Source organism: Pseudoduganella sp. GW821-FHT12E03 (assembly GCF_058807115.1).
The window spans coordinates 56,718-114,388 of the sequence record NZ_JBXAQJ010000005.1; the positions used below are offsets into that span (position 1 = coordinate 56,718).

Below are 57,671 nucleotides of genomic sequence, written 5' to 3' on the forward strand. Positions count from 1 at the left end.
GGGCGAAAAAGCATTACCACGACGTGCTGATCGTCGACACTGCCGGCCGCCTTGGCATCGATGAAGAAATGATGAAAGAGATCGCCGCTGTGCACGGCGCGATCAAGCCGATTGAAACCCTGTTCGTGGTCGACGCGATGCTGGGCCAGGATGCCATCAACACCGCCAAGGCGTTCAACGATGCGCTGCCGCTGACCGGTATCGTGCTGACCAAGCTCGATGGCGACTCGCGCGGCGGTGCGGCGCTGTCGGTGCGCCACGTGACGGGCAAGCCGATCAAGTTTGCCGGCGTGTCGGAAAAACTGGACGGTCTGGAACCGTTCGACCCGGCCCGCATGGCCAGCCGCGTGCTGGGCATGGGCGACATCATGGCGCTGGTGGAAGAAGCGCGCAAAGGCGTCGATTCAAAAGCCGCGGCCGACCTGGCTGCCAAGGTCAAGTCGGGCGGCAAATTCGACATGAACGACTTCAAGGCGCAGCTGGGCCAGATGAAGAAAATGGGCGGCATGGCCAGCCTGGTGGACAAACTGCCGGCGCAATTCCAGCAAGCGGCCGGCGGCGCCAACATGGACCAGGCCGACAAGCAGGTGCGCCGCATGGTCGGCATCATCGATTCGATGACGAAGGCCGAACGCGCCAAGCCGGAACTGATCAAAGCCACCCGCAAGCGCCGCATCGCGGCCGGCGCCGGCGTGCAGGTGCAGGAAGTGAACCGCATGCTGAACCAGTTCGAGCAAATGCAAACCATGATGAAGAAACTGTCCGGCGGCGGCATGATGAAAATGATGCGCGCCATGAAGGGCATGATGCCGGGCATGCGTTAAGCATAGCCTGAGATGAGGCGCCCGGCCTGAAGGCCCGGCACCTGTGCCGACCCTCATGAAAACGGCCCGGCCGCGTAAGCCGCCGGGCCGTTTTGTTTGCGGCCGCTCCGGGGCATTGTTCCGTAGGGCGGTTTTGCCAAAGGCAAAGCCGCCATGCCTGCGCCGCCACCAGCATATGCCGCACCGGCTCGCATGCATGGCGGCTTTCGCCTGCGGCGAAAACCGCCCTACATCAAGCTGCGGCCGCAGTACGTGCCACACGCCGGCGCCGATGCAGCCACCCCGCCATGCCAATCACAGCCCCCACGATCACCGCCACCGGCCACGGCACCAGCGCCGGCGCCGCCACCGGCGTCACGGCCGGATCGCGCAAGTCGTCCGGGAACGGCCGCGCACCGACCGGCACGATTTTCCAGTCGGCCTGGTCCGGCGGCGTGCGCTGCATGAATTCATCGAACGAAAACACCGGGTTCGATCCCATCACACGGCTGGACGGGATTTGCGGTATGCGCACCAGCACCAGCGCCTCGACATCGCTTTGCAACTGTTTTTCAAAGCCGCTCAAGGAACGGGCCATGCCGGCACGCGCCCCCACCAGTTGCAGCAAATCCTCACCCAGCGCTTCAAACGCGACCGCCGGATACAGCCGCACCTGCTCTTCGGTCAGGTAGTCATAAATCTTGCGGCCACTCTCCAGGCTCAGGTCCCTGGCGGCCAGGTAGGCATACGCGCCCACGGCTTTCAACTGGCTGGTGGGCCCGCGCTCCGGCAAGTTCCAGCCCAGCGCCTTGAACACATCGACACTGATGCCGGCGCAATTGGATTGCGCGTGGCGGTAATGAAAATCATGCCGGTAAAAATGGTTGAACACGCGCTGCACCCCGCCCTGGTAAGCCACCGCCGTCCGGGGATGCTTCAGTACCGCCACCAGCATGTACGACGGCCGGTAGTAACTCTGGCCGCTGTTCACATCCATCAGGTAGTTATCCATCGTCACCGGCGCGGCAATGGTGCCCTTTTCACTGAACGAATCGAGGTTGTAGAAATTGTTGACGATCCAGTCCGACCACTCGCCACGCCGGCCCAGCTGGCCGGTGGCGATGGCGAAGTGGCCGCCGAAGGCTTCATCGTCATCGCCCTGGGCGCCATTGAGCATGATGCCGATGGCGGCCTTGTCCTGCCATTGCCGCGCCTGTCCCGGCGTACGCTCCCACAGCAGGCGCGTGGCGTACGGGCTGGCGGCGCCGCCGCCGTCGGCCTGCACCAGCGAGCGCAGCGTTTCACCCGGCGCCAGCGGCTGCGCCGCAAGTTTCGCGCCATCGATGGTGAAGTCCTTGGGCCACACCGTACGCGCGACAAAGGCTTGCTGCTGTTCCACATAGGCGCCCCGCATGCGCACCGGACGCTGCGCAAAGAACGCCGTGGTCTTGCCATCCCAGAACGAGCGGTTGCTGGCGATTTTCGGCGTCAAATGAAAACCGGTTTGTCCGCCGTCGGCGCTGCGCAGCACACCGCCTGCGGGCAGGATGGCGGCATCGTCGAGGATATGGGGCGCGGCCAGCCAGACCAGACCCGGATACGCCAGCGCACCGGTCTGGCCGGTGGAGGCCCAGTCGCGCACATCGCGCATGATGTCGCCGGTGGCGGCATGCGACGACAGCGCCTGCGCACCCAGCGGCACCGCCAGCGTCTGGTCACGGAAGTACCACAAGCCTTGCTTCAGCGTCGGACAATCGGTGCAATGGCCGGTGGCGACGCGGAAGTGCCCGGCAGGCAGCAAGCCCAGCCGCTCGCCGGACAACGCATCCTTCAATCCGCCAGGCCCTGCGGCAACGGCCGGCAGCGCGGCCGACATGGACAGCGCGGCAACGGACAGCATTCGATTCATGAAGCACCCCGTCAAAGTTATGAAATTGGCAAACTACACAATTTCCCGTTGCCACGCCACTGAAATGTGCAGCGATGGCCTGTAACGCCGGTGAATGCACGGATTCCACAGTGAAAGCCCTTTCCGTATCGTTTCCGTGAAAAAACACGAAAAACACTTGCATACTGAGCAAACCCCCGCCAATATTAGCCGTGCGATTGAATTGCGCAACTATTACAGTGACAGTGTTCGTTAAGGAGGCTCGAAGATGGCAACAGCCAAGAAAACCCCAGCAGCACCAGCAAAGAAAGCGGCGGCGGCCAAGCCTGCAGCCAAAAAAGCGGCACCCGCAGCAAAGCCTGCAGCCAAAGCAGCGGCGCCGGCACGCAAGCCTAACGCAGCCTTCATGAAAGAAATGAAGCCATCGGCAACGCTGGCTCCAGTGGTCGGCGCCAACCCGCTGCCACGCACGGAAGTCACCAAGAAAGTCTGGGAATACATCAAGAAGCACAACCTGCAAGACGCGGCAAACCGCCGCATGATCAATGCGGACGACAAGCTGAAAGCCGTCTTCGGCGGCAAAGCCCAAGTGTCGATGTTCGAGATGACCAAACTGATCTCCGACCACCTGAGCTGATCGCTGCGCGTTGCGCAACGCACGCCAAAAGCCCCGATGCCGCAAGGCCCGGGGCTTTTAACTTTTTGGAGAGCCGGTCAGGGTGACGCGGCCAAGGTGACGCCCGCGCCGGAACTGTGCTTCCACTTGTTCCACGCCGCCAGCACCGCATTCGGGTACTCCGGCTTGCCGCGCGAACCGTTATAGCGGCCCAGCGCCAGGAACAGATTACCCTTTTCCATGTCGATGTACATGCGCAGGATGGCGCAGCCATAGCGCAAATTGGTCTGCATGTTGAACAGCTTGCGGCGGTCGGCGTCGCCGATCACGTTGGTCCAGAACGGCATCACCTGCATATAGCCGCGCGCCCCCACCACCGACACCGCGTACTTGCGGTACGCCGATTCCACCTGGATCAGTCCCAGCACCAGGCCGGGATCGAGCCCGGCCCGCTTGGTCTCGTACCACAGGGTTTCCAGGAATTCCGTGCGCACCTGGTCGTCCGGCAGCTTACGCTGCAGGCGTCCGGACAAATCCGCGAACCAGGTCTCGTAGCGCTGCCGGTCCGACACATTGGCAAAGGCGGGTTTCGGCGGGCGCGCATCAAGGATGGCGTTGGACAGCGCCAGCCGCACCGAGTCGGCCAGCGCTTCTTCCTGCTGGTTGCCGGCAAAGCCGTACGGCGCCGCCAGGATCCCGGTCATCAGGGCCAAGCTGTACCACCAGCGCTTGGGAAGCGCCCGGAGTTGGCGCCGGTCGGCGCCTGGCCGCTGGTGGTGTCGCCTGTTCACGGCTGTACTTTGCCTTTGATGAAGTTGATGATGTCGGCCACCGGCACGGCGGTCGCTTCGGTATCGCGGCGGCCCTGGTATTCCAGGTTGCCTTCCTTCAGGCCGCGCTCGCCAATCACGACGCGGTGCGGCACGCCAATCAATTCCCAGTCCGCGAACATCGCGCCCGGACGCAGGCCACGGTCATCGACGATGACGTCGATGCCGGCCGCTTCGGCCGCCGCATACAGTTTATCGGTCTCTTCCTTGACCATCTCGCTGCGGTCATAACCCATCGGGCACAGCACCAGTTCAAACGGCGCCAGCGAGGTTGGCCAGATGATGCCCTTGTCGTCGAAGTTCTGTTCGATCGCGGCGCCCAGGATACGGGTCACGCCGATACCGTAGCAACCCATTTGCAGCGGCGCTGCTTTGCCTTGCTCGTCCAGGTAGGTCGCGTTCATCGATTGCGAATACGCGGTGCCCAGCTGGAACACGTGACCCACTTCGATGCCGCGCTCGATCGCCAGCACGCCTTTGCCGTCCGGCGAGGCGTCGCCTTCCACCACGTTGCGCAAGTCGGCGACGATCGCCGGCTCGGCAATGTCACGGCCCCAGTTGGCGCCGGTGTAGTGGTAATCCGCTTCATTGGCGCCGGTCACGAAGTCCGACATCAGCGCCACGGTGCGGTCGGCCACCACCGTCACAGGCGCCTTGGTCCCGATCGGGCCCAGGTAGCCCGGCACGCAGCCGTAGACTTCCAGGATTTCCGCTTCGGTCGAGAAACGGTGGTTGGCCAGGCCCGCGACCTTGCCGACCTTGATTTCGTTGAGTTCATGGTCGCCGCGCAGCAGCAGCATGAAGTACTGCTTCTTGCCGTCTTCGCCTTCCACCGTCAGCGCGATGGTTTTCAGCGTGTTTTTCAGGTCGATGCCCAGCAGCTTGGCCACATCTTCGCACTTTTGCGCTTTCGGGGTCGAGGTTTTGACCAGCGCGCCGGACGCCGCGGCGCGCGTGCCGGTGGCCACGGCTTCCGCCGCTTCCATGTTGGCCGCGAAATCCGAGGTTGGGCAATACACCAGCGCATCTTCGCCGGTGGAGGCGATCACGTGGAATTCATGCGAACCGGTGCCGCCGATGGCGCCATTGTCGGCCGCCACGGCGCGGAACTTCAGGCCAAAGCGGGTGAAGATCTTGGTGTAGGCGTCAAACATGATCTGGTAAGACTTTTGCATGCCTTCCAGGTCGCGGTCGAACGAATACGCATCCTTCATGGTGAATTCGCGGCCACGCATCAAGCCGAAACGGGGACGGCGTTCGTCGCGGAATTTCGTCTGAATGTGGTAAAAATTCAACGGAAGCTGCTTGTAGGATTTAATTTCCGAGCGAACAACATCGGTGATGACTTCTTCCGACGTTGGCTGGATCGCGAACTCGCGGCCATGGCGGTCTTTCACGCGCATCAATTCCGGGCCCATCTTGTCCCAGCGGCCGGTTTCCTGCCACAGCTCGGCCGGCTGCACCAACGGCATCAGCAACTCGATGGCGCCGGATTTGTTCATCTCTTCGCGGATGATGGCTTCGACCTTGCGAATCACTTTCAGGCCCATCGGCATGTAGGTGTAGATACCCGAACCGAGGCGCTTGATCATGCCCGCACGCATCATCAGTTTGTGGCTGACGATTTCAGCATCGGACGGAGCTTCTTTGAGAGTTGAAATAAAAAATCGTGAGGCGCGCATACGTTGAATTCTTTTTCAAAAAGAGAGAGTTATAATCAACCTAATTTTAAAGGATTAGCTGGCTGATGCGTCCAAACTTTATACAAATGCGTTCATTGGATGGCTTGCCGGCCGTTGCCGTACCACGGCGGCGGTGTCGGCGCGCAGGTTTGTGGGCAAAAATATAAGAAGGGCGCGCGGCAGCAGAAAGTTTGAGGTGCACTATGCTCGACCGTGAAGGGTTTCGGCCCAACGTCGGCATCATCCTGCTTAACGCCCATAACGAGGTGTGGTGGGGCAAACGGGTGCGCGAGCACTCGTGGCAATTTCCGCAAGGTGGGATCAAGTATGGAGAAACGCCTGAACAGGCAATGTACCGGGAGCTGGAAGAAGAAATAGGATTACGAGCAGAACACGTCAAGATCATCGGACGGACCCGCGACTGGCTGCGCTACGAGGTGCCAGATCACTTTATCAAGCGGGAAATCCGTGGCCATTACCGTGGCCAGAAACAGATCTGGTTTTTGTTGCGCATGTGTGCGCGCGACAACGACGTCAACCTGCGACTGACGGACCACCCCGAGTTCGACGCCTGGCGCTGGCATGAATACTGGGTTCCACTCGATGTGGTGATCGAGTTCAAGCGCGATGTGTACCAGCGGGCCTTGCAGGAATTGTCCCGCTTCCTGACGTGGCCACCGCATGGCGAACGGCACCGTCACCACACGTCACGCTACCTGCGCCAGCCACATGCGCGGGGGGCAAATGGCAACAATGGCAATAATGGCAACACTGCCAATAAAGCCACCGCCGCCAATGCTGCCGCGACGGCGGCCCCACCGGGCTCTGACGCGGCCGCGCCGGAACTGGTCGTCGCCACCGGAGAAGTACTGGCCGTCACGCCACAAATCGTTATACCCGGCAAGGAGTGAATTGCCTGAAACGGACGCTTCGGCGTCCGTTTTTCATGATGGCGGAGGGATAGTGTGCCGCCGGGCCGCCGGCCGGAACAGGTACAATGGCGGATTGTCTGTATTGTGCAAGCTTATGTTCAACCCTTCCCAAAGCGACGTACGCCGCTTCTTTTGCGACGTGTTCCGCAAGCAGCGCGCCAACGAAATCCTGACGCCGCTGGAAACCATGGCGTCCGACTGGATCCGCCACCACCCCGAATACCATGACGTGCTGGCCGACGTGGAGTCTGCTTTGGCGCGCGATTTTTCCGTCGACACCGGCCAGACCAACCCGTTCCTGCACCTGTCGATGCACTTGTCGATCGATGAACAGATTTCCATCGACCAGCCGCCCGGCATCCGCGCGGCCGCCACCGCGCTGACCCTGAAACTCGATTCCGCGCACGAAGCGCAGCACCAGATCATGGATTGTTTGGGCGAGATGATCTGGAATGCGCAGCGCAGCGGGCTGCCGCTCGATGGCGATGCTTACGTGGAAGCGGTCAAGCGCCGCCTGTGATGCGGCGGCGCTTGCGGTTTTATCAGGCCAGACGGAATCCCGCTTTCGACAGCGGCAATTCCAAGACCCGCTTACCGGTCGCGGCAAACAGCGCATTGGCGACGGCCGGTGCCAGCGGCCCCACCGCTTCCTCCCCCACACCGCCCGGCGCTTCACTGCTGTCGACCAGCGTCACCTGCATGGCCGGGGTTTCCGCCAGTGACAGCAAACGGTAATCCGTGAAGTTCGACTGTTCCACGGCGCCCTCCTTCACCGTGATTTCCCCGTAAAACGCCGCCGTCAGCGCAAAGATATTGCCGCCCTCGACCTGCCCGCGCACATTGCGCGGATTGACCGCCGTGCCGCAATCGATGACGGTGGTCACGCGATGCAGCTTGACCCTCGCCTCTTTATCAACGGACAGTTCCACCACTTGCCCGATGTGGCTGCCATTGGCGTGGGTAAACGCCATGCCGCGCTTGCGCCCCGCCGGCGCGGGTGTACGCCAGCCGGATTGCGCCTCCAGCGTATCGAGCACGCGCAACCCGCGCGCGTCCGGCTTCATCATCTTGCGGCGGTAATCGAAGGGATCGGCCTGCGCCAGCAATGCCAGTTCGTCGATGAACGATTCGGACGCGAACACGTTTTGCGAGGACGCCACCGAACGCCAGTACCCCAGTGGCACTCCGGCCTCGATGGTGGTCACCCGCCCCAGCCATGCGGGGATGGTGTAGTAGCGCGTCAGCGGCATGCCGATCGCGCTGCGGTCGAACGGCTTGGTCGCTTCCTTGTCCGCGCCGAAGCGGGAATAATTGAAAATCGAATCGCACGCCCAGTCGACCCGGATCGCCGTCAGCGCACCGGCGGCATCGGTATGCGCGCGCAGGCGCTGCACCACGGCGGGCCGGTGATAGCCGTGGCGCATGTCTTCCTCGCGGCTCCACAGCAGCTTGACGGGCACGCCCGCCACCTTCGCCACCAGCGCGGCCTGCACCGCGAAATCCGCTTCGATGCGACGCCCGAAGCCGCCGCCACTGAGGGTGGTATGAATCGTGACCGCTTCCGGCGCCATGCCCAGCGCCTTCGCAACCGCGTCCTGCGCAGTCTGCTGCGCCTGCGTCGGCAGCCACAGTTGCGCCTTGCCGCCATGGATGTGGGCGGTGCCGTTCATCGGCTCCATGGTTGCATGCGCCAGCAGCGGCACGGCATAGGTGCGGTCCAGCGTGGCGCTGCCTTTGGCGGCGGCAAGGTTGTATTCCCCCTGCACCTGTTCGGCCTTTCTGGTGGGGGACACCACCAGCTCGCCGTCTTGTTGCACGGCGTCGCGCAACTGCGCCATGTACGCGGCGCTGGTCTGTTTGCTGGCACCGGACAAGTCCCATTCCGGCTTCAAGGCATTCAACGCCTGCTGCGCGCGCCAGTAACTGTCGGCCACCACGGCCACCGCATCCGGCAACTTCACGACGTGCTTCACGCCGCGCCGCGCCAGCGCCGGCTGCGCATCCACCGCCTTCAGTTTGCCGCCGAAGTGCGGGCATTGCAGGATCGCCGCATGCAGCATGCCGGGCAGTTTCACGTCGATGCCGAAGATCGCGCTGCCATCGGTCTTGGCCGGCAAATCGAGGCGGGCCACATCCTTGCCCATGTGGCGCCAGCGCTCTTTCGGCATCAATGGCGGGTCGGCCGGCACCGGTTGCGCGGCGGCTTGCCGCACCAGGCTGGCATAGGCGAGCTTGCGGCCGCTGGCCGCGTGGGTCACGAAACCGGCCTGCGTATTGCATTCGGCGGCAGGCACTTTCCACTGCGCCGCCGCGGCGGAGACCAGCATGGCGCGGGCTTGGGCGCCGGCCTTGCGCAGTTGCTTGTACTGTTGCGCCACGCCGCCGCTGCCATAGGTCGCGTATTCGCCCCAGCCCGGGTTGATGTATTGTTTTTCCACCGGCGCCATCTCGATGCGGATGGTTTTCCAGTCCAGGTCCAGTTCATCGGCCAGCATTTGCGCGATCGCGGTGCCGGTGCCCTGGCCGATTTCACTGGTGTTGGACAGGATGGTGACCGCGCCGTCCGGGGCAATGCGAACCCAGCCCGGCGGCGGCGCGGCGGCGGCGGCATCGGACGCGGCGGCGGCCGTCTGGGCAATCGCCGCCCCCGGGCCCACTGTCACCAGCAGCCCGCCCGCCGCCAGCGTTTTCAGGAAATCGCGGCGGCTCATGCTGCATCCTCCACCTTCATGCCGGCCGCGCGCTTGATGGCGCGGCGCACGCGCGGATAGGTGCCGCAGCGGCACAGGTTGGTCATGGCCGCATCGATTTGCGCGTCGGTCGGTTTCGGCGTGGCTTTCAGCAGCGCGGCCGCCGCCATCAGCATGCCGGACTGGCAGTAGCCGCATTGCGGCACCTGCTCCGCGATCCAGGCCTGCTGCAGCGCATGCTTGCGCTCGGGCGACAGGGCTTCGATGGTGCGCACCTTCGCCTTGCCCACGGCGCTGACCGGCATCACGCAACTGCGCACCACCTTGCCGTCGATGTGCACCGTGCAGGCGCCACAGGCGCCGGCGCCGCAACCGTATTTGGTGCCGGTCAGGCCCAGCGTATCGCGCAAGACCCACAGCAGCGGCGTATCGTCCTCGACGTCGGCCTTGTGGGCCGCGCCGTTGATATTTAATTGATAACTCATTGTCTCCCCCATAAGGAGGGGCCAGCTTATCACCGGCACTGAAAACAGCTGAATTAAGGCCGGCTTAAAACGCAAAAAAGCCCGCTCATTGCGGGCTTTTTATGCAACACGGGGATGCGAATCAGCGCTTCAAGACCAGCGTACCTGGCAGGCTATGCAGGTAAGCCGCGACATCCTTGATGTCCTGGCCGGACAGGCTTTGCACCTGGCCGCCCATGATGGCGTTGGCGCGGCCATTGCCCTTGTCGCCGCGCTTGTAGGCGGTCAGCGCATGCGCCAGGTAATCGGCGTGCTGGCCGGCCAGCTTCGGATAGCTCGGGTCGATCGGGGTGTTGTAGTCCTTGCCGTGGCAAGCGAAGCAGTTGGCTTTCTCGGCCAGTGCTTTGCCTTTTTCGATATTGCCGCCGGCGGACGCGGCGAATGGCAGTACGGAACAGAACAGGGCGATGATGATTTTTTTCATGGAACGTGGCCTCATTTCGCGGTTTTGGTTTGCTGCGAGTAGTACGCAGCGATGTCGGCGATGTCCTGGTCGGACAGGCTGACCGCGATACCCTTCATCGATGGGTGCTTGCGTTCACCTTTCTGGTAGCCCTTCAACGCGTTCTCGATGTACTTCGCCGTTTGGCCGCCAATCATCGGTACCTGGAACACTTCCGGGAACGTTGCTTTGTAGCCGGGAATGGCGTGGCAACCAATACACATTTCGATCTTGGCTGGAGCAGCTTTAGGGTCTCCTACCACGTCGGCCGCTGCGGCCACGTTGGCGAGGCCCGCGAGCACGAGAACTGCGTAGATTTTTTTCATAGTGAGGACTAGGTTAACGTCAGTAAATAAAAGCACTGCAAGGCACTGCAAACTGCTACTGCCTGAGCATAAAAGTTGACTTTTACGCTAACAATTCTCGATTCTAACCTAATAAAATGCCGCCAGTCCACATCATCCGGACGCAGTGTGGTATAGCGTTCTGACATATACTCGTCGGATTATTTCCCCTTACGAGAGCAGTCGAACATGCATCCGAACAAAGACGCCGCCCCGCGCTTCCAGGGTTCCGACAATTATGTCGCCACCAATGACCTGAAACTGGCCGTCAATGCGGCACTGACTTTGCAGCGCCCGCTGCTGATCAAGGGCGAACCCGGCACCGGCAAAACCATGCTCGCCGAGGAAGTCGCCGCCGCGCTGGACATGCCGCTGATGCAATGGCACATCAAATCCACCACCAAGGCCCAGCAAGGCCTGTATGAGTATGACGCCGTGTCCCGCCTGCGCGATTCGCAGCTGGGCGACGAGCGCGTGCGCGATATCCACAACTACATCGTCAAGGGCGTGCTGTGGCAAGCCTTCACGGCGCCGGAACCGGTGGTCTTGCTGATCGATGAAATCGACAAGGCCGACATTGAATTCCCCAACGACTTGCTGCGCGAGCTGGACCGCATGGAATTCTATGTCTATGAAACGCGCGAAATGGTGCAGGCCAAGCACCGTCCGCTGGTCATCATCACGTCCAACAATGAAAAGGAATTGCCGGACGCGTTCCTGCGCCGCTGCTTCTTCCACTACATCAAATTCCCGGACAAGGAGACGATGGAAGCCATCGTCAACGTCCACTATCCAAACCTGAAGCAGGAATTGCTGGCGCAGGCGCTGCAAACCTTCTATGAAGTGCGTGACGTGCCTGGCCTGAAGAAAAAACCATCGACGTCGGAATTCCTCGACTGGCTGAAACTGTTGCTGGCGGAAGACATCCCGGCCGAAGCCTTGCGCAGCAAAGACCAGAAAGCCATCGTGCCGCCACTGCACGGCGCGCTGCTGAAAAATGAACAGGACGTGCACCTGTTCGAGCGCCTGGTGTTCATGAACCGGAACAGCCGCTGATGAATGTTGTGGAAAACATCACGCTGGAACTGAACGGCGTGCGCCTGGAACCGCTGGGTCCCCAGCACGCGGACGGCTTGCGCGCCGCCGCGGCGGACGGCGAGTTATGGACGCTGCGCATCACGTCCGTGCCGGAACCGCACGAAACCGACGCGTACATCCAGACGGCGCTGGACATGCGCCCTTTCCGCTTTGCGTTCGCGGTGATCGATGCGCTCAGCAACACGGTGATCGGCACCACCAGCTACCACGATATCGTTCCCGCGATCGGCCGGGTTGAAATCGGCTACACGTGGTACGCGCGCAGCCGCCAGCGCACCTCCGTCAACACGTCGTGCAAGCTGATGCTGCTGGCGCACGCGTTTGATACGCTGGACTGCGCGGTGGTGGGCTTCCGTACCGATAATTTCAATTACACGTCGCAGGCCGCCATCGAGCGGCTCGGCGCGCACAAGGATGGCGTGCTGCGCCACCACGGGCTGCGCCGCGACGGCACCGTGCGCGACACCGTCATGTACAGCATCACGCGCGGCGAATGGCCTGAAGTCAAAGCCCATTTGCGCTACCGGTTGCAACGAGGCTGATTATGCTGATCGATTTTTTCTTTACGCTCAAGGAAGCGAAAATCCCCGTCTCCATCAAGGAATTCCTGACCTTGCTGGAAGCGATGGAAAAGAACGTCATTGAGTCGTCGCTGGACGATTTCTATTACCTGGCCCGCCTCACCTTGGTCAAGGATGAAGCCCACTTCGACAAGTTCGACCGCGCCTTTGCCCAATACTTCAAGGGCGTCAACGGCGCCTTCGATGCCAATGCCGGCATCCCGCTGGACTGGCTGCTGCAGCGCATGAAGCGCGAGCTGACGCCGGAACAGATCGCCGCGCTGGAAAAGTTCGGCTACGACAAGCTGATGGACCGCCTCAACGAACTGCTGAAAGAGCAGAAGGAGCGCCACGAAGGCGGCAGCAAGTGGATCGGCACCGGCGGCACTTCGCCCTTTGGCCATGGCGGCACCAATCCGGAAGGCGTGCGCATCGGCGGCAAGGGCGGCAACCGCACCGCCGTCAAAGTGTGGGAACAGCGCGCCTACAAGGATTACGACGGCGACCGCGAACTGGGCACACGCAACATCAAGGTGGCGCTGCGCCGCCTGCGCAAATTCGCGCGCGAGGGACACGAGGAAGAACTGGCGCTGGACCAGACCATCCGCGCCACCGCGAACAACGCGGGCTTCCTCGACATCAAGATGCAGCCCGAGCGCAAGAACAATATCAAGGTGCTGATGCTGCTGGACGTGGGCGGCACGATGGATGACCACATCGAGCGCACCGAAGAATTGTTCTCGGCCGCGAAGACGGAATTCAAGAACATGGAGTTCTTCTATTTCCACAACTGCGTCTACGATTACCTGTGGAAGAACAACCGCCGCCGCAACGCGGAGCGCTTTTCCACCTGGGACGTGCTGCGCAAGTACACGCCGGACACCAAGCTGATTTTCGTGGGCGACGCCACCATGAGCCCCTATGAAATCCTGCAGCCGGGCGGCTCCGTCGAGTACAACAACGAGGAAGCGGGCGCCGAATGGGTGGCGCGGTTCACCGCCGCGTTCCCCAAGTTCATCTGGCTCAATCCGGAACCGGAAGGCTTGTGGCAATACCGCCAGTCCGTCAATATCATGCGCCAGTTGATGAACAACCGCATGTTCCCCATCACCATCGAGGGGCTGGAACGGGCGATGCGGATGCTCAGCAAATAGCATACCGTGCTGACGACACACTATGTTTCGGAACTTCGGTTACGGACGGAGGATATTCCTTCGTTCGACCGCTATCCGTTTTCATTACCGGTCGTACGCAACCTGGAGCAGCTGAAATTCCACCCCAAGGTCACCTTCATCATCGGGGAAAACGGCTCTGGGAAATCGACGCTGCTCGAAGCGCTGGCCGTCGCCCTTGGATTCAATGCGGAGGGCGGCTCGCGCAATTTTAATTTCAGCACCCACGCGTCACACTCGGAACTGCACAGTTACCTGCGTGTCGTAAAGGGATACCGCTACCCCAGGGATAATTTCTTCCTGCGCGCGGAAAGCTTTTTCAATGTCGCCACCGAAGTGGAAAACCGGGGTGTCAAGGGTTATGGCGACCGCCAACTGCATGCGCAATCGCATGGCGAAGCATTCCTCTCGCTGATGCTGGACCGATTCCGTGGCCATGGCCTTTATTTGCTGGATGAACCGGAAGCAGCCCTGTCGCCGCAGCGCCAACTGGCTGTGCTGACGCGCCTGCATCAGTTGGCCGGCGACAATTCGCAATTCATCATTGCCACCCACTCCCCTATCCTGATGGCCTATCCGGATGCATGGATTTACGCGTGTACCGAACATGGCACCCAGCGCGTGGCGTACGAAGACACCGAACACTATCAGGTGACCCGCAATTTCCTGCTGCATCCACAGCGCATGCTCAATGTACTGCTGGGTGACGAAGGCGGATGACGGCTGGCAGATTTATTTGCCGGCCGTTGTAAGAAACCCGCGTGGCCGATGACTACCTGTTCAAGTACAGCTCATCCGCCCACGCCATGACCGCCCGACCGCCCCTGAACGCCGCCAGCGCCAGCCAGAACGACCGCTACGCGCAGGCCATTGCCAGCTTCGGGCCGGACATCGCCCGCTTTGCCATGGGCTACGAGCGCGATAGCGCCAAGCGCCAGGAACTGCTGCAGGAAATCCACGTCGCGCTGTGGCAAAGCTTTGCCACCTACAAGGAACAGTGCTCGCTGCGCACCTGGGCCTACCGTGTCGCGCACAACGTGGGCGCAACGCATATCCAGCGCACCTTCCGCATGGCCGACCGTATCAGCCTGGACCTCGATGAAGCAGGAGAAGTGCCTGACGAACGCGATGGCATTGCCGACGCCGAGCGGCGCATGGACATGGAACGCTTGCTGGCATTAATCCACAAGCTGGCGCCGCTGGACCGCGAAGTGATGCTGCTGTACCTGGAAGATCTCGATGCCGCCGCCATCGGCGACGTCACCGGCATTTCCGCGCGCAATGTCGCCACCAAGATCCACCGCATCAAGGCGCTGCTGGCCCGCCAACTGGGCTCGAAAGGATAATCATGGACGAGCAGGATATCAAGAATATGTGGCGCGCCGCGCCCGCCGCCGGCGCCGCAACGCCGCTGCAGGAAGCCGAACTGGCCAAGCGTGCCCGCACGTTCCAGCGCCGCATCGCGCGCCGCAATGCCATGGAATATGTGGCTGCGCTGCTGGTGTGCGCGGGCTTCGCGCACTACCTGTGGGCCTTTCCCGATCCGCTGATGCGCGCCGGCAGCCTGCTGTCGATCCTCGGCACCCTGGTGGTGGTCTGGCAGTTGCGCCGGCGCGCGTCCAGCCGCCCGCTGCCGGGCGCGGCATCCGCCCTGCCAAGCCGCGACTTCCACCGCGCGGAACTGATCCGCCAGCGCGACGCGCTGCGTTCCGTCTGGCTGTGGTACGTGGCGCCGCTGGTGCCGGGCATGGTGGTGTTCCGCCTCGGCGTGAACGCCAATCCCGATCCATCGCTGCCGTTTGCCCGTGGCTGGGCCGCGGAGGGATTCATTGCCGCTGTCGTGCTGGTGGTCATCCTGATCAACCTGTATGGCGCGCACAAGCTGCAGCGCCAGATCGACCAGCTCGATCAAGTCAACGCTTAACTTTTAACGTCACCCGGAGGTTTGTATGAAACGTTCCCCCCACAAGGCGGGGCGGACGGCGCTCGCCTGCGCCCTCGCCGCATCGGTTATCACCGCCATCCCGGCCGCCGCGGCACCCGCGCTGGACGCCAGCGCCCGCAGCCTGGCAACCCAGCGCACCGGCAGCGGCGCGCTGGCCAGCATCGTCATCGGCATCGTGGAGCAAGGCGGCGAGCCGGCCGTGTATGGCTTCGGCAAGGTCGATGGCCGTGTCCCCGATGGCGGCACCGTGTATGAAATCGGTTCCGTCACCAAGACCTTTACGGCGCTGCTGCTGGCGCAGGAAGCCGCCGCAGGCCGCCTGTCGCTGGACGAGCCGGTGCAGCGCCTGCTGCCCGGCTACACCATCCCCGCGTGGCAGGGCCAGGCCATCACCTTGCGCGACCTGGCCACGCAAACGTCCGGCCTGCCCCGGTTGCCCACCGGCTTTGTCCCGCCCGACATGGCCAATCCTTACGCGGGATATGGCGCGGCCGAACTGCAAGCCTTCCTGCGCGGCCACCAGCTGGCGCGCAAACCGGGGGCCTCGTACGAATACTCCAATCTCGGTTACGGTCTGCTGGGCGTGGCGCTGGCGACCCGCACCGGCCAGCCCTATGGCACGCTGGTGCATGAACGCATTGCCGTACCGCTGGGCATGCAATCGACCGGCATCGCCCTGACGTCGGCCATGCGCGCCAGGCTGGCGCCAGGCCACGACGCCACCGGCAAGCCCGCCGCCAACTGGGATTTCGACACGATGGCCGGCGCCGGCGCCTTGCGCTCCACCGCCACCGACATGCTGCGCTACCTGAAAACCCTGATGCCCGCCGCCGCCGGCACGCCGTATGCGCTGGCCGTACAGCGCCAGCGCCCTGTGATGCAGGGCGCGGACATCGCACTGGGCTGGTACCTGAGCGACGTGCGCGGCACGCGCATCGTCTGGCATAACGGCCAGACCGGCGGCTATGCGGGCTTTGCCGGTGTGACGGCGGACGGCAAGCGCGCTGTCGTGGTGCTGGCCAATACTTCAGCACCGGTGGACGATATTGCGCAGGCGGCACTGGTGCCGGGTGCTTCGCTGCCCGCCGCCACGGTTGCGTTGGCGCCGGAGGTGCTGGCCGGTTACACCGGTAAATACCAATTGGCGCCCGGTTTTGTACTGGCGGTGCAGCCGCTGCGCCAGGGCCTGCAAGTGCAGGCGACGGGGCAGCCGCCGTTCGATGCGCAAGCCACGGCGCACGACGAATTCATTGTGGCGGCAGTCGATGCGAAGCTGGTTTTCCGGCGCAATGCGGCCGGTGCGGTGGAAAGCGTGGTGCTAAGGCAGCATGGGCGGGAGATGCCGGGTGAGCGGGTTGAGTGAGCTTCCGCTACGCAGGAAAAACCAAGGGTGGGCTGATCGTTAGCCCACATCCGCCCGGCTGCGGCCGATCAATTTACAGCCGCATTCGGTGGTTGCCGAGTTGGCAGGTTTTGACGACTGGCTGCGCAGATGGCGCTGCCAGCGCGTGGATTGTCATGGCGCAAGTTGGCAAGCACGAGAGCATTCTCTTCATTTTAATGAATGGCTACGTAGAGTCACGCGCGTCACCGTCAATTTATCAGGACGTCAGGGCGAGGAGCTAACCAAGCTGTCGACCACACGCCAGTACTCGCCTGCATGCTTGACGCTATTTAAATAAAATTCAACATTGACCACCTCAGTGCTTTGTGAATTTTTATGCAACTGCACAAAACCTCGCAAAAACATCTTTCGTCCTTTTGAAAAAAAACAATAATACACATCTCCATAATTCACTTTTCTTCGATAAACATACTGCCCCTCCGAGCAATACGCCTTAGCCAACTCCGAAGAATTATTAAATTCCTCCACGGTGTTATACCAAGCAATAACTGCCATGGATGGAATTTTCTTTCTCTCAACGTAATCAAACAAACTTTCTTTGTTTAAATCAGGGCAGCTTTCGCGACGATTAAACAATACGTAAACCCCTCGATCCGGTGCATCGGAAGCGCCAGTACAGCGAGGAAAAACCGTTGGCAATTCCACGCCAAACGATAGTTGATCATTCCAATAGAGTGCTCCAGCCAGCACACCAGTCATCAATAACATTTTATTTTCCCTGCTATTGCATCCAAATCGCTTTTCGTCGAACTACCGTTTCGAGCTGTCGTCGCAACAATACCTCATAGCAGGGGTTGACTGAATTATATTTTGGCGGAGTAAGCAATTCTTTCACAAAATCATCAATATTACTAATCTCCTTTAAACGGCGTCCCCACTGGGTTTTGTTTTCAAAATAATCTGTGGCGGCTTGGAACGAATCAAAGGACAAGTTATTTCCACCGGCCTTGGTAAGACCCCACGGGTTGTGCAGGCTTCTGTTATGGGCGTCCAGCCACGCACATTCGGCCGAGGATAACGCAAATAGCAAATCTTCATTGGTCTTCATTCGTGTCGACAGGTTGTGAATAGGACCATACATATCGTTGAAATAGTTATTTACCTTTTCAGGGTTTGCGGCTTTCGCCGCAGATAATTTTACCGAAGGCCCATTTGCCGAAAATTGAGTCTCATCCTCGCTTTCGAATTCCTGAGGATTCTCTGCATCGCATTGGTCATCATGTGTTCCTCCACTGCTTGGTGAAAGGGAGGAAATTAAGCGAGCACCGCACTCGGTTAAGTCATCGTGATATGCATAGGGCTTGCCTTCATGCTTCGCGCCTGCGCCATCAGGCTTCAGTGCGAACTTACCTTTGCACTGCGGACAAACAGACATATCTCCCTCGAGTGCCGCCAGTCTGCCCATCACGACTGTGCCTGACGATGAAGACAAGACCGTCCCGCCATGACTGGTCTTGTCGCCAATCCGGATGACACCACGGCCCTCATGTTTCATCTCAGCCTCCGTTCTTCGCAACCATTCCCGGGCCGGTTTGTTCCATCAGGTGCCATGTGACGTCTTTTTCATCCAGGTCCAGCAGCCAATCACGCCGGGGCTGTGGGAACGATTGTCCTTTCAACAGGAAGACTTGGCGCCAGGACTGATTGACAGTGGCTTGTAAAGGGTGTGATTCCGGCATCCACGGCTGCCAGATACCGCCAACCTTGCTGACTTCATGGCTGCTGCTCGTGATGGGCTGCGCCGGGCGCGCGACCTTGCGTGTCAGTCCGGGAACCGCAACCGGATCAACTGGATAATCGTTGTTACGCACCGTGACGAGATACACCCAGGTAATCCCATTTAGCGGCATGCTGCGCACGCCATCCGAGACATAAATCGTGTCGAAGAGTTCGTTCTTGCCATATAGCGCGGGCCGCTGATTCTTGACCGGCTCGGTGCCTGTATAAGGTTGCCAGTAGCCGGCAAATGGCGCGTTCCGCAAATTGGTGGTTTCCCCTGTCATTCGCAGGCGATATGCCGAATCGACAAAATGCCGGTCGCCGGGTGGGCGTGGCGCTTCGAGCGGCAAGTCCGGCGAAAAGGTTACCCCCATGGCGGCTTTCAGCAATGAGTCACGGGTGCCGTCCCACGGCGGCAAGTCGGCGGGAGGAAGTGGGAGGATTTTATCCAGGTTAGGGAGGCGGCGGCTTCGATTAAATTCCAAGGCGTCGTTCAGCATGTCGTAGCGCTGGCCCCTTGCCTTGTCGACGTAGGGTGGGAGCATTTGGTCCAGATCGAAGGGACGACCAAACTCGATTGCCAGTCGTCTAGCGCAGTCCGCACAGCCGTACTTGACTCCCTCGTGCAGCCAGGTCAATGCCTTCGCTTTGGTTTCCGCAGTTCGATCCCCGATAATTCTTCCATCTTTCTCCCGGACCTCCCGGTACATATAATGCAGCTCATAGGCTACCGGACCATATCCCTGGCCAACCGCGCACTCCATCATTTTTTGGGCAATGGGAATATTGGCCCAGTGCCCAGCGCCGTCCTGCCCAGCGGACAATTTTTCGCCCAGATAGGCCAAGGCATCCGGATTCCCCAGTTGCGCCGCCTTTTGCCAAAAGGCGTACGCCCCCGTGACATCCTGCGGTACGCCGGTACCGTTCATATAGTAAGTTCCCATCCTGTCATATGCCGCAGGCACGCCCAACCGCATACCGTCTTCAACCAACTTCACGGCATCTTCAACGCCATGCTTGGGATCCAGCCCTTCAACATAAAAGCTCGCCAAATTCAACATGGCCTGCCAATGGCGCCGCTCCGCCGCCTGGCGGGTCAAACGTATTATTTTCGGATAGTCGGGATCCAGTTCCATGGTCGGCGCCTCCAGCGCGCGCGCTTCACGGAACCATGCATGCGCCTGGGCGTCAACAACGGGTAATTTCGTGGCCTCAGCCGTGCAGTCAAATGTACTGGTATGAGGTTGAAACAGCAGCAGTTTCTGGTTTCGCGGCAAGTCTTCCGGCAATGTGGCCATACTTCCCCCCATAAAGAAAACGCTTGTCATCAGTGCTCCGCCTGTGAACAGTACGACGACGGCATGTGCACGCTTCATGGTTACCCCAGCCGTTTTGTCGAATTGCGGGATTCATCGAAGGGCAAAAGAAAACCCGTCATTTGCTTCTGTTTCTGCCCCTCCGCGCGGCTTAGCTTGCGTCTCTTGTTATCCTCCCGCAATTCTCGCCAATCCTTGAATTGCGTTTGTATATTCCCATCCCCGTCTACAACACCACCGCTGAGCAAACCCCACACCCGCTTTCGCAAGTCCCGCGCATGGCGAACGTCAACCACCGCCATATTGAGCTCACTGTCCACCACCATGCTGCGCTGGTTGAGATTGGCACTGCCCAGTGTGAAGAAAATATCGTTGGCGATCATCAGCTTGGAATGGATATAGATTTCCCGGTAGCGCCAGTGGCCTTTCTCGAATGCGCAAGTATTGAGCATCGAAACGCAGATCTTCAGACCCAGCTTCTCTTCCAGCTCCATGACGCTGGGTCTCTTGATGCTGTTGGCGTGTGTGACGACGTCCGGCTGGATACTCGGCACCCTCAGCCAATACTGGTCTTTGTGGATGCGCTCACCTTTGTTATAGAGATCAATCAAATCATTCTGTCCCGCCATCCCGTGATGCTGGTTCAACGTCGCCAGCGCATCATGGGTACGCGGGATCATCTCGGCGCGTTCCGGCGCGGGGATGACGATCAACACATGCAGCAGGGGCAGATCCTCGATGGTTTTCCCGGCGGCGGCGCATCCCAGGCGCCATTTAGTGATGACATCCCTTCTCGCGTTGAGTAAATGTTTAGACCAATCCTCATACTGAAAATACTGGTTTTCAATATACAAATAACTTGCGGTGGCAGCTGCGGTACTGGTAGCCAGCCAATACATTTCCTTGATGCTTTTATCGCTCTCTTCCGGCTGTGTACGTACTATGCGAACCGTCGATTCGCCTGGCTGTGCCTTGTGCATCAACTCGCGTGGCGGGTTTTCACAACCAGTTTGTTTGCTGGTACACGCTTTCGTCGCTGTCTGCTTTTTGTCCTTGCCAGCCCGGTCCCAGGCAGAAACGAAATTGGCGTAGATGAAGTACAGCGCACATCCGCCCTCCAGTTTGCATCCATAGTCCTGGAACGGCTTCAAATGACGGAAGCCGGCATCGCCTGATAGTTCTTGCACACACTCCTGAGCCTCATTCTTCCCGCCCCGTTCACGCATGGGATCATCCAGCAAATGTGCGGTGGTATCCCAATAGTCCGTGACACTGTTCAAGCCGATCACGAATCCGACCGCATGGAAACCTTCTTTGTAAGCGTAATCAATCAACACGGTCTTTTGATGATGACTTCCAAAGTGCTCCAGGATGCCGCCCTCCAGTTCGACTTTCGTCAGCCCTGCCGGTTTTGTCGGCTCACTTGCCAGTGCTTCAACAATGGCGCTGCGATCGCCCGTGCGAACCCGAAGCTCGATCCCAGGCAGCAGATTCTGCTTTGCTGCCATGTACCAGCTGTGGCAATACTCTTTTCGCGCAAAGCTGGAAATCTCATCGATAGACAATTTCCCAGGCAAATCAGCGTAATCTGCCTGTCTTGTTGAAGCCGTTGGCTTGGGCCACAACAGCGAGGCATCACGCAACCGGTTAATGCTGGCCATTGCGTGTATTCGCTCCGCCCCTTCCTTGCCGCTCATGTAATACCAAGGGTGCGTGTCGTGGGTATAGCCAGGCATGTTCTTTGTGGTCATGGCGCCAAGCCTGTCATACCAAACCAGTAAACGCACTTTCAATTTCGGATTCTTCCTGCAAACCTCGATCAGCAGGTCGCCATAGGTTTGGCCACGTGGCCACAAGCCGCTGTCATCCCGTACCAGCTCCATCCCGGGATCAAAACCCCAGCAAATTAAATCGATAGATTCCTTTGCCGCCTTGATGCTTTCCGCTATGGCAGCAAAACCTTCTTGCCCGCAAACGTACATTTTCAGGCGGTTGTTATGTGACGTGGTACGCGCAAGATTCCACGATGGCACCGGCGACTCCGGCAGCCATTGCACCGAACACACGGCACTGCGCTTGACCTCATCGACATGGGTTGTCTCCAGCCGGCTATACTCTTTTGCCATCGTCAGATTCCTTTCAATGGAATTACTCGTGCTTCCGCCCTTGTGTCGTATCATCCATCGCCCGTCGTCCGAGGTTGGACAATACATGCTCGTCATAATCCGCAGCCCCCGGCTCCGCCAGTTTCGGATGCACCTTCAATGCAAACTCCGCTCCATTGGGTAATTCGATCCGATAATCAGTCCCCCCGTCCTCGTGTTCGAACTCGATACAGCCATCGCTGTCGGTCAGCGATTCCTGCACCAGCGTGTCACCCTTGTAGAGCGCATACGGCACATCGGCCAGGCCTGCCGTATCGTCCGGGTGCGCAAGCAAGGTGACCTGCATCCGCTGTTTTACATCGGCCATTTCCTTTTTCTCGGGCTCAGGCTGCGGCCTGTTCTTCGGCCCCAAGGTCTCCAGGTTCCCGTGAAATAAGGTCGGCTTCGGCGTAAAGAACTGCACACGTTCACTGATCTCCACCATGCAGTCACCACCATGCAACCGGATGCCTTTGCGGCCACGGATGTCCACCCAGTCGGATTCACTCAGCAACGTCAACACCTTTTGCGCGACCACCTCCACGTCATTCGACTCGGCGCGTACGCTGACTTTCCCAGCCGCCGCCACCAGCTTCATCCCGGCCTTGTGCACAAACAGCCGAAACGTCTCGCGCACGCTGGCGAACAGGCTGTCGCCAGCGGCCAAGGACACATTCCGGCCGGCGCTCAATGCTGTGTGCTCTCCGCTGGCGATGTGCGTCGACTGCGGCGTAACCGTCTCGACCCCGGCAACCCCAGCCAGTACCAGATGCGGCTGCGCCAGTTCGGGATGTGCACTGCCGCCATGCCCTTTCACTTCGTCCTGCTGTTTCTTTAATTCCAACGCCACAGCGCCCTGCTGGTCCATCGCATCAAGTGCACCGTGACGCTGCGCCTCCTCTGCCATCTTCCGATGCACCTCGCCGGCAGTCGCCAAATGCCGCAACGTCTCGCCCATGCTCTTCACGTGCGACGCGGCAGCTGCACGCTCCTCGGTGCTGACCAGCAATCCCCGCCCCGCCCGCAGCACCCCATGCCCATCCGTCCGCAACTCAAACCCATCCCCCCGCTCATCGGCCCGCCCCGCAGTGCTCTCCACCCGAACGATATGCCCCAGCGCCAATTGGCTATGCAAATGGTCACTGCGCAACTGCGCCTGCAACTGGTCCCGCGTGTCGTCCATCACCAGCTGGTTTCCACGCGAACCACCCAACTCCCTGCTCCGCCACCCTGACAACGCCTTCTGCTTATCCAACTCCCACGGCGGCGACCGCTCCCCGTTGTAAACCACCCCCGTCACTATCGGATGATCCATTCCCATTTATGAACTGCACCACCACTTCCTGCCCCACCCTCGGCAACCCGATCTGCCCGAACTGAGAACCGGCCACCGGCATCGCCACGCGCACCCACGGCGAACTGCAGCCATTGATTCCGCCCACGCGATCCCAGTGGAACCGCAGCTTGACGCGCCCCAGGCCATCGGTGTGGATTTCTTCTCCGTCAGGCCCCGCTACAATCGCGGTCTGCACGCCGGGATCGGGACACGGCGTGCTGTGATACCCCCGCCCCGGCGCCCAGCGCCGCTCCTGGCGGATGCAGGTGAAGTGATTCGTGTAATGCGACTGCGCGTGGCGGCCATCCTGGTAGTTGTTGCTGGCATGGTGTTCCACCGACAGGATCAGGTAATTGCGCCCATCGCGCGACGGTTCGCCCAGTTCACGCGGCGCATCGCCGCTGAAGTGTTCTTCCAATTTGAAGGTGCGGCCCGGTTGCGCGCTGCGGTCGTTGCCGGACGCTTCGAAGACCTGGTATATCGCCTCGCGCTCGTCGCTGCGCCGCTGCGCCAGCGGCTCGCCTTCGCGGCTGCCGCTATAGGCTCTGGCGCCGGCATATTCGTGCACTTCATGCTCGAACAGGTTGCCCTGCGGATGGCGGGTGTGCGCCGAGATGTGCTGCGGCCTCGGGTTCTTGTAATCAAACGTGGACAAGGTCAGCTTGCTGGCGCCAATGCGGCGCACCGCCTGCCATTGGTGGATGCTGTCGTCCTCTTTCGAGCCGGCCTCACTGCGGAAAGGCATGCCATCTGGCGCCAGCGTGCCGTCGCGGGCATCGATCGCGTTGGCCAGCACCGAGTAGTCGCTGAGCCATAAGGTGTGGCCATTGGCGCGGTGCTCGTACCAGTAATACCAGCCCCGCGCTTCCCAGCGCCGGTGCAGGTGGTTGTAATCGGTTTCGTTGTACTGGTTGGCGCAGGTGATCGCCGGATCGTCGTAGAACAAGTGTATGTTCCAGTCATGCTGCACACAGTGGCGCAAGGTCAGTTCCGTGATCTCGCTGAGCGTGCGGCCATGGAAGCTGAAGCAATCCTGGCGCAGCCGGGTGAACGCCATCCACGGCTCCAGCACCATGCGGTACTTCACCAGGCCGCCGTCCGCGCCCAGCAGGCAAAACTCCGTCACATTCCCATTGAAATGGCGCTGCGATCCGTCATCGCGCACCAGTGAAATGGTGACCATCTTGCCCATCATGGCCGTCAGCGCGATATGCGCATCATCCGACAGCAGTTCCGCCTCGTAGCGAAAGCTGCGCGACAATTCTTCGCGCGCATGCAGGGAATTGACCAGCAGCACCGCATACTCCGGCCCGTCGCCACGGGGAAAATCCATCGTCAGCAAGCGGCCGTGCTGGCTGTCGCCATCGAGCACCGACTGTATCCACGTTCTTGCTCCGTCCATACTCAGCCCCCTTGCTCCAACTTCAACACATAACAAACTTCCGCCCGTGCCACCCGCCCGTGCCGGTCCGGCATGAAACTGTCCCAGCCCAGCCGGCGCCGCTGGGCCATCGGGCCCAGCACCAGCGGGCCGATGGTGTCCGGCGCTGGCAGCAAGCGCGCCTCGAACGCCAGGGAAGGAACGGCGCACAGCCGCAGCAATGCCACCAGCGCCATAGACGCATCGCCACCGGGCAGGAACCGTTCCAGCTGACTGCCAGAGAGCGGGCCAATGTCGAGCCGCACGCCACGCTCCGGTCGCAGCAGGCGGTCGCCCAGCATGGCGCCGCCGCCGAGAATGGGGCGGGTCTGCCCCAGCACCGTGCGGCGTTCGGGCGGCACGGTTTCCCAGCCACCGGCAAACTGCACACACGCCACCGGCACACCAAGGTAGCCACTGAGCACTTGCGCAATGGCGGACGCGCAGACCGGGCGGATGCGCAGCAATCCCGCGTAATACGCGGCCACGTGATCGTAGGGGTGTTCCGGGCACGGCTGGGTGCCGGACAGCGCCAGCAGCAATGGCAGCAAGCCATCGTCACTGCCGGTGGCCAGTCCATGCTCGAGGCGGCGCAGTTCACCGGCCTGGCAGTACAGCGCCACCATGCGCGCAGACAGCAAATCGATGAAGGCGCACACGCCGGCGCGCTGTTCGCCGGGCGACAAGTCGGCGATATGCTGGGTGTCATGCAGCGGCAACGCGCCCGCCCCGCCAAGCAAGCCCATGAATGCCGGCGTCAACGCGATTTCGAGAGGCGGCACCTGCTCGTCAAGCAGACCCGTGACGTCCAGCGCCACCAGCTCCGCCGCCGGGAATGCCAGCGACAGGCTGTTGCAAAACGTCAGCACATGCGCATACGCCTCGTCTTGCGTCACACCTTGCGCCGCCAGCCAGCGCAACAGCAGGCGCAATGCTTGCTCAAAGTTGAAGCGCCATGGTTCATCCAGCAAGCGCTGGATCACGCCAGACCGGCGTAGCCGCTGCGGGGTGGGCATCGTTTGAGTTCCCTTCCGGTGCGCGCCGACAGCGCCACCAGCTCGACAAAGCTGTTGACCTGCACGTACAGCGCAAAAAAGTGATCCAGCACATCGATGAACAGGCTGATCCCGCTGCCCGCATACGCTTCCTCATCCAGCGTCAGGCGCACTTCGATGCCGTGCGCCAGCGACGCCCCGCCCGGGTGGCGCAGCCAGGCGGTGGCCGGCGCCTGGTCCAGCGCGGTGATGCCGCTGATCTGACGGCGTGTGATCGCATCCCCGCGCAAGTCGTACAGCGCCAGCAATTCGCGCAGCGCCCCAGCCCCCTGCGGCGCCAGCGCACGCTGGTTCAACGCCAGGTGGGAAATCAGGCGCCAGTGCAGGCTGGCGCACGCCGGCGGCCGCAGCGCGGGCTGCGGCATGCACACGCAGCGCAGGGTAAAGCCGTTGCCCTGCAAACTGGCGTCGCGCAGTCGTGCCGGCAAGTCCCGGTTGCTACAGGTCAGTCGCAACGACAGCGTGCACGGTTCCAGCGCCAGCACGCGGCGGTTCGCATCCACCAGGGTCAGCCGCTTTTCATAACCGGGACTGCTGGAGGCCAGCATGTCGTCGGTGCGCAGTATCCAATAGCGTCCCGTGCTTTGCTCGCCATGGCACAGCGCATAGAACGGACGGAACTCCTCCTCCGTGCCACTGGTAGCCTCTGCACCGCCGCGCTCCTCCGCATCGGACTTCCCGATCGACACCACCCGGTCCACCGACAACACTTCATACGCCGCCGGTGTGCGCGGATGGGCGCGCACCGCGTAGTCGAGTTCCTCGTGCGTGACATGCACCGGTTCGGCCGGCTGCGTGAACCAGTTCACCACCGGTGTGCAGCCGGGCCGCAGGTTGGCTGCCGAGACATGGCGCAGCATGCGCGCCGCATGGGTATCCGGACCGGCACCGGCCAGCGCCACGTGCAACACATAGGTTCCGTCCGCAGCCGGCGCACAGGCGCGCAGCGCCGCCACGTCGATGTCGATGAAATTGAACTTGGCGGGAAAAGCGAAATATTCCGCAAGCAGGCACTGTGCCGGATGGGAACGTCCGTCCGGCGGCAGCAGCGCTTCGTCTTGCGCGAAGCCGGCGGGCGACAGCGGCACCTCCGCCAATGCCGCCCATGCGCCGCCATGCTCGACCCACGCGCAGCGCGCCTGCATGCACAGCGCATCGCGCAACGCCGCGCACAGCGGCGCTTCGCCATCGATATACAGCCGCGCCGTCTCCACCTCCGGCGCATGCAATTCGATGCGCAGCACCGCACCGGCGCCGGCCGGCAACGCCACGTTGAGCGGCGCCGCGGCCAACGCACCGAAGCCGGCCGCGCGGACCTGGACCACATTGCCATCGACCGGATACACGGTGCGGAACTTGCACGGCAGGTTGCCCACCGGGGCCGACTCCAGTTCCGCGCCACGGGGAACACCGCTCCCGTCAGGCGCCCCGGCAATCGCGCAGGAGGGAAATGGCCGCAGATAATGCGGCATCAATAATTCAAGCAGCGCCTGTGTCACATGCGCATGGCCATCGTCGATCCGCATGGCCACCCGCGCCGCCAGCAGCGCGACCGACTGGATCAGCCGCTCGGTTTGCGGGTCCGCAGTCTGTCCGCCGTCAAGCTGCAATTGCGCCGCCACTTTCGGGTAGCGCGCGGCAAACCGGCCGGCATGGCGCCGCAGCATGACCAGTTCGCGTTCGTAGTACGGCAGCAATCGTTCCATCGCCCCTCCGTCCGTGAAAAGGCCATTATTCCTGCCTATCCTTTCGGCAACTTGCGCAAAGGCAAATACGAACGCATGCGGTTGCAGTTTGGAAATTTCTTGCGCATACGCAATGTCACATCCTGTCCCGCACGGCAATCTGCCCATTCCTTCACGCTGGGAGCACACGATGAGCCTGCCGTTAAAAGTTTTGTGGTCGGAAGGGTTGCGACTGGGCCCGCTGCATTTACAGCAGCAAGACCACTACCACGAAGCCCGCATGCAGCGCATGGCGTCAATGCTGCAGCCGCACCTGTGGGGCATTCGCCACGTGCAATGGAACGATGAGAGCCTGCGCAACGGCACGCTGCAGGCGGAAGTGCTGTCGCTGGTGTTCGCGGACGGCGAGTGTTACGACGCGCCCGGCGCCGACGCGCTGCCGCCCCCGTTGAACCTGGACCAGCTGGCACAGGACGAGCAGGCCTTCACGATCTACGCGCTGTTGCCCGCGCTGCAGACGCACGGCGGCAATGTGCAAACGGCGCCATCGGACCGGCTGCAGGCCGCGCGCACGCGCCCCTCGGTGCGGTATACGCCGCATCCACAGGAAACCCTGGATTTATATGCGGGCGCCCCGCCCGAGCACATCGCCTACCTGCGCAAGACCGTGCGCCTGGCGCCGCAATCGGAAGCCAGCGAAGGGACCATCGGCTTCCCCGTCATCCGCCTCCGCCGCCAGGCCACCGGCGGCTTCGAAGCCGACCCCACCTTCATTCCCCCCGCCGTGACCGTGGCCGCCACCGGCCTGCGGCACATGCTCGAAGGCCTGGTCGACAAGCTGCAGGCGAAAGTCGATACGCTGCACGAACGGCACCGCCAGCCGTCCAAGGACGTGGTGTCCTTCCACAGCGGCGACATCACGTCTTACCTGATGCTCAACGCCATCAGCACCAGCGGCGCGGCGCTGGTGCATTGCGCGCGCCACGGCCTGCATCATCCGGAAACGCTGTTTGAACGCATGACGACATTGGCCGGCGGGCTGATGTCGTTTTCCACCCGCTATGCGCTGACGGATTTGCCGGCCTACCTCCATGCCGACGCCGGCCCCGGTTTCGCGCGGCTGGCCACCATGATCCGCGACCTGGCCGATACGGTGCTGTCGTCGCGTTATTTCACGATTCCCCTGCCGCCCGATCCCGACCGGCCGGGCCGCTACCGCACCCGGCTCGACCCGGCCCAGGTCGACCGCCACACGGCCCTGTGCCTGGCCGTCAGCGCCGACATGCCGGCGCTGGAACTGGTGGCGGCGGTGCCGCTGCGCTTCAAGTGCGGCGCCCCGGACGATGTCGAGTGCATGGTCGGCATGGCGCTGCCCGGCATCCCGCTGACACACATGGCGCAGGTGCCGCATGACGTGCCGATCCGGCCCAACACCTATTACTTCACGTTCGACTACCGCAATGAACTGTACGACAACATGCTCAAAGCACAGACGCTGGCGCTGTATGCACCGGACGGCATGAAGGCGCTGAAGGTGGATTTGTTCGCGCTCAAGGGCGAGGCGGGAGAGCTGGGTTGAGCGCAAAATTGCGATGAGAATTTCCGGCCTCGTTATACTGGCTCCATTGCCTTGGGCGCAGGGAGCGATGCATGAGCAGACGCCGGCCGTTGGGAACGCGCACGACCTTGAGTGGATGGTTCGCCCTGTGCTGCGGCGCCCTCCCCTCCGCCTGGGCCGCCCGCCCGCTGGTCACCGACGATGCCCCGGTGCTCGATCCCGGCCAGTGCCAGCTCGAGACGTGGATCCAGCGCGATCCCCGCCACACGCATTACTGGATCGTCCCCGCCTGCAACGTTTTCGATGACTGGGAAGTGGGCGCCGGCGCGGCCCGCCTGCACGGCCGTGGTGGCGGCGCCGGCGTCAACCTGGCGGTGCTGCAGGCGAAAACCGTGCTGGTGGCGCCCAGGGATGGCCGATGGCGGCTGGGCATGTCCATCGCCAATGAATTTGAACCGGCGCATGGTCTGGCCGGCAACTGGTCGCTCAATTTACCGCTGACCGTGGATGTGCGGGGCGACCGCCTGCAATGGCATACCAATCTTGGCTGGCGCCGCGAGCGCCATGGCCGTCCCGCGGCAACCTGGGCCACGGCGCTGGAAGCGGCCGTGGGACAGCGCGCGGCGCTGACTGTGGAAGCCTTCGGCATCCGGGGCGGCGGCGCCTGGCGCCAGCTGGGCGCACGCTATTTGCTGTTGCCGGGCCGTGCGGACCTCGACATCGCGTGGGGCGTCAAAGCTGGATCAGGCAGCCGCGAACGTTATTACGCGGCGGGCCTGACGGTTTATACAGATTAGGCGATGTGCATCAGCCGTTTCAGCACGGTCTTCAAGGTGGCATCGGCCACCGGCTTGTCCAGCAAGCCTTCCACCCCGGCCGCGCGGGCCCGTTCGGCATCATAAACAAACGGCGGCGCCACCAGCAGCACCACAGCCGGCGGCGGCCCGCCTGGCTGGGCGCGCAGCGCCGCGCACAGGGCATACGGATCGCAGCCCGGCAGCGCCGCATTCACCAGCGCCACCGACACCTTGCCGCCGGCGCACGCGGCCAGCGCGGACGCTTCATCAATCGCGGTCGGCACGGCGATGCCATAGGGCCGCATCAATCCCTGCACTTGCTGGAACAGGCGCACGCCGCCATCGGCCACCAGCACCGCGCCACGACGCGACTGGCCCCGCATCGCTTCATATTCCGCGGGGTCGGTCAGGTCAAAGTCGAGCCGCTGGCTGCGGCGCCGTTCCGGCGCCGGCGGCAACCCGGCACCCGCCAGCCGGGCCAGCGCATCGGCGCGGCGCGCCACCAGCAGCGCCAGGTGCACGTGGAAGGCGTTCTGGTCGAACGACAGCGGCAACACCGGATACGGCAGCGGCGCGGCCGGCTGCCCCAGCACCAGTGCCGGACGCGCATCGAGTTCGCCCGGCACGGCCGCCATCGCGGCCAGCGACGCCATGGCTTTCAAATCCGGACCGTAGGCCAGCACCAGGTCCGGCTCTTGCAAACTGTGGTCGGACAGGCAAAAATACGCCGGCCCATGCGGCGGCGCGGCCAGCAAGGCCGTTTCCACCGCCCGCGCGGTGGCCAAAGGAAAACCCGCCAGCCGTACCGCAAAGGGAAATTTGTCTTGTTTCATAGGTGGATCGGCAATATTTTTTCCCCATTTAACCACAGTTGACGTCCGCGTCACGCAGCTTGCGGATGGCAATTTTCAGCCACTGCCGCCCGTTGCGGATAGAATGCGCAAGCTCCCGCACCGGCGGCGCCGCGCGCCATCCCGCGCAAAAACGCCGTGACGGAGCAAAAATACTGTATATAATCACAGCGTTTTGCCTGAAAAGCACCTTCGAACCCGTATGGCCACTAAAAAACCAGTTTCCGACTACAGCGAATCTTCCATCCGCGTCCTTAAAGGCCTGGAGCCCGTCAAACAACGGCCCGGCATGTATACCCGCACGGAGAACCCGCTGCACATCATCCAGGAGGTGATCGACAATGCCTCGGACGAGGCATTGGGCGGCCATTGCAAAAATATTATCGTCACGCAAAATGCGGACGGCAGCATTACCGTGGAAGATGACGGCCGGGGCATCCCGGTCGGCCTGCACCCGGAAGAAAATGTCCCGACCGTGGAAATCGTGTTCACCCGCCTGCACGCGGGCGGCAAATTCGACAAGGGTTCGGGCGGCGCCTATGCGTTTTCCGGCGGCTTGCACGGCGTCGGCGTGTCCGTCACCAATGCACTGTCGAAGCGCCTGGAAATCAATGTGTGGCGCAAGGACGACAACGGCAACGGCTACCACACCCTTGCCTTTGAAAACGGCGACCTGGTCGAACCACTGAATTCCGTGCCCGCGCCGCGCGACGGCAAGAAGTCCGGCACCCGCGTCACCGCGTGGCCGGATCCAAAATACTTTGATTCATCGCTGATTTCGCAAGTCGAACTGCAACGCCTGCTGCGCTCAAAAGCCGTGCTGTTGCCGGGCGTGACGGTCACGCTGGCCAACGCGAAAACAGGCGATTCGCAGGTATGGAAATACGACGACGGCTTGCGCGGCTACCTGGTCGAAGCGCTGGCGCAAACCACCAACGGCGGTGAAACCCTGATCCCGATGTTCGAAGGCGCGCAATTTGCCGGTCCCGACGCGGAAGGCTTTGCCGAGGGCGAAGGCGCCGCGTGGGTGGTGGCGTGGACCGAAGAAGGCGCGGTGGTGCGCGAATCGTATGTGAACCTGATTCCGACGCCCAATGGCGGCACCCACGAATCGGGCTTGCGCGACGGCCTGTTCGGCGCCGTGAAAAACTTCGTGGAACTGCACTCGCTGCTGCCGAAAGGCGTCAAGCTGTTGCCGGAAGACGTGTTTGCGCGGACCTCGTTCGTGTTGTCGGCCAAGGTGCTGGACCCGCAATTCCAGGGCCAGATCAAGGAACGCCTGAACTCGCGCGACGCGGTGCGCCTGGTATCGACTTTTGCCAAGCCGCCGCTGGAACTGTGGCTGAACCAGCACATCGACTACGGCAAGAAACTGGCGGAACTGGTCATCAAGCAGGCGCAATCGCGTTTGCGCTCGCTGCAAAAAGTCGAAAAGAAAAAATCGTCCGGCGTGGCGGTGTTGCCGGGCAAGCTGACCGATTGCGAATCGACCGACGTGACGCGCACCGAACTGTTCCTGGTCGAGGGTGACTCGGCGGGCGGTTCGGCCAAGATGGGCCGCGACAAGGAATTCCAGGCCATCCTGCCGCTGCGCGGCAAGGTGCTGAACTCGTGGGAAACCGATAAGGACCGCCTGTTCGCCAACAATGAAATCCACGACATCGCGGTGGCGATCGGCGTCGATCCGCACCACTATGGCGACCACCCGGACTTGTCCGGCCTGCGCTACGGCAAAATCTGCATCCTCTCCGATGCGGACGTGGACGGCTCCCACATCCAGGTGCTGCTGCTGACCCTGTTCTTCCGCCACTTCCCGGCGCTGATCCAGAAGGGCCATATCTGCGTGGCCCGTCCGCCGCTGTACCGCGTCGATGCGCCGGCGCGCGGCAAGAAACCGATCCAGAAGCTGTATGCGCTGGATGACGGCGAACTGATCGCGATCGAGGACAAGTTGCGCAAGGATGGCCTGAAAGATGGCAGCTGGTCGATTTCCCGCTTCAAGGGCCTGGGCGAGATGAACGCGGAACAGTTGTGGGAGACCACCATGAATCCGGACACGCGCCGCCTGCTGCCGGTGGCGCTGGGCGACTTCGACCACAGCGCTTCGTCGGCCCGCTTCAACATGCTGATGGGCAAAGGCGAAGCCGCCGCCCGCCGCGCATGGATTGAAGAACACGGCAATGAAGTGGAAGCCGATATTTAACGAATACCGCAATCATGACTCAACAAGCAAACCTCTTTGAAGAAGCCGTGGCCGGAGCCACCGGGACCGCCGAGACGGCAGAAACCACGGACACCACGGAAACCGCGGTGACCGCAGACACCGGCGCCGCTGCAGCCAATGCCGGCGGCAACGGCAATGGCGGCGATGGCGGCGATGCCAATGACGGCGATGATTTCGGCGGCGACGGCGGGGATGGCGGCGAAACGCTGACCCTGTCCACCTTTGCCGAACGCGCTTACCTCGATTACGCGATCTCCGTGGTCAAAGGCCGCGCGCTGCCGGACGTGTGCGACGGCCAGAAGCCGGTGCAGCGCCGCATCCTGTACACGATGAATGAACTGGGCCTGGGTTCGACCGCCAAGCCCCGCAAGTCCGCCGCCGTGGTGGGTGACGTGCTGGGCAAGCTGCACCCGCACGGCGACCAGTCGGTGTACGACGCGCTGGTGCGCATGGCGCAAGACTTTTCGCTGCGCTATCCGCTGATCGATGGCCAGGGCAACTTCGGTTCCCGCGACGGCGACGGAGCCGCCGCGATGCGGTACACGGAAGCCCGCTTGACGCCGATCGCGCGCCTGCTGATGGATGAAATCGACCAGGGCACGGTGGACTTCGCGCCGAACTATGACGGTTCGTCCGAAGAGCCGACCCTGCTGCCGGGGCGCCTGCCAATGGTGCTGCTCAATGGCGCCTCCGGGATTGCCGTGGGCCTGGCAACGGAAATCCCGTCGCACAACCTGACGGAAGTGGCGCAAGCCGCCGTGGCGATGATCCGCAATCCCAAGATCACGCACACGGAATTGATGGAAATGGTGCCGGGTCCGGACTTCCCGGGCGGTGGCCAGATCATCACGCCGTCCGCGCAAATCCACGATATGTACGCCACCGGCCGTGGCTCGATGAAAGTGCGCGCGCGCTGGAAGATCGAAGAACTGGCGCGTGGCCAGTGGCAAGCGGTGGTGCACGAACTGCCGCCTGGCACCTCGTCGCAAAAGGTGCTGGAAGAAATCGAAGAATTGACCAATCCGAAGGTCAAGCTGGGCAAGAAAGCGCTGACGCCGGAACAGCTGGCGTCCAAGCAGCTGATCCTCGGCGCGCTCGACACCATCCGCGACGAATCGGGCCGCGCCGCGCCGGTGCGCCTGGTGTTTGAACCGAAGTCGAAGAACCAGGACAAAGACGAGTTCATGATGCTGCTGCTGGCGCATACGTCGCTGGAATCGTCGGCATCGATCAACCTGGTGATGATCGGCGCCGATGGCCGTCCGCGCCAGAAAGGCATTTCGGAAATCCTGTCCGAGTGGATCGGTTTCCGCTTCGAGACCGTGACCCGCCGCACGCAGCACAGGCTGAAAAAGGTCGAAGACCGCATCCACATCATGGAAGGCCGGGAAACCGTCCTGCTGAACATCGATGAAGTGATCGCCATCATCCGCAATTCGGACGAACCGAAAGCGGCGCTGATCGAACGCTTCAACCTGTCGCCGATCCAGGCCGAAGACATCCTGGAAATCCGCTTGCGCCAGTTGGCGCGCCTGGAAGCGATCAAGATCCAGCAGGAACTGGCGGAATTGCGCAAGGAGCGCCAGTCCCTGCTCGACTTGCTGGAAAACCCGTCGTCGATGAAGCGCCTGGTGATCCGAGAAATCGAAGCCGATGCAAAGACCTTTGGCGACGCGCGCCGCACGCTGATCGAAGAAGCGCAGAAAGCCAGCGCGGAACAGAAAGTCGTCGACGAACCGGTCACCGTCATCATTTCCGAAAAAGGCTGGGTGCGCGCCCGCACCGGCATCGGCCACGACAAGTCGCAGTTCACCTTCAAGGTGGGCGACTCGCTGCATGACGCCTTTGAGTGCCGCACGGTCGATACCTTGCTGGGCTTTGGCGACAACGGCAAGGTGTATTCGGTGCCGGTGGCGGCGCTGCCGAACGCGCGTGGCGACGGTGTGCCGATCACCACCCTGGTCGACCTGTCCGGCGGCGCCCGCATCAAGCATTACTTTGCCGGCCCGCCCGATACCCAACTGATGCTGTCCTCGACCGCGGGCTTTGGCTTCATCGCCAAGGCGGCCGATATGGTCAGCCGCCAGAAAGGCGGCAAGGCCTTCATGACCTTGGACGAGGGCGACCTGCCGCTGCCGCCATCGATCATCGGCAAGGACGCCAGCGCCGTGGCGGCGCTGTCCGGCAATGGCCGCCTGCTGGTGTTCGGCCTGGCGGAAATGAAAGTGCTGGCCAATGGCGGCCGTGGCGTGATCATGATCGAACTGGAGCCGAAAGAGCAGCTGGTCTCGGCCCAGGCCATCACGCAAAAAGGCGTGATCGTGCACGGCACCATGGCGGCCAAGCCGCGCGCGCTGGAAATGTCCGGCAACCTGCTGGCCCCGCACTTCGGCAAGCGCGCCCGCAAGGGTAAGGAACTGGTGCAGCGCATCAAGCCGATCACCCTGGCGCCGATGTAACCCCTCCCCCATCCGTCCGGTGCGGCAGCCTGCGCACCGGACGGACTGTCTTCTCCTTCCTGCTACAGGCTGCCCTCCTTCGATTGACTTGGTCTATCAAGGGCGGGACAATGCTTCGACAGGCTGGAGACCCTTCTATGACCGATACCCCGGTTGCGCACGCCGCGCAGCCACCATCCGGCGACAAATTCCGGGACGCGCTGCTGGTTGGCGCGGCGGTTTACCTTTGCTCGATCTTCGGCATCCTGACCTCGCCGCCCGGCGTGCTGGCGGCCTACTGGCCCACCAATGCCGTGCTGCTCGGCATCCTGATCCGCCGTGGCCGCCCGCCCAACTGGCTCGACTGGCTGGCCGCCTTTGCCGGCTACCTGGTGTCGGACCTGGTGATGGCCCATTCGCTGCTCAAGGGCATGCTGCTGATCAGCACGAACCTGCCCGGCGTGATCGCCGGCTACCTGATTTTTTCCCGCATGCCGGAAGCCTACCGCACCTTGCGCCACCCGCGCGCCATGCCGCGTTTCGTGCTGGGCGTGCTGGGCGCTTCCACCGCCGCCGGCGCCTCGGGCATCTTCGTGCATCCGGTGCTGTTTGGCGGCAGCCATGCCTATGGGTTTGCGTTCTGGTTTTGCACGGAGCTGGTCAGTTACATGGGCATCCTGCCGGTGCTGTTGACCATGCCCGATGTGCGCCGCTGGTTCAAAGACCACCGCCGCCGCGCGGACTGGCCGAGCTGGCAACACTGGCGCCTCGACCACTTCGCGCCCTTGCTGGCCTTTGCCGTCAGCCTTGGGCTGGGCGTGCACTGGGGCGGCCCCGGCGCCATCCTGTACGCCGTGCCGGCCATGCTATGGTGCGCGCTGACTTACAGCCTGTTCGCCACTTCCGGCATTACGCTGTTCTTTTGCATGTGGACCCTGCTGGCGATCGCCAGCGGCGTGCTGCACATCGGCGCCAGCGTGGAATCGCCGCTGGCGGTAATGTCGCTGCGGGTGGGCCTCTCCCTGACCGCGCTGGCACCGCTGACGGTGGCCAGCGTGATGGTGGCGCGCAATGAATTGCTGGAACGCTTGCAGCATGCGGCGTCGCACGATTTCTTGACCCATGTGCTGAACCGCAGCGGCTTCCTGTCGCAAGCCGAGGAATTGCTGGCGACGCCGCAATTGCTGCGCCGGCCAGTCGCCGCGCTGATGATGGACATTGACCATTTCAAGAAGGTCAATGACACCTATGGCCATGATGGCGGCGACCAGGTGCTGGTCAGCTTCGCCGCGGTGGTGCAAGGCTGCCTGCGCGGCGGCGATTTGCTGGGCCGCCTCGGCGGCGAAGAATTCGCTGTGCTGTTGCCCGGTTGTTCCGCACCCGATGCGCAAGCCATTGCGCAGCGCATCTGCGACGCCTTTGCCGCCCATACGGTGCCCCTGGCCGACGGCAGGCAAGCGCGCAACACCGTCAGCATCGGCGCCTGCTGCGCGCCCCGGATTGAAAACGATATTGCCGCCATGCTGTCGGCGGCCGATGCGGCGCTGTACCGCGCCAAGGAAGCTGGACGCAACCGCGTCGAGCTGGCGGCGCCGCAGTGAAGACCAACCTTTCCCCATCGAGGCTGCCATGAACCCGGTCCGCTGGTGCACCCTTCCGCTGCTGGTATTGCTTGCCCTGCCCCTGGCCGCCACTGCCCAGTTGAAGCAGCTCACCATTTGCGCCAATCCCAACCTCTCGTCGCTGGAATTGCTGAACAACTTTGGCGCCTTTGCCAGTGCGCTGGAAAAGGAACTGGGCGTACCGGTCAAACTGGTGGCGGGCCGCGACTACGACGACACCCTCAAACTGCTCAGGGAGGGCAAGGTCGATATCGCCGGCACCGGGGCCTTTGGCTATGTCAGCGCCAACGAATCGTTCGGCGCACAGCTGGTGGTACGTTACGTGGAAGACGACGGCGACTCGTATCACGCCCTCATCATCACCCGTACCGATTCCGGCATCCACAACCTGGCCGGCCTGCGCGGCAAGCGCTTTGCTTTCACCGACCCGAAATCCACGTCGGGCTATCTGCTGCCGCTGCTGGCCATGCAGCAGGCCGGCATCGACCTCAAAGACCTGGGCAAGGCCGACTTCGTGAAAAAGCAGCCCAATTCCGCGATTGCCGTCTACGCGCGCCAGGCCGACGCGGGCGCGATTGCCGACAACCAGCTCAATGAAAAGTATGGCGTCCAGCTCAAGGACATTAAAGTGCTGTGGAAATCCGCGCCGATTCCGCACGGCGCCTGGATTGCCCGGCCGGACATGGCGCAAGCCGACCGCATGCGGATTGCGGCCGCCATCATGAAGACCGGCAACAGCCCGGAAGGCAAAAAGCTGCTGGCCCAGGCGTCCGTGCGCGGCTTTGCGGAAGGCCGCGACGCTGAGTTCGACAGCGTCCGCGCCGCCAAGCGCTTGCTGGACAGGCTGGAAAAGAAGGATTGAGCCAGACGCTCATGCCGGCATGCGCACCGCCGGCTGCGCCGCCAGTTCGCGCGCCAGCGTCAGGGTAAAGCGCGTGCCGTGGTCCACCTCGGCAATGATATTGCCTTCCAGCGCGATCGTGACGACGTTGTACAGGATATGCAGGCCCAGTCCCGTGTGGCCGGCGCCGCGCAAAGTCGTATAGAACGGTTCGAACACATGGGGCAGCACATCGGGCGCAATGCCGCGTCCATTGTCTGAAAAGACGATTTCAACCTGGAACGGCGGCAATGGCCGCAGGCGGATATGGATGGCGCGCCCGTCCGCGCCGTCGAAGGCGTGATCGATCGCATTGCCCACCAGGCCGATCAGCACTTGCGCCAGCAGCGCCGGGAAACTGTCCATCATCAGCGGGCCGTCGCCATCGACCGTCACGCCGATGCGGGCCGCCTGCAAGGTCGGTGCGAGCGCGGACAGGACATCGTCGACATGGGCGCGTACATCGAAGCGGCAGCGGCTGTCGCGGCTCTGGTCGGTCGCCACCAGCTTGAATTTGGCAATCAGTTCGCCCGCGCGCTGGGCATTGCGCACCACCACCTCGCTGGCGCTGCGGCTGTCGTCGACGAAACGCTGCAGCATGCTGGCCGTCAGCTGGTGCTGCGCATGGGCGGCCGCCATCACATCGACCCGGTGGCTGAGCGAGGTCGCCATGGTCAGCACATTGCCGATCGGCGTATTCAACTCATGGGCGATGCCGGCAACCAGCCGGCCCAGCGCCGCCACCTTTTCCGCCTGCATGAGCTGGGCCTGGGTATCATGCAATTGCACCAGCGAATGCTCGAGCGCCTCGCTGCGCTGGGCCAGGGCCTGCTCGGCCAGTTTGCGCGCGGTGATGTCCTGGAAAATCCAGATGCTGCCCTTGTCGAGTTGCGCGGGATCGATGGCGCGGCCCTGGAAGCTGCACCAGATCACACCACCGTCGCGCCGCACAAACTGGTTTTCACCGAACGCCGTGCGGCCGGCCACGATATCGGGATAGACTTGCTCGCCCTGCAGCCGGTGCGCTTCATCGCTGAGGTAGTACATGCGCGTGGGCTGGCCTTGCATTTCTTCCGGCGTATATCCCAGCAGCTCGGCCCAGCCCCGGTTGCAGCGCATGACGATGCGGTCGCGCAGGAACAGGATGCCGACGATCACGTTGTCCAGCAAGATCCGCTGTTCCTGCACGATCTGGGTCAGGGCCGCGGTGCGCTCGGTCACGCGGTCTTCCAGCTCGGCATTCAAGCCGGACAGCGCATGAATGCGGTGCTCCACTTCCTGACCCATGCGGTTGACCGCGCGCGCCAGTTCGGCGACTTCGCGCCCGCCCTCTTCCGGCAAGCGCCGCGTATAGTCGCCATCGCCGATGGCGCGGCTGGCCGCCGCCGCTTGCGCCAGGTGACGCGTGAGCCAGACCGCCACCAGGCTGAGGATCACAATGCTGGCCACGACTTCGGCGGCGGCGATCAGCAGCCCCTGGCGCAACAGCGCGGCGCGGGTATCGCCCGCGATCACCGTGGACAGTCCCAGCCGCATGCTGCCCATGCGGATTCCCCCCACCGCCACCGGCCGCTCGACGATGTAGACGCCACGGTCGATCCCTTCACTGATACTGGCGGAAACCGCCGGCAAGGCCTCCGCTTGCGGCAGGCCGACCCGCACCACTTCACGTCCATCCACATCGCGCACCACCACATAGGCCAGTTCGCGGCCTTCTTCGCGCATGGTCGCCGCCAGAAAATCATGCAAGCCGGAGTAATCCCGCTCCATCAAGTAGGGCACGGCGGCGGCATTGAGCATGGGCACCGCCTGGCCCAGGGCCGCCTCGATACCGGCCTTCGCGGCATTGTCGATCAGCCGCAGGGAGTTGGCGATCAGCAGCGACAGCAGCAACACTTCCACCGCCACGCTGGCCAGGATCAGGCGCAAGCGCAACGAATCGGGGCGCAAGCGGGCCAGGAGTTTCATCCGTCAGAACCGGTGCACGATGCCCAGCGCCGAACCGCGGACCGTGGCGCCCGCGCTGGCGCTGCCGTAGGCATTGGTGCCGAAATTGAAATTGGCGCGCGCGTCATTGCGCACCCGGGTTTCGTACAGATACAGGTAGCTGCGCGCCGACAGCACGTAGTTGTAGCCGAGCGTGACATGGGTTGCCCCGGTCTGGCGTCCCGGGCTCAAATTGCCCGCCGTGCTGGCCAGCACCGTGCCGGCCGGCGCACTGCCGCCGATATCGCCCGCCTTGCCATAGCGCCAGGCGATGCTGCCGCCGGTCACCTTGTAGGCGCCGGTACATGTGATGTAATTGCGCCGCAGGGTCCCGCCGGCCACGCCATACGCCAGCCGGTTCCACCCCAGGCTGATGTCGCCCCACGCTGCCGCGTAATTGCCGGCCAGGCGCACGATGCTGTCGTGGTAACCAATGCGCAAACCATGGTGCCCTTCATAGGCCAGCGCCGCCTTCCATGGGCCGTTGCGGTATTGCAGCCAGGCGGCGCGGATCACCGAGCGGCCCGGTCCCTCTTCGGTTTCCGAAGCACGGGACAAGGTCAGCAGGAAACCCGCCAGGTCCGGGCTCTCATACCGTATTTCGTTGCCGGAGCGGCGGTTGAAGCCCAGGGCATTGCCTTCGCCCTGCAACAGGGCGATGCCGGAATCGTCGGCAATGCCACTGCCTTCGAAACGGTCGGTATAGGCATTCATTTTCTTGATCACGGTCGATTCCCGCCCGAAGGCAAGACTGCCCAGGTCGCGGTGCAGCAGGCCGACAAAGGTGTCCTTGCCACTGATATCGCCGGCCCCCGTGTCCATCCCGATCGCGCCCTCGATCTGCATGAAAGCGCTCCAGCCATCGCCCAGGTTTTCATTGGCGCGAAAGCCCAGGGTGGTGGAATTACTCGACATCCGGGTCGCCGACTGGGCAGGCCGGGACAGGCTGACTCTTTCCATGTTGAGGTTGATCTTGCCGTACATCACCACGCTATTGCCTTGCGCAACAGCCGCAGCGTGGGCCAACAGGATCGCGACACCCGCAGTAACACCAGCCGCAACGCGCGCCATGGTTTTCCCCGGTCGGTGAGATCGGTCTATGCTGCCACTGTTACTGCCACCTTGCAAGAAATCAATATCCACTGTTGCATGCAGTCGCGCGGCGGGAATGGAAACGGGCGCCAGAGGCGCCCGTGGTCTTGCTGCGGTATTCCCGGCCCCGCAAAGGCGTGTGGTGCGCGGTATTTCCGGCCCCGCGTGAGCGTGTATCGCATCGCGGTACTTCCGGCCCCGCGCGGCGTTCAAGGCCAGGCGGCGCATGGGGCGCGCCAGCCTGGCTGTGTGCGGTATTCCCGGCCCCGCACGGCGAGTCTTGCTTTACAGGATGCCCGGCATTAATGCTTGGCGGCGGCGGACTTGATGTCAGCGTTGGCTTTGGCCTTGGCTTCCGCGGTATTGGCGGCGGCAATGGCTTTTTCTTCATTGGCTTCCGCTTTTTCCTTCGCTACCTTGGCGTCCGCCTTGGCCACGGATTTATCCAGCTTGGCATCGGCCTTGGCGATTTTCTTGTCGGCTTTGGCTTCGGCTTTCAAGCGGTCTTCCGGATCGGCCTTGGCGACTTTCTCCGCCGCTTCCGCATGTTCCTTGTCGGCTTTCGAGTGCGCCTTGGCGACCTTTTCATTGGCTTTGGCTTGTGCCTTGGCCACGTCCTGGTCCGCGTCGGCGGCTTTCTTCACTTCCTTGGCTTCCGCCTTGGCAATCTTTTCACCCGCTTTCGCTTGCGCTTTCGCGACTTCCGGCGTTGGGGCTGGCGTGGTCACGGTTTGGGCCATAGCGCTGGTGGCAAACAGGCCCGCGATCAGGGTAGCAATCAGCTTATTCATAAGGTTGACCTTTCTGTCTCTGTGTTGGTGTCTGAACTTGTCACAGGGACAGAATAGGTCGGGAAGGAAATGCCTTCTGTACGCAAACGCACAGTGAATATTTATCAAACGTAAGCAGACGTAACTGGGGAAATTGCAAGAAAATGGCTCAGCCGCCGATTTGACTTCGCGTGGGCATCACGTATAAATATAAGGCAACGTCACTTAAAAGAGAAAGGAGGTCACTCGATGGCAAAACAAAGCAGCTTACTAAAATTCGCCATCGCCTGGCTGGGCCGGCTCTCCATTCTCGTTCTTGGCCTATTCCTGCTGTCCGTGGGATTCGCCACGCTCGACGGCGTCATGTTCACCTACGGCATCTGTGTCAGCGCCATTTTCGTCCTGGAGTGCCCGTACGGACGCAAAAAGACCACGAAGTTACAGACAGCGATCATCAATACATGCCGCAAAGCCCAGGGGAAAAGTGAGCTGTCGACAAAAACGCTGGAAGCGGAACTCCAGCCTGAAACGGTGGAAGTCCCGGAGACCGAGGAGGAGCGGGCACTGCGTCTGGCACGCGAAGCCGAGGAGGCGCTCCGGCGCGCCGAAGAGGCAGCGGAAGCCGCCCGGGCACATGCCGAACTCGTGGCGATTGCCGCAAAAAACGACGAGATCTTGCGCACCCGCCAACGCCCCCTGGATGGGACGTTTCAAAAACTGGAGACGGACGCGGAAGGAGAATCGCCTACCGCTCCGCCCGCCCCCTAGACAGTGGGTCACATGGCAACCGCGACAACTTCAGCACGGCATCGGCTTTACTTCAAAGGCCGCGAATACAAATCAATGGTCTGGTTCACCGCTTCCTTGCACACCGCACAGAATTTGTCGCTGCGGTCGAACATCAGACATTGCTGCGCCGGACGGTAATAACCGGTCGATTCATAGTTCGCCCCTTCGAACGCGCCCACCGCATCCTTGTTCGGCGCCGTCGAGAACAGTTTCATCGTGTACGCCAGGTCTTCCTTGAACAGCGCGCTCATTTCCGATTCCGGACGGTTGTCCTTGCGCAGCGCGGCGCGCGTCTTCTGGTAGGCGCGCGAATGTTCTTCGTAGACGGCTTTCGGCCATGGCGTCGGCAGCGCCGTGCCCGGCGTCACCAAATGCTTCCATTTCAGCTTGGCCGGATCTTTCAGCGCCGTGGCATTCGGCTCCCACGGTTCCGGACGGTCCGCGCCGCCCGAGGCGTAGGCCACCGGCGACGTGTAGTACTCATCGGCCAGGCCCGCGAAATGGTGGCCGAATTCGTGCACGAACAGGTAGTTGGCCCAGTCGCTGTTGGCGGCGGCAGTGCTGAACTGGCCATAAATGCCGCCACCGCCATAGGTGTCGTTATTGACCAGGATTTCAATGAACTCGTATGGCGCATGCTGGGAAATTTCGCGCAGCGCGCGGTTGTCCAGGGTCAGCACATAACGCTCGCTGCCAAAGATGTCGTAGCGCGTGCCCAGCGCGGACGCCTTATGCTGGCCGGTCGAGGGACGCGAGACGCCCGCCTCCTGGGTCGGCACCGCGATGCCCCACACATTGAAGTCTTTCGCGCGTTCCTTGAACGGCGACACCGAGAACAGGTAATCGGCCAGCTTGCGCGCGCTTTGTTCGAACTTCGGCAAGTCCGCCTTGGTGTAGCCGTCGCCCAGGATCAGCAAATCGACCTTGTCACGCGGCGCGCCGTTGACGCGGATCGGGATCGGCTCGGCCGGGGCCGGGTCCTGCTTGCGCACCACGTCCTGCGCATCGGTATCGACGTCCACGCTCCATACAATGGAAAACTGGTTGCGCTCATCGCGCTTCAGGATGCGCACCCGCACCGGGCGGTCCGGTTTCGGGAAGCGCACGGATTCCTGGAAGCCGCGCGTGACCTTTTGCGCTTCGTCGGTGGTGCGCCATTCGCCGAAGATGGTGGAAAAGCCGCGCGTGTACAGCACCGCGCCGGTCTTGGCGTCGACCACTTCCACCTTGTTGACACCCCGGTCGGTGTCATCGATGTTGCGCGACAGGTTGCCGGCCCATGGCAACGGTTCGATCACCACGCGGTCGATCGCGTACTGCTCGGACAGCGCGTTCCCGCTATGCAGATAATCGAGGCGGACGGTGGCGGGGGTGTTGGCGGGTGCGGCGGCGGCGGCCAGCGAGCCGGCGGCCAGTGCGAAGGCCGTGGCGGCCCGGGCGAAGGTAAAGGTGGACATGGAAAGGGCGGAATCCTGTTGATGAATGTTGGCGAAGGTGGCCAACATTCTAATTCCGCCCCCGCCGAATTAATTCTTGTATTTATACAGCGGACGTTGCACTTCTATGGGACGGATATCGAGCCGCAGGTTCAGGATCGAGTAGGCATCGACCACCGACGACAGGTAGCCTTCGCTTTCCGCCGTCTTCGAGAAGCGGAATTCAAAGCCCACTTCCGGCAAGGTGCCGCGCGGGTCGCCACTGGCGATGCCGATCGCATCTTGCTGGTCGCTGTCGATCAGGCGCTCCATCAAATCGCTGACGGCGCTGTTGCCCAGGATATCGTTGCTGTAGACCGGGCCACGGCGCGCGGGGCGCGTGTTGTCCAGGCGGCCGTCGGCCTTGTCCGGCGCGGGCGTAAACGTCTTGGTGGCGATGTTGAAGCGGTCGCCCCGGTCCAGATAGCTGATCAGCACATTGCTGACATTGAATGCGCTGGCGTCGGAATCCATGGCGGCGCGCGACAGGTCCAGCAGCAGCGCGCCCTTGTAGCCGATGATTTCCACTTCGCGCTTGCTGTTGACCACCATCGCGCTGTTTTCATCGATGCCCAGGCCCAGTTGATACCCTTTTTTCAGCATGGCGGGAATCATGCGGGCAAAGCGGCCGCGGATCAGCAAGTGCTGGTCGACGAAAATGTCGTCACCGATAAAGCCCAGTCCCGGCGCGATATCCTTGCCATCCGCCACTCCTTCCTGCAAGGTCGACAGCACGCGGCGCGCATCGTAAAACATGGTGCTGCTCATGATGGCGGCGCCCGCGCTGGTGCCGGCAATCACGCCGCCACGTTTATAAATGTCCCAGATCGCATCGAGCGCGGCGGTGCGCGTACCGTCCGGGCGCACCAGCGCCTGCGTGATGCGGCCCTGGTCGCCGCCGGCAAAATACACGCCGCCGGCGCGCCGTACCCGGTCCGCCAGGGTCATGTCGTCGGCCGCCTTGCGGTAATCGCTGTTGGCCAGTTTCACGGCGATCGGCACCAGGAACGGGTCGGCGCCATAGCGTTTCAGGTAACCCAAGATGGACTGGCCGGTGCGCTCCGGCGCTCCGGCGGCCGACGGGAATACCGCAATGCGCGCGCCCTTGCCGCCCGCCAGTTGCACGATGCGCTGCCAGATATCGGCGTTATCGCCGCGCAGGCCGCCACCAATGATGACCAGCGATCCTTTGGGTTCGGGCGGGTCCGCCGCCTGTGCGGCCGGCATCGCAAGCCAGATCAGTGCCAATCCCGCCATAGACCGCCCCAGTACCGAACGTAAATTCGACTTCAAGTTACCCAATAATTCCTTCAATCCGCCCATGTTGCAGTCCATTCGCTGAGGATGAAGGCAGAATGCATGCATTCCGCCCGTACAGTTTCCAAATATACAGCAAAGCCGCCTGCTCCCGCACCTCCCGGCGCGTCCGAAACGACTCGCCACGGGCACGGCGGGGACGGCATAATGGGTGCCCTGATTGTAAATATCTATACAGGTCCGATCATGCATGTGAGAAAACACGCGCTGTCCGCGCCCCAAAGCAGCACTTCCTACCAGCTGACCAGCTATCACTACGGCACACCCGGCGCCGGCAAGAAGATTTATATCCAGGCCGCGCTGCACGCCGATGAAGTGCCGGGCATGCTGGTGTCCCAGTTCCTGCGCCGCGAGCTCGATGCGCTCGACGCCGCCGGCAAGGTCCATGGCGAAATCATCCTGGTGCCGGCCGCCAATCCGATCGGCCTGGCGCAGGCGATCCAGGGCGCTCCCTTTGGCCGCTTCGACCTCACCACCGGCATCAACTTCAACCGCTCCTACAAGCACGTGGCCGATGAATTGAAGGTTTCGCTGGAAGGCAAACTGGGACCGGATGCGCAGGCCAACGTGGCGGAAATCCGCCGCCAGGCGCTGGCCCTGGTGCAGGCGCAGCAACCGAAGACGGATGCGGACGCGCTCAAGAAAACCCTGCTGGAAATGGCGATCGACGCCGACATCGTGCTGGACCTGCACTGCGATAACGAAGCCGTGCTGCATATTTATGCGGGCACGCCGCTGGCCGATGCGATTGAACCGCTGGCGCGCCTGATGGGCGCCCATGCCGTGCTGCTGGCGCTGGCGGCGGGCGGCGAACCGTTCGATGAAGCATGCAGCCGCCTGTGGTGGGACTTGCAGGCGCACTTCCCCAACGTGCCGATTCCGTCCGCCTGCGTCTCGACCACGGTGGAATTGCGCGGCGAGATGGAAGTCGAATACGGCCTGGCGGAAAAAGACGCCGACAGCCTGCTGCGCTTCCTGGCATTGAACGGCGTGCTCGCCCGTGAAGTCGGCGAACTGCCCGCTCCGCTGTGCGCCGCCACCCCGCTGGAAGGCGTGGAGCCACTGCTGGCGCCCCATGCCGGCGTGCTGGTCTACACCCGCAAGCTGGGCGACAAGGTCAAGGCCGGCGATGGGCTGGCCGACGTGATCGATCCGGTCACGGGCGAAACGTCCACCATCCGCTGCACGACCGACGGCGTGTTCTTTGCGCGCAGCGCGCACCGCCATGTGCTGCGCGGCATGAACATCGGCAAAGTGGCGGGGGCGTCCGCTTTCCGTTCCGGCGACCTGCTCTCGCAATAAGGACCGCATGAAACTCCGTCTCCCCAATACCTATGTCCTGATCTTCGCCATCCTGGCATTGATCGCGCTGTCCACCTGGCTGGTCCCCGGCGGCAAATACGATACCCACCTGGTCAACGGCAAGCAGCTGATCGATCCCGCCACGTTCCACTACATCGCCAGCAAGCCGCAGGGCATCGTGGCGCTGCTGATGGCGCCGATTAAAGGGTTTGTCGAGGCGGCGCTGATCATCGGCTTCGTGCTGATCACCGGCGGCGCATTCGCCGTGCTGCAAAAGACGGACGCCATCGACGCCATGATCAAGTCGATCGCCAAGGCGCACGACCATTCGCGTTTTGTGCGGGCGGCGCTGATTCCCGTGTTCCTGACCCTGTTTTCGCTGGGCGGCGCCACCTTTGGCATGAACGAGGAAGCGATTCCGTTCATCCTGATCTTCGTGCCGTTGGCCCTCGCCTTGGGCTATGACACCGTGACGGGGGTGTCGCTGCCCTTCCTCGGCACCCAGGTCGGCTTTGCCGCCGCGTTTTTGAATCCGTTCAATGTCGGCGTGGCGCAGGGGATTGCCGGGGTGCCGCTGTTTTCCGGCATGGGCTACCGCCTGATCGTGTGGGTGCTGGCAACCGCCGTCACCATTGCCTTCATGATGTGGTACGCGGCGCGCATCAAGCGCAACCCGAAATTATCCCCGACGTATGAACTGGACCTCGTCAAGCGCCAGGAAAACCCGGTCGATTTCAGTTCCTTCGAAGGCATGACGCTCAAGCACAAGGCGGTGCTGACCATCTTTGTTGGCACCCTGCTGGGCATGGTGGTGGGCGTGGTGAAATTCGACTGGTTCATCGAAGAGATCGCGGCGCTGTTCCTGGCCATGACCATCGTGGTGGGCGTGGTCGGACGGCTCAATTCCGATGAATTCATGGGCGCGTTCATGCACGGCGCGAAAGACTTGGTGGGCACCGCACTGGTGATCGCCATGGCGCGCGGCACCGTGATCCTGGCGCGCGATGCGCAAATCATCGACACCATGCTGCACGGCCTGATGCCGCTGGTGCAGTCATCGAGCCCGGTGTTCGCGGCCCATAAGATGTTCGCGATCCAGACCGTCATCAATTTCTTCATCCACTCCGGCACCGGCCAGGCGGCACTGACGATGCCGATCATGGCGCCGCTGGCGGACCTGGTCGGCGTGACGCGCCAGACCGCGATCCTGGCTTACCAGTTCGGCGAATTCACCACGCCGATGATTCCGACGTCCGGCATCACGGTGGGGGTGTTGGCGCTGGCACGGATCCCGTGGATCACCTGGGCCAAGTGGATGATTCCGCTGCAGCTGATTTATGCGGTGCTGGCGCTGCTGTTGCTGATTCCGCCGTGCCTGATGAATTGGCAGTAAATTATTACGCCGGGGCGTTGTAAATATCCGGGAAATACCGCTCCATCAGGGTCTGCGGCCGCTGTGGCGAGGTGAAACCGTACTGGCTGTACAAGCCATGCGCATCGCCGGTCGCCAGCGTAAAGCGCCGCAGGCCCTGCAACTCCGGGTGCGCCATGATGGCCGCCATCAATTGCTTGCTATAGCCCATGCCCCGGCATTCCGGCAGCACGAACACATCGACCAGGTTGGCAAACGTGGCGCCGTCCGTCACCACCCGGGCAAACGCGACTTGCGCGCCATCGGCATAGCCGCCAAAGCATAGCGAATTGGCGATCGCCTTTTCCAGCACGGACAGCGGCAAGCCCTGGGCCCAGGTTGACTGGCCGCCAAGGAAACGGTGGATCAGTGCGACATCGAGCCGCGCTTTCTCGGTGCTGACTTCAAAATCCGGCATGCTCTCTCCTGTAATCTGCGCCGTCTTCCGGCTGAAAACGCTATAAATATGGCGATATTAACAACTTATGGTTGAAAATGGATACGCCTAAAAAGCCCGTGGCCAGACTGACTGGCGCAACCTTGGCTATAATCGGTCAATTCTCCCGCACGCCCACCTCTCTATTTACCATGACTGATCAATTTTCCAAAAAGAGCGAAGCCTGGTCGGCCCGCTTCTCCGAACCTGTCTCCGACCTCGTCAAGCGCTATACCGCTTCTGTCTTTTTTGACAACCGCATGGCCAAGGCCGACATCCAAGGTTCGCTGGCGCACGCCGACATGCTGGCGGCGCAAGGCATCATCAACGCCACCGACCTGGCCGACATCCAGCGCGGCATGGCGCAGATCAGCGCGGAAATCGAATCCGGCAAGTTTGAATGGCTGCTGGACCTGGAAGACGTGCACCTGAATATTGAAAAGCGCCTGACCGAACTGGTCGGCGATGCCGGCAAGCGCCTGCACACGGGCCGTTCCCGCAACGACCAGGTGGCCACCGATATCCGCCTGTATGTGCGCGCCGCCATCGATGACGTGACCGGCCTGCTGACGCAACTGCGCGGCGCGCTGACCGACCTGGCTGAAAAGCACGCGGACACCATCCTGCCCGGCTTCACCCACATGCAAGTGGCCCAGCCGATCACGTTCGGCCATCACATGCTGGCCTATGTGGAAATGTTTGGCCGCGATGTGGAGCGCTTTGCCGACTGCCGCAAGCGCGTCAACCGCCTGCCGCTGGGTTCCGCCGCGCTGGCCGGCACCACCTTCCCGATCGACCGCGCGCGCGTGGCGCAGACGCTGGGCTTCGACGACGTGTGCCACAACTCGCTGGACGCCGTCTCGGACCGCGACTTCGCGATTGAATTCACGGCCGCCGCGTCGCTGGTGATGATGCATATTTCGCGCATGTCGGAAGAACTGATCATCTGGATGAGCCCGCGCGTGGGCTTCATCGACATCGCCGACCGCTTCTGCACCGGCTCGTCGATCATGCCGCAAAAGAAAAACCCGGACGTGCCGGAACTGGCGCGCGGCAAAACCGGCCGCGTGTATGGCCACCTGATGGGCCTGCTGACCCTGATGAAAGGCCAGCCACTGGCCTACAACAAGGATAACCAGGAAGATAAAGAGCCGCTGTTCGACACCGTCGATACGCTGGTCGACACCCTGCGCATCTTCGCCGACATGGCCGGCGGCATCACGGTCAAGCCGGAAGCCATGCGCGCGGCAGCGCTGCAGGGTTACGCCACGGCGACCGACCTGGCCGATTACCTGGTGAAAAAGGGCCTGGCCTTCCGCGATGCGCACGAAGCCGTGGCGCATGCGGTGCGCGCCTGCGATGGCTTGAAAATCGACTTGTCGGAAATGTCGCTGGAACAGTTGCGTGAATTCTCGCCGCTGATCGAGCAAGACGTGTTTGCCGTGCTGACCCTGGAAGGTTCGGTGGCCGCCCGCGACCACATCGGCGGCACCGCGCCAAACCAGGTGCGCGCGGCGATTGCCCGCGTGCGCGGCCAGTTGGCCGGTTCGTAACCTCCTGCCCGGGACGCCAATTCCGTAGGGCGGCTTTTACAAAGCCGCCCTAGTACTGTCGAAACGCATGCAAGGCGGGTTCACGGAACCCGCCCTACGCAGTGACCCGGTGTCCAGGTTCAATGACCCGGGGCCACGCAACTCAATGCGCCACCAGCCGCGACAGCACGGAAATCGCCGCCCCGGTATGGCGCTGTTCCAGCAGCACCGTCAGTTCCGTGTGCGTGCAGATCATGTTGACCAGGTTGATCTTTTCCCACGCCAGCTTTTTCAGGATGCCGTGGTAAATCCCCGGCATGTCCAGCGTTTCAGGGTTCAGGTGCAAGGTCACGGCATTGAGGTTGTCGAGCCGTGCCAGTTCGCGTTCATGCACGAACACCTGGTCGACCACGCTGTTCAAAGGGCGGCTGCAAATCACCATCACTTCATTGATGCCGCGCGTCACGGTGACAAACGCACCTTGCTGCGGCGCCACGGTTTCCAGCAATTGGCGATGGCACTCATAGGTATTTTCGGAATACTTATAGGTGGTCATCGTCAGGTCGGTTCGCGTAGTCAGTTCGCCTGATTTGCGCGCCAGCTGCAATTCCGCCAGCGGCCCTGTTTCATGCTGAGGCAAGCGTTCCGCGACACGGCGCAATGCCATGACGACGGCGGCCTGGCCAACCGGTTTCCACAGGTCCGTCTCCAGCTGCGGTTGCAGCTGTCTTGCCAGCTCGGAAAGGTTGATCAGGCCACGCCCCAGTCCCTCAGTAAGGAAAGGCGATTCCATGACCAGCCGCTCAACTTTGGTAGATATCGAGAGCATAGTAAGCACAGTTAAAAGCTGTCCCTGCACACTTGCACCGGTTATGGCGGCAAATGCGCGACGTCGCCGGCTGGCCGGATAGCGGCGTGACGGCGTGAACTGATATTGGGTGGCGGCGGCGATACCCTATGAAGGGCTGGGTGCGCTCGTGCGCAAAGCACGGGCTGTGGTGCTGATCTTCGTCATATTCTCTGTCCCTGTAATTCCCGGTCCGGTTTCCCGGTCTGCGCCAGGTCATTGCCCGTCGCTTTTAATTGTGTAGTTATTGGTTGTCAAGCACTGTATGCCTGAGTCCGCGCCTAGTGTAGAACGCAACATAACGGGATTGCAACCACGGCACAGCGAATTAGTTTGCAATCTGTCGCGTTCTTCACGAATTTAGAGCAGAACTTCTAGTTCGTTGCTTTTTTCATACAAAAACCAGCCATCAGGCCACTATCGTGCGCCAACTTTGTCCAAGACGCGTTAGGCGAACATACTCTATTTGCTTGCATTTACTTAGCATCTTTGTCCCATTTTTAACAAAAATTCGGCAGACGACTCATTTAGCAAGTTTTTTGACTTGCCCATATCGACAGGAATAGTGTCGGAACTCCCAGGCGTTTTTGCATTTCCCACCACACACCGGACTATCCGTCCCATCTGTGTCCGACGCCTGGCTGGCCTCGCAACCATGCGGCCAGGTGACACCCAGTGCAATTCCTTAAAACCAATGGAGAGAAGATGAATTTACGTAAGACTTTGCTTGCCGCATCCATCGCTGCCCTGCCGATGATGTTCACCAGCCATGCAACCGCAGGCCAGATGATGGCCGCCCCGATCACCCAGGCCTCTCCACAAGAGAACGCCTCGCTGGTCAACAAGCTGGCAGCACGTCCGGCCGCCGCCGCACTGGGTTCGTCGCACGGCTTCGCCGTCGCAAGCCAGCACGCCGGCGCCGACAACACCAAGATTTCCCGCGTTAACCACACCTTCCAGGGCCTGCGCGTGTTCGGTTCGGAATCCGTGGTGGTCACCAACAACACCGGCGACATCGTCAGCGAATCCGTATCGGACCGCCGCGCCGGCCTGAACACCGCAGGCTCGCAAGGCCTGGCAGCTTCCGCCTCCGCCCGCGCCGGCGCGCCGGACGTCACGCCGAAGCTGACCGCCGAGCAGGCGATTGCTGTCGCCGTGAAGTCGGCATCGCCAAGCGGCATGCACCGCTGGCAGCCACAAGCCGAACTGATGATCTATCCAGTCATGAAGTCGGTGCGCGTTCCTTCGGCCGTCAACAAAGCCGAGTCCCAGCTGAACGCCGTGGACCTGGAAGAAGTGGTGGACAGCTACCAGCTGGCCTACCTGGTCAAGACCCGTCAGCATGATGGCAACAAGCTGGTGTACCAGGACACCATCGTCAACGCCAAGACCGGCGCCATCATCAACAAATGGCAAGCCCTGCAAACCGTGGTCGGTACCGGCAACAGCCAGTACAACGGCCAGGTGCCAATCAACACCACGCTGTCGGGCAGCACCTACCAGATGAAAGACGCCACCCGCGGCGTCGGCGGCCAGTTCGGCGGCATGGCGATCACCAACGCCAACCACGCACCGGAATCGAATCCAACCCCAGGCAACATCTACACCAACAGCACCAACGTGTGGGGCGACGGCGCGCAATACATCTCCGGCGGCAGCACCACCAACGCCAACGGCCAGACCGCCGCGGTGAACGCGCTGTGGGGCCTGATGAACACCTACGACACGCTGAAAAACGTGCTGGGCTGGCAGTCGCTGGACGGCCAGAACACCGCGACCTACATCGCCGTGCACGTGGATAACAACTACGACAACGCCTTCTTCGACCCAAGCTGCAAGTGCATGTACATCGGCGACGGCGGCACCTCGTTCAAAAACCTGGGTTCGATCGACGTCATCGGCCACGAAATGGGCCACGGCGTGATCGACGCCACCTCCAACCTGACCTACTCCGGCGAATCGGGCGGCCTGAATGAATCCGGCGCCGACATCCAGGGTGAAATGGTGGAAGCCTATGCCCGCAATGGCGGCACCGGCACCGTGATCCCTGCTTCCGGCAACGATTGGATGATGGGCAAGGAAATCTCGAAGAGCGGCCAGCCGCTGCGCTGGATGACCAAGCCATCGAAAGACGGCTCGTCCAAGGATGCGTGGAGCTCGACCCTGGGCAGCATCAACGTGCACTACAGCAGCGGCCCGAACAACCGCATGTTCTACTTCCTGTCGCAAGGCTCCAGCGCCACCTCCGGCAGCGATACCTACAGCTCGTACCTGAACAAGGCGCCGCTGGCCATGACCGGTATCGGCAACGACAAGGCATTCCGCATCTGGTTCAAGGCGCTGACCACCAAGTTCACGTCGTCGACCAACTACGCGAGCGCCCGCACCAAGATGATCGAAGCGGCCAACGAACTGTATGGCGTCAACTCGGCTGAGTCGATCGCCGTGCAGCGCGCTTACGCTGCGATCAACGTCGGCGCCGACGTCAATGAAGCAGGCGCCGGCGGCGTGACGATCGGCACCCAGCCATCGTCCGTCACCGTCGCGGCAGGCGGCAGCGCATCGTTCACCGTGGGCAGCATTTCCGGCGGCACCGCACCGTACACGTACCAGTGGTACCGCAACGGTTCGGCCATCAGCGGCGCAACGTCGGCGACCTACTCGCTGACCGCGCAAACCGCTGACAACGGCGCAACCTTCTACGCCATCGTGAAAGATGCTTCGTCGCCACAGAAAACCGCAACGTCGAGCACCGCGACCCTGACCGTCGGCACCGTGACGGGCACCGAGCGCGTGACCAACGGCGGCTTCGAATCCAGCACCACCGGCTGGAGCGGTTCGACCGGCGTGATCGGCAACTACAGCGGCCAGACCGCGTACGAAGGCACCCGCTTCGCATGGCTGGGCGGCAATGGCACCACCGCAACGGAAACCATCACCCAGCCAGTGGTGATTCCATCGGCGGCAACCGCGGCCGACATGTCGTTCGCGCTGCACATCGACACCGCTGAAACCACCACCACCACCAAGTACGACAAGCTGACGGTGACGGTGAAAAACAGCGGCGGCACCATCCTGGGCACGCTGGCAACCTACTCCAACCTGGACAAGGCAACCGGCTACCAGATGCGCACGTTCAACCTGCTGCCATACAAAGGCCAGACCGTGACGCTGTCGTTCGCGATGACCGAAGACTCGTCGGCCCAGACCTCGTTCGTGGTCGACAAGGTCAGTGTGATCACCAAGTAATCAACGCCAGTTGAAAGCTTGATGCCCGTGGCGGGCCGGTGAGTTTCTCATCCTTGCCGGTCCGCCACACCTTGTTGGAGCATGACCGATTTTTTGGATTGTGATTGTTTGATGTCCCTGCAGTTCCAGCTCGAAGTCCAGGGCGGCGCCGGCGCACAGGCGCGCCGCACCATCACCATCGATGCCGCCACCGAAGCCGACGCCATCCGCGCAGCATTGCGCCAGGGCTGGCGCGTGCTGGCCATCGCAGGCAACACCGCCCAGGCCACAGAACCCGCATCGTACGGACTGCTGCGCGCCCGCGCGCAACCATTCCCTTTGCTGCAATTTTCACAGGAACTCCTGGCGCTGCTGGAAGCAGGCCTGAACCTGTCGGAAGCACTTGGCACCTTGCACAGCAAGGAAATCAAGCCGGGCGCCAAGGCGACACTCGGCGACATCCGCCGCGCCCTGTCGCAGGGCCAGAGCTTTTCCGACACGCTGGCGGCCTTCCCCGCCATCTTTCCCGATCTTTACGTCTCCACCGTGCATGCGGCGGAGCGTTCCGGCAATTTGCCGGAAGCACTGGCGCGCTATGTCGCGTACCAGCTGCAATTCGACGCCATCCGCAAAAAGCTGGTGTCCGCCGCGATCTATCCCGTGATGCTGCTGGCCGTCGGCACCCTCGTCACCTTGTTCTTGCTGGGTTATGTGGTCCCCAAATTCAGCGCCGTCTATGAAAGTTCCGGCCGCGATATCCCGTGGATGTCGCAAATGCTGCTGGGTTTCGGCCAGGCCCTGGCGGCCCACCCGTGGCTGTGCGCCGGCGCGCTGGGCGCCGTGGTGGCCGGCGCGGTGGCCGCCGCCGCCAATGCCGCGATCCGCGCGCAACTGGTGCTGGCCGTGCTGCGCCTGCCGGTGCTGGCCGCCAAGGCCGCGGAATTCCGGCTGGCGCGCTTTTACCGCGCGCTGTCGCTGCTGTTGCATGCCGGCATCCCGTTGTCGAAAGCGCTGGCCATGGTCAGCGGCATGCTGATGCCGGCCCAGCAGCGCCAACTGGCCGACGTGCGCCGCGCCGTTGGCGAAGGCTTGCCGTTTTCCACCGCGCTGGACCAGCACGGCCTGGCCACGCCGGTGGCGCAATCGCTGTTGAAAGTGGGCGAGAACACCGGCCGCCTGTCCGACATGCTGGAACGCTCGGCGCGCTTCCATGACGAGGAATTCGCGCGCTGGGTGGACTGGGCCTCGCGCCTGCTGGAACCGATGCTGATGACGGTCATCGGCGTCGTGATCGGCGGCGTGGTGGTGCTGATGTACATGCCGATCTTTGAACTTGCCGGGAGTTTGAACTGATGAATGCGCGCGCACCCCTGCCTCCGTTGGCCACGATCACCACCGCCCTGCTGCGCCAGGCATCGGCCGCCGCGCTGGCGCAAGGCCGCCCGCAACTGGCGGTGCTGGAAGAGATGGCCGGCCTGGCGCCGGATGCATTCACGCAGCAACTGGCCGCCCTGTTCTGCTATCCGGCATGGAGCATGGCCATGCTGCAGGCGGCGCAACCCGCTTACGGCATGCTGCCGTACACCGATTGCGCCCAGCGCGGCTGCGTGCTGATGGCGCCTGCCATGCCCGGCGAAGCGCCGGTGCTGGTACTGGCCGATCCGTTCGCGGACGACCTGCCGCCATGGGCGCACTATGCCACCGGCGCGGCATTTACCGTGGCGCTGGCGCACGCCGATGACCTGTCGGCCTACCTGTCGCAGCAGGAAAGCGCGCAACAGGCCATGCACGACATGATGCAGGACACGGATGACGCCGACGGTGAAGCCACGGACCTGGACCAGGCCATCGTCGATATATCGCTGATCGGCATCAGTGGCGACAGCAGCCCCGTCGTCAAACTGGTCAACTCGACGATTTACGATGCGCTGAAATTCCAGGCCAGCGATATCCACCTCGAATGCGACGTCAACAGCCTGGTCATCAAATACCGCGTGGACGGCGTGCTGGTGCAGGCCGGCCAGGTCCAGGGACTGCAGATGGCGGAACAGGTGGTGTCGCGCATCAAGGTGCTGGCCGACCTCGATATTGCCGAGCGCCGCGTGCCGCAGGATGGCCGTTTCAAGGTGCGCATCAAGGGCAGTGAAATCGACTTCCGCGTATCGATCATGCCAAACATCTTTGGCGAAGACGCCGTGCTGCGCCTGCTGGACCGCCGCGCCCTGACCGCCGCCGCCAATGCCCTGACACTGGAAAGCCTGGGTCTGAACGCCGATGCGATTGAACAGGTGCGCCGCCTGGCGGCCCGTCCGCACGGCATGCTGCTGGTAACCGGTCCCACCGGGTCCGGCAAGACCACCACCCTGTATGCGGCGCTGACGGAAATTAACACGGGCCGCGACAAGGTCATCACCATCGAAGACCCGGTGGAATACCGGCTGCCCCGCGTGCTGCAAATCCCCGTCAATGAAAAGAAGGGACTGACCTTTGCCCGTGGCTTGCGCTCGATCCTGCGGCATGACCCCGACAAGATCCTGATCGGCGAGATCCGCGACGATGAAACCGCGCAAATCGCGGTCCAGGCCTCGCTGACGGGCCACCTGGTTTTCACCACCGTGCACGCGAATAACGTGTTCGACGTGGTGGGCCGTTTCCTGCACATGGGGGTCGACGCCTATAGCTTCGCGGCCGCGCTGAACGGCATCGTGGCGCAGCGCCTGATGCGCCTCAATTGCGCGCATTGCGCGGTGGACGTGGCGCCGGATCCGCTGGAATTGGCGGACAGCGGATTGACGCAAGACCAGGTGCGGGGATGGCGCTTCCGTGCCGGCAAGGGTTGCGGCCATTGCCGTGGCGCCGGCTACAAGGGCCGCAAAGCCATTGCCGAAGTCCTGATCCTCAACGATGCGATGCGCGAAATGATCTGTACCCGCGCGCCCGTCAGCCGCATGAAAGAAGAAGCCGCCCGCATGGGTTTCCGGCCGGCGCGCGACGCCGCGCTGGACCTGGTGCGCCATGGCGAATCCACCTTGATGGAGCTGAACCGTGTCACTTGTTGAACGACTGACTGCCACGCTGCGTCCTCTGCGGCCGTTATTCTCGCGGCGCAGCCTGCGTGTCTACCTCGCGCCTTCGGCGCTGGTCGCCTCGGCGCTCGACGGCGACCGGTTTGCCGGCGTGGTGGCGCTGCCGGTCGCCAATCCAGGCGGCCACTGGGAAGCGCCGCTGGCGCTGCTGCGCACGCTGCTGGAACGTCCCGCCGAGACCCTGGCGGCTTCCCTGCACCCTCCCCATGCGCAGCCGCCCGGCACGCCGCTGCCCGCGGCACAGCGATCCGGTATGCGGTTGTCCGGCATCCAGCGCACGCCTGCGGCCCAGCCGGCACACGCCATCGCCGCCGCCGACGCGGTACTGGCCGCCTTGAATGCCCAGGCGCCGCTGTCCGTCAGCCTGTCCGGCCGCTGGTGCCAGTCCGTCATGGCGCCGTGGAGCGATGCCCTGCTGGCCGAA

48 protein-coding genes (2 of these 48 cut by a window edge) are annotated in these 57,671 nt (G+C 62.4%); 25 read left to right on the forward strand and 23 right to left on the reverse strand.

Annotated elements, in window-relative coordinates; translation table 11 throughout:
- Positions 1-824, forward strand: the 3' portion of a protein-coding gene (ffh, locus tag AC1RRC_RS13795) for a signal recognition particle protein (RefSeq protein ID WP_493056056.1). 544 nt of this gene lie to the left of the window's left edge; 824 of the gene's 1,368 nt are visible here — the last part of the coding sequence; its start codon lies off the left edge, out of view; it ends in the stop codon at positions 822-824.
- Positions 825-1,056: 232 nt separating this feature from the next.
- Here the strand turns inward: ffh and AC1RRC_RS13800 are convergent, their stop codons facing one another.
- A complete protein-coding gene (locus AC1RRC_RS13800) occupies positions 1,057-2,712 on the reverse strand; it encodes a hypothetical protein (protein WP_493056057.1) in 1,656 nt (551 codons plus the stop codon).
- 247 nt (positions 2,713-2,959) lie between these two features.
- On the opposite strand from AC1RRC_RS13800, the gene AC1RRC_RS13805 reads away from it, so the two are divergent.
- A complete protein-coding gene (locus AC1RRC_RS13805; protein WP_493056058.1) occupies positions 2,960-3,328 on the forward strand; it encodes an SWIB/MDM2 domain-containing protein in 369 nt (122 codons plus the stop codon).
- A 77-nt stretch (positions 3,329-3,405) separates the two neighbouring features.
- Here the strand turns inward: AC1RRC_RS13805 and AC1RRC_RS13810 are convergent, their stop codons facing one another.
- Positions 3,406-4,011: a lytic transglycosylase domain-containing protein gene (locus AC1RRC_RS13810; protein WP_493056507.1), complete on the reverse strand. Its 606-nt coding sequence runs from the start codon at positions 4,009-4,011 to the stop codon at positions 3,406-3,408.
- Positions 4,012-4,094: 83 nt separating this feature from the next.
- A complete protein-coding gene (locus AC1RRC_RS13815; protein WP_493056059.1) occupies positions 4,095-5,819 on the reverse strand; it encodes a proline--tRNA ligase in 1,725 nt (574 codons plus the stop codon).
- Positions 5,820-6,022: 203 nt separating this feature from the next.
- Here AC1RRC_RS13815 and AC1RRC_RS13820 point away from each other — a divergent pair, with 203 nt between their 5' ends.
- Both AC1RRC_RS13820 and AC1RRC_RS13825 read left to right on the forward strand, forming a co-directional pair.
- Entirely contained in the window at positions 6,023-6,730 is a 708-nt protein-coding gene (locus tag AC1RRC_RS13820; RefSeq protein ID WP_493056060.1) for an RNA pyrophosphohydrolase, read from the forward strand.
- Positions 6,731-6,845: 115 nt separating this feature from the next.
- Positions 6,846-7,271 (forward strand): DUF1841 family protein, encoded by a 426-nt coding sequence (locus tag AC1RRC_RS13825; protein ID WP_493056061.1) that lies wholly within the window; start codon positions 6,846-6,848, stop codon positions 7,269-7,271.
- A 22-nt stretch (positions 7,272-7,293) separates the two neighbouring features.
- Here AC1RRC_RS13825 and AC1RRC_RS13830 read toward each other — a convergent pair whose 3' ends face one another.
- From AC1RRC_RS13830 to AC1RRC_RS13845, 4 genes are all read right to left on the reverse strand, one after another.
- Entirely contained in the window at positions 7,294-9,462 is a 2,169-nt protein-coding gene (locus tag AC1RRC_RS13830) for a xanthine dehydrogenase family protein molybdopterin-binding subunit (protein WP_493056062.1), read from the reverse strand.
- Positions 9,459-9,926: a (2Fe-2S)-binding protein gene (locus tag AC1RRC_RS13835; protein ID WP_493056063.1), complete on the reverse strand. Its 468-nt coding sequence runs from the start codon at positions 9,924-9,926 to the stop codon at positions 9,459-9,461. The genes AC1RRC_RS13830 and AC1RRC_RS13835 overlap by 4 nt, the downstream gene beginning before the upstream one ends.
- Positions 9,927-10,047: 121 nt before the next feature.
- On the reverse strand, positions 10,048-10,389 hold the full coding sequence (locus tag AC1RRC_RS13840; RefSeq protein WP_493056064.1) for a c-type cytochrome: 342 nt from the start codon (positions 10,387-10,389) through the stop codon (positions 10,048-10,050).
- Between the two features lie 11 nt (positions 10,390-10,400).
- Positions 10,401-10,733 (reverse strand): c-type cytochrome, encoded by a 333-nt coding sequence (locus AC1RRC_RS13845; RefSeq protein WP_493056065.1) that lies wholly within the window; start codon positions 10,731-10,733, stop codon positions 10,401-10,403.
- Positions 10,734-10,940: 207 nt separating this feature from the next.
- Between AC1RRC_RS13845 and AC1RRC_RS13850 the strand changes: the two genes are divergently transcribed.
- The 7 genes from AC1RRC_RS13850 to AC1RRC_RS13880 are packed head-to-tail and all read left to right on the forward strand — an operon-like array spanning position 10,941 to position 16,889.
- Positions 10,941-11,807 carry an AAA family ATPase gene (locus tag AC1RRC_RS13850; RefSeq protein ID WP_493056066.1) on the forward strand — a complete coding sequence of 289 codons (867 nt, stop codon included), beginning with the start codon at positions 10,941-10,943 and terminating at the stop codon, positions 11,805-11,807.
- Positions 11,807-12,391 (forward strand): GNAT family N-acetyltransferase, encoded by a 585-nt coding sequence (locus AC1RRC_RS13855; protein ID WP_493056067.1) that lies wholly within the window; start codon positions 11,807-11,809, stop codon positions 12,389-12,391. Before AC1RRC_RS13850 ends, AC1RRC_RS13855 begins: the two co-directional genes overlap by 1 nt.
- A gap of 2 nt (positions 12,392-12,393) precedes the next feature.
- Positions 12,394-13,563: a vWA domain-containing protein gene (locus AC1RRC_RS13860; protein WP_493056068.1), complete on the forward strand. Its 1,170-nt coding sequence runs from the start codon at positions 12,394-12,396 to the stop codon at positions 13,561-13,563.
- A gap of 6 nt (positions 13,564-13,569) precedes the next feature.
- On the forward strand, positions 13,570-14,301 hold the full coding sequence (locus AC1RRC_RS13865) for an AAA family ATPase (RefSeq protein ID WP_493056069.1): 732 nt from the start codon (positions 13,570-13,572) through the stop codon (positions 14,299-14,301).
- Positions 14,302-14,342: 41 nt separating this feature from the next.
- The gene (locus AC1RRC_RS13870) at positions 14,343-14,927 is read left to right on the forward strand and encodes an RNA polymerase sigma factor (protein ID WP_493056070.1); all 585 of its coding nucleotides are present in this window, start codon (positions 14,343-14,345) and stop codon (positions 14,925-14,927) included.
- A gap of 2 nt (positions 14,928-14,929) precedes the next feature.
- Positions 14,930-15,505, forward strand: coding sequence for a hypothetical protein (locus tag AC1RRC_RS13875; protein WP_493056071.1), 576 nt, complete (start codon positions 14,930-14,932; stop codon positions 15,503-15,505).
- A 25-nt stretch (positions 15,506-15,530) separates the two neighbouring features.
- Complete coding sequence (locus AC1RRC_RS13880) at positions 15,531-16,889, forward strand: serine hydrolase (RefSeq protein WP_493056072.1); 1,359 nt, start codon at positions 15,531-15,533, stop codon at positions 16,887-16,889.
- Between the two features lie 246 nt (positions 16,890-17,135).
- Here the strand turns inward: AC1RRC_RS13880 and AC1RRC_RS13885 are convergent, their stop codons facing one another.
- The 8 genes from AC1RRC_RS13885 to tssF form a co-directional block, all read right to left on the reverse strand.
- Positions 17,136-17,639 carry a hypothetical protein gene (locus tag AC1RRC_RS13885; protein WP_493056073.1) on the reverse strand — a complete coding sequence of 168 codons (504 nt, stop codon included), beginning with the start codon at positions 17,637-17,639 and terminating at the stop codon, positions 17,136-17,138.
- A 13-nt stretch (positions 17,640-17,652) separates the two neighbouring features.
- A complete protein-coding gene (locus AC1RRC_RS13890) occupies positions 17,653-18,426 on the reverse strand; it encodes a PAAR domain-containing protein (RefSeq protein WP_493056074.1) in 774 nt (257 codons plus the stop codon).
- Position 18,427: 1 nt separating this feature from the next.
- A complete protein-coding gene (locus AC1RRC_RS13895; protein WP_493056075.1) occupies positions 18,428-20,026 on the reverse strand; it encodes a tetratricopeptide repeat protein in 1,599 nt (532 codons plus the stop codon).
- 2 nt (positions 20,027-20,028) lie between these two features.
- Positions 20,029-22,092 carry a phospholipase D-like domain-containing protein gene (locus AC1RRC_RS13900; RefSeq protein WP_493056076.1) on the reverse strand — a complete coding sequence of 688 codons (2,064 nt, stop codon included), beginning with the start codon at positions 22,090-22,092 and terminating at the stop codon, positions 20,029-20,031.
- Between the two features lie 22 nt (positions 22,093-22,114).
- Positions 22,115-23,293, reverse strand: a complete 1,179-nt coding sequence (locus tag AC1RRC_RS13905; RefSeq protein WP_493056508.1) for a DUF2345 domain-containing protein — start codon at positions 23,291-23,293, stop codon at positions 22,115-22,117.
- A 64-nt stretch (positions 23,294-23,357) separates the two neighbouring features.
- Positions 23,358-24,848 (reverse strand): type VI secretion system Vgr family protein, encoded by a 1,491-nt coding sequence (locus tag AC1RRC_RS13910; protein WP_493056077.1) that lies wholly within the window; start codon positions 24,846-24,848, stop codon positions 23,358-23,360.
- 2 nt (positions 24,849-24,850) lie between these two features.
- Positions 24,851-25,882 carry a type VI secretion system baseplate subunit TssG gene (tssG, locus tag AC1RRC_RS13915; RefSeq protein ID WP_493056078.1) on the reverse strand — a complete coding sequence of 344 codons (1,032 nt, stop codon included), beginning with the start codon at positions 25,880-25,882 and terminating at the stop codon, positions 24,851-24,853.
- Positions 25,846-27,627: a type VI secretion system baseplate subunit TssF gene (gene tssF, locus AC1RRC_RS13920; RefSeq protein ID WP_493056079.1), complete on the reverse strand. Its 1,782-nt coding sequence runs from the start codon at positions 27,625-27,627 to the stop codon at positions 25,846-25,848. The genes tssG and tssF overlap by 37 nt, the downstream gene beginning before the upstream one ends.
- A gap of 169 nt (positions 27,628-27,796) precedes the next feature.
- Here tssF and tssK point away from each other — a divergent pair, with 169 nt between their 5' ends.
- Complete coding sequence (tssK, locus tag AC1RRC_RS13925; RefSeq protein ID WP_493056080.1) at positions 27,797-29,185, forward strand: type VI secretion system baseplate subunit TssK; 1,389 nt, start codon at positions 27,797-27,799, stop codon at positions 29,183-29,185.
- Positions 29,186-29,256: 71 nt separating this feature from the next.
- Entirely contained in the window at positions 29,257-29,961 is a 705-nt protein-coding gene (locus tag AC1RRC_RS13930) for a PA4824 family protein (protein WP_493056081.1), read from the forward strand.
- Here AC1RRC_RS13930 and AC1RRC_RS13935 read toward each other — a convergent pair.
- Positions 29,958-30,794, reverse strand: coding sequence for a response regulator (locus tag AC1RRC_RS13935; RefSeq protein ID WP_493056082.1), 837 nt, complete (start codon positions 30,792-30,794; stop codon positions 29,958-29,960). The genes AC1RRC_RS13930 and AC1RRC_RS13935 overlap by 4 nt on opposite strands.
- A gap of 220 nt (positions 30,795-31,014) precedes the next feature.
- On the opposite strand from AC1RRC_RS13935, the gene AC1RRC_RS13940 reads away from it, so the two are divergent.
- The 4 genes from AC1RRC_RS13940 (at position 31,015) to AC1RRC_RS13955 (ending at position 37,958) form a co-directional block, all read left to right on the forward strand.
- Positions 31,015-33,015, forward strand: a complete 2,001-nt coding sequence (locus AC1RRC_RS13940) for a DNA topoisomerase IV subunit B (protein ID WP_493056083.1) — start codon at positions 31,015-31,017, stop codon at positions 33,013-33,015.
- 14 nt (positions 33,016-33,029) lie between these two features.
- A complete protein-coding gene (gene parC, locus AC1RRC_RS13945) occupies positions 33,030-35,495 on the forward strand; it encodes a DNA topoisomerase IV subunit A (protein ID WP_493056084.1) in 2,466 nt (821 codons plus the stop codon).
- 137 nt (positions 35,496-35,632) lie between these two features.
- Positions 35,633-37,075, forward strand: a complete 1,443-nt coding sequence (locus AC1RRC_RS13950) for a GGDEF domain-containing protein (protein WP_493056085.1) — start codon at positions 35,633-35,635, stop codon at positions 37,073-37,075.
- Between the two features lie 28 nt (positions 37,076-37,103).
- Positions 37,104-37,958, forward strand: a complete 855-nt coding sequence (locus AC1RRC_RS13955) for a phosphate/phosphite/phosphonate ABC transporter substrate-binding protein (protein ID WP_493056086.1) — start codon at positions 37,104-37,106, stop codon at positions 37,956-37,958.
- 9 nt (positions 37,959-37,967) lie between these two features.
- Here AC1RRC_RS13955 and AC1RRC_RS13960 read toward each other — a convergent pair whose 3' ends face one another.
- The 3 genes from AC1RRC_RS13960 to AC1RRC_RS13970 all read right to left on the reverse strand — a co-directional run bounded on the left by AC1RRC_RS13960 (position 37,968) and on the right by AC1RRC_RS13970 (position 41,845).
- Positions 37,968-39,944, reverse strand: a complete 1,977-nt coding sequence (locus AC1RRC_RS13960; protein WP_493056087.1) for a sensor histidine kinase — start codon at positions 39,942-39,944, stop codon at positions 37,968-37,970.
- 3 nt (positions 39,945-39,947) lie between these two features.
- A complete protein-coding gene (locus tag AC1RRC_RS13965) occupies positions 39,948-41,033 on the reverse strand; it encodes a porin (RefSeq protein ID WP_493056088.1) in 1,086 nt (361 codons plus the stop codon).
- A 323-nt stretch (positions 41,034-41,356) separates the two neighbouring features.
- The gene (locus AC1RRC_RS13970) at positions 41,357-41,845 is read right to left on the reverse strand and encodes a hypothetical protein (protein ID WP_493056089.1); all 489 of its coding nucleotides are present in this window, start codon (positions 41,843-41,845) and stop codon (positions 41,357-41,359) included.
- Between the two features lie 228 nt (positions 41,846-42,073).
- Between AC1RRC_RS13970 and AC1RRC_RS13975 the strand changes: the two genes are divergently transcribed.
- Positions 42,074-42,592 carry a hypothetical protein gene (locus AC1RRC_RS13975; protein WP_493056090.1) on the forward strand — a complete coding sequence of 173 codons (519 nt, stop codon included), beginning with the start codon at positions 42,074-42,076 and terminating at the stop codon, positions 42,590-42,592.
- Positions 42,593-42,639: 47 nt separating this feature from the next.
- Here AC1RRC_RS13975 and AC1RRC_RS13980 read toward each other — a convergent pair whose 3' ends face one another.
- Both AC1RRC_RS13980 and AC1RRC_RS13985 read right to left on the reverse strand, forming a co-directional pair.
- Entirely contained in the window at positions 42,640-44,070 is a 1,431-nt protein-coding gene (locus AC1RRC_RS13980) for an IgA Peptidase M64 (RefSeq protein ID WP_493056091.1), read from the reverse strand.
- A gap of 69 nt (positions 44,071-44,139) precedes the next feature.
- Positions 44,140-45,345, reverse strand: coding sequence for a cyanophycinase (locus AC1RRC_RS13985; protein ID WP_493056509.1), 1,206 nt, complete (start codon positions 45,343-45,345; stop codon positions 44,140-44,142).
- Between the two features lie 246 nt (positions 45,346-45,591).
- Here AC1RRC_RS13985 and AC1RRC_RS13990 point away from each other — a divergent pair, with 246 nt between their 5' ends.
- Both AC1RRC_RS13990 and AC1RRC_RS13995 read left to right on the forward strand, forming a co-directional pair.
- Positions 45,592-46,707, forward strand: coding sequence for a succinylglutamate desuccinylase/aspartoacylase family protein (locus AC1RRC_RS13990; protein WP_493056092.1), 1,116 nt, complete (start codon positions 45,592-45,594; stop codon positions 46,705-46,707).
- Positions 46,708-46,714: 7 nt separating this feature from the next.
- Positions 46,715-48,100 carry a YfcC family protein gene (locus AC1RRC_RS13995; protein ID WP_493056093.1) on the forward strand — a complete coding sequence of 462 codons (1,386 nt, stop codon included), beginning with the start codon at positions 46,715-46,717 and terminating at the stop codon, positions 48,098-48,100.
- Between the two features lie 4 nt (positions 48,101-48,104).
- Here AC1RRC_RS13995 and AC1RRC_RS14000 read toward each other — a convergent pair whose 3' ends face one another.
- Positions 48,105-48,536 (reverse strand): GNAT family N-acetyltransferase, encoded by a 432-nt coding sequence (locus tag AC1RRC_RS14000; RefSeq protein ID WP_493056094.1) that lies wholly within the window; start codon positions 48,534-48,536, stop codon positions 48,105-48,107.
- Positions 48,537-48,706: 170 nt separating this feature from the next.
- On the opposite strand from AC1RRC_RS14000, the gene argH reads away from it, so the two are divergent.
- The gene (gene argH / locus AC1RRC_RS14005; protein WP_493056095.1) at positions 48,707-50,107 is read left to right on the forward strand and encodes an argininosuccinate lyase; all 1,401 of its coding nucleotides are present in this window, start codon (positions 48,707-48,709) and stop codon (positions 50,105-50,107) included.
- Between the two features lie 142 nt (positions 50,108-50,249).
- Here the strand turns inward: argH and AC1RRC_RS14010 are convergent, their stop codons facing one another.
- A complete protein-coding gene (locus AC1RRC_RS14010; RefSeq protein ID WP_493056096.1) occupies positions 50,250-50,879 on the reverse strand; it encodes an ACT domain-containing protein in 630 nt (209 codons plus the stop codon).
- 759 nt (positions 50,880-51,638) lie between these two features.
- On the opposite strand from AC1RRC_RS14010, the gene AC1RRC_RS14015 reads away from it, so the two are divergent.
- The 4 genes from AC1RRC_RS14015 to AC1RRC_RS14030 all read left to right on the forward strand — a co-directional run.
- Positions 51,639-54,182, forward strand: a complete 2,544-nt coding sequence (locus AC1RRC_RS14015; RefSeq protein WP_493056097.1) for a M4 family metallopeptidase — start codon at positions 51,639-51,641, stop codon at positions 54,180-54,182.
- A gap of 111 nt (positions 54,183-54,293) precedes the next feature.
- Positions 54,294-55,514 carry a type II secretion system F family protein gene (locus AC1RRC_RS14020; protein ID WP_493056098.1) on the forward strand — a complete coding sequence of 407 codons (1,221 nt, stop codon included), beginning with the start codon at positions 54,294-54,296 and terminating at the stop codon, positions 55,512-55,514.
- Entirely contained in the window at positions 55,514-57,220 is a 1,707-nt protein-coding gene (locus tag AC1RRC_RS14025) for a GspE/PulE family protein (RefSeq protein WP_493056099.1), read from the forward strand. The genes AC1RRC_RS14020 and AC1RRC_RS14025 overlap by 1 nt, the downstream gene beginning before the upstream one ends.
- Positions 57,207-57,671, forward strand: the 5' end (the start) of a protein-coding gene (locus AC1RRC_RS14030; protein WP_493056100.1) for a hypothetical protein. 531 nt of this gene lie beyond the right edge of the window; only the first 465 of its 996 coding nucleotides appear in the window; its start codon is at positions 57,207-57,209; its stop codon lies beyond the right edge, outside the window. Before AC1RRC_RS14025 ends, AC1RRC_RS14030 begins: the two co-directional genes overlap by 14 nt.

Excerpts from the sequence above, each read along its gene's own strand:
- tssF (WP_493056079.1), bottom strand. The coding sequence starts at position 27,627 with ATGGAACGATTGCTGCCGTACTACGAACGCGAACTGGTCATGCTGCGG.
- argH (WP_493056095.1), top strand. The coding sequence starts at position 48,707 with ATGACTGATCAATTTTCCAAAAAGAGCGAAGCCTGGTCGGCCCGCTTC.
- AC1RRC_RS13885 (WP_493056073.1), bottom strand. The coding sequence starts at position 17,639 with ATGTTATTGATGACTGGTGTGCTGGCTGGAGCACTCTATTGGAATGAT.
- AC1RRC_RS13805 (WP_493056058.1), top strand. The coding sequence starts at position 2,960 with ATGGCAACAGCCAAGAAAACCCCAGCAGCACCAGCAAAGAAAGCGGCG.
- AC1RRC_RS13810 (WP_493056507.1), bottom strand. The coding sequence starts at position 4,011 with ATGACCGGGATCCTGGCGGCGCCGTACGGCTTTGCCGGCAACCAGCAG.
- AC1RRC_RS13940 (WP_493056083.1), top strand. The coding sequence starts at position 31,015 with ATGGCCACTAAAAAACCAGTTTCCGACTACAGCGAATCTTCCATCCGC.
- AC1RRC_RS14020 (WP_493056098.1), top strand. The coding sequence starts at position 54,294 with ATGTCCCTGCAGTTCCAGCTCGAAGTCCAGGGCGGCGCCGGCGCACAG.
- AC1RRC_RS13835 (WP_493056063.1), bottom strand. The coding sequence starts at position 9,926 with ATGAGTTATCAATTAAATATCAACGGCGCGGCCCACAAGGCCGACGTC.
- AC1RRC_RS13890 (WP_493056074.1), bottom strand. The coding sequence starts at position 18,426 with ATGAAACATGAGGGCCGTGGTGTCATCCGGATTGGCGACAAGACCAGT.
- AC1RRC_RS13930 (WP_493056081.1), top strand. The coding sequence starts at position 29,257 with ATGAGCAGACGCCGGCCGTTGGGAACGCGCACGACCTTGAGTGGATGG.
- AC1RRC_RS13855 (WP_493056067.1), top strand. The coding sequence starts at position 11,807 with ATGAATGTTGTGGAAAACATCACGCTGGAACTGAACGGCGTGCGCCTG.
- AC1RRC_RS13990 (WP_493056092.1), top strand. The coding sequence starts at position 45,592 with ATGCATGTGAGAAAACACGCGCTGTCCGCGCCCCAAAGCAGCACTTCC.
- AC1RRC_RS13985 (WP_493056509.1), bottom strand. The coding sequence starts at position 45,345 with ATGGCGGGATTGGCACTGATCTGGCTTGCGATGCCGGCCGCACAGGCG.
- AC1RRC_RS13965 (WP_493056088.1), bottom strand. The coding sequence starts at position 41,033 with ATGGCGCGCGTTGCGGCTGGTGTTACTGCGGGTGTCGCGATCCTGTTG.
- AC1RRC_RS13935 (WP_493056082.1), bottom strand. The coding sequence starts at position 30,794 with ATGAAACAAGACAAATTTCCCTTTGCGGTACGGCTGGCGGGTTTTCCT.
- AC1RRC_RS14000 (WP_493056094.1), bottom strand. The coding sequence starts at position 48,536 with ATGCCGGATTTTGAAGTCAGCACCGAGAAAGCGCGGCTCGATGTCGCA.
- AC1RRC_RS13905 (WP_493056508.1), bottom strand. The coding sequence starts at position 23,293 with ATGGACGACACGCGGGACCAGTTGCAGGCGCAGTTGCGCAGTGACCAT.
- AC1RRC_RS13970 (WP_493056089.1), bottom strand. The coding sequence starts at position 41,845 with ATGAATAAGCTGATTGCTACCCTGATCGCGGGCCTGTTTGCCACCAGC.
- AC1RRC_RS13955 (WP_493056086.1), top strand. The coding sequence starts at position 37,104 with ATGAACCCGGTCCGCTGGTGCACCCTTCCGCTGCTGGTATTGCTTGCC.
- AC1RRC_RS13860 (WP_493056068.1), top strand. The coding sequence starts at position 12,394 with ATGCTGATCGATTTTTTCTTTACGCTCAAGGAAGCGAAAATCCCCGTC.
- AC1RRC_RS13850 (WP_493056066.1), top strand. The coding sequence starts at position 10,941 with ATGCATCCGAACAAAGACGCCGCCCCGCGCTTCCAGGGTTCCGACAAT.
- AC1RRC_RS13950 (WP_493056085.1), top strand. The coding sequence starts at position 35,633 with ATGACCGATACCCCGGTTGCGCACGCCGCGCAGCCACCATCCGGCGAC.
- AC1RRC_RS13825 (WP_493056061.1), top strand. The coding sequence starts at position 6,846 with ATGTTCAACCCTTCCCAAAGCGACGTACGCCGCTTCTTTTGCGACGTG.
- AC1RRC_RS13900 (WP_493056076.1), bottom strand. The coding sequence starts at position 22,092 with ATGGCAAAAGAGTATAGCCGGCTGGAGACAACCCATGTCGATGAGGTC.
- AC1RRC_RS13800 (WP_493056057.1), bottom strand. The coding sequence starts at position 2,712 with ATGAATCGAATGCTGTCCGTTGCCGCGCTGTCCATGTCGGCCGCGCTG.
- AC1RRC_RS13840 (WP_493056064.1), bottom strand. The coding sequence starts at position 10,389 with ATGAAAAAAATCATCATCGCCCTGTTCTGTTCCGTACTGCCATTCGCC.
- AC1RRC_RS13875 (WP_493056071.1), top strand. The coding sequence starts at position 14,930 with ATGGACGAGCAGGATATCAAGAATATGTGGCGCGCCGCGCCCGCCGCC.
- parC (WP_493056084.1), top strand. The coding sequence starts at position 33,030 with ATGACTCAACAAGCAAACCTCTTTGAAGAAGCCGTGGCCGGAGCCACC.
- AC1RRC_RS13980 (WP_493056091.1), bottom strand. The coding sequence starts at position 44,070 with ATGTCCACCTTTACCTTCGCCCGGGCCGCCACGGCCTTCGCACTGGCC.
- AC1RRC_RS13820 (WP_493056060.1), top strand. The coding sequence starts at position 6,023 with ATGCTCGACCGTGAAGGGTTTCGGCCCAACGTCGGCATCATCCTGCTT.
- AC1RRC_RS14010 (WP_493056096.1), bottom strand. The coding sequence starts at position 50,879 with ATGGAATCGCCTTTCCTTACTGAGGGACTGGGGCGTGGCCTGATCAAC.
- AC1RRC_RS13960 (WP_493056087.1), bottom strand. The coding sequence starts at position 39,944 with ATGAAACTCCTGGCCCGCTTGCGCCCCGATTCGTTGCGCTTGCGCCTG.
- AC1RRC_RS13895 (WP_493056075.1), bottom strand. The coding sequence starts at position 20,026 with ATGAAGCGTGCACATGCCGTCGTCGTACTGTTCACAGGCGGAGCACTG.
- tssK (WP_493056080.1), top strand. The coding sequence starts at position 27,797 with ATGAGCCTGCCGTTAAAAGTTTTGTGGTCGGAAGGGTTGCGACTGGGC.
- AC1RRC_RS13845 (WP_493056065.1), bottom strand. The coding sequence starts at position 10,733 with ATGAAAAAAATCTACGCAGTTCTCGTGCTCGCGGGCCTCGCCAACGTG.
- AC1RRC_RS14015 (WP_493056097.1), top strand. The coding sequence starts at position 51,639 with ATGAATTTACGTAAGACTTTGCTTGCCGCATCCATCGCTGCCCTGCCG.
- AC1RRC_RS13910 (WP_493056077.1), bottom strand. The coding sequence starts at position 24,848 with ATGGACGGAGCAAGAACGTGGATACAGTCGGTGCTCGATGGCGACAGC.
- tssG (WP_493056078.1), bottom strand. The coding sequence starts at position 25,882 with ATGCCCACCCCGCAGCGGCTACGCCGGTCTGGCGTGATCCAGCGCTTG.
- AC1RRC_RS13880 (WP_493056072.1), top strand. The coding sequence starts at position 15,531 with ATGAAACGTTCCCCCCACAAGGCGGGGCGGACGGCGCTCGCCTGCGCC.
- AC1RRC_RS14025 (WP_493056099.1), top strand. The coding sequence starts at position 55,514 with ATGAATGCGCGCGCACCCCTGCCTCCGTTGGCCACGATCACCACCGCC.
- AC1RRC_RS13815 (WP_493056059.1), bottom strand. The coding sequence starts at position 5,819 with ATGCGCGCCTCACGATTTTTTATTTCAACTCTCAAAGAAGCTCCGTCC.
- AC1RRC_RS13830 (WP_493056062.1), bottom strand. The coding sequence starts at position 9,462 with ATGAGCCGCCGCGATTTCCTGAAAACGCTGGCGGCGGGCGGGCTGCTG.
- AC1RRC_RS13995 (WP_493056093.1), top strand. The coding sequence starts at position 46,715 with ATGAAACTCCGTCTCCCCAATACCTATGTCCTGATCTTCGCCATCCTG.
- AC1RRC_RS13975 (WP_493056090.1), top strand. The coding sequence starts at position 42,074 with ATGGCAAAACAAAGCAGCTTACTAAAATTCGCCATCGCCTGGCTGGGC.